The organism is Nostoc sp., assembly GCF_036916735.1.
Taxonomy (GTDB): domain Bacteria; phylum Cyanobacteriota; class Cyanobacteriia; order Cyanobacteriales; family Nostocaceae; genus Nostoc.
On the sequence record NZ_JBALFV010000107.1, the window covers coordinates 1 to 57,671 of the forward strand.

General features: G+C 42.4%; 44 protein-coding genes, 2 tRNA genes and 1 other annotated feature (1 of these 47 running past the window's edge). Of the genes, 32 read left to right on the top strand and 14 right to left on the bottom strand.

From position 1 onward, the window contains the following. Positions 1-153: 153 nt before the first annotated feature. Together cphA and V7L20_RS25915 are read right to left on the bottom strand one after the other, a co-directional pair. Complete coding sequence (cphA, locus tag V7L20_RS25910) at positions 154-2,859, bottom strand: cyanophycin synthetase (RefSeq protein WP_334746901.1); 2,706 nt, start codon at positions 2,857-2,859, stop codon at positions 154-156. A gap of 416 nt (positions 2,860-3,275) precedes the next feature. Continuing rightward, positions 3,276-4,139: a cyanophycinase gene (locus V7L20_RS25915; protein WP_334746830.1), complete on the bottom strand. Its 864-nt coding sequence runs from the start codon at positions 4,137-4,139 to the stop codon at positions 3,276-3,278. A 653-nt stretch (positions 4,140-4,792) separates the two neighbouring features. On the opposite strand from V7L20_RS25915, the gene trmD reads away from it, so the two are divergent. The 8 genes from trmD (at position 4,793) to argH (ending at position 14,476) form a co-directional block, all read left to right on the top strand. Then, positions 4,793-5,572: a tRNA (guanosine(37)-N1)-methyltransferase TrmD gene (gene trmD, locus V7L20_RS25920; RefSeq protein WP_334746831.1), complete on the top strand. Its 780-nt coding sequence runs from the start codon at positions 4,793-4,795 to the stop codon at positions 5,570-5,572. A 48-nt stretch (positions 5,573-5,620) separates the two neighbouring features. Then, complete coding sequence (gene ispF, locus V7L20_RS25925) at positions 5,621-6,103, top strand: 2-C-methyl-D-erythritol 2,4-cyclodiphosphate synthase (RefSeq protein WP_334746832.1); 483 nt, start codon at positions 5,621-5,623, stop codon at positions 6,101-6,103. 5 nt (positions 6,104-6,108) lie between these two features. After that, a complete protein-coding gene (locus V7L20_RS25930) occupies positions 6,109-7,908 on the top strand; it encodes an ABC transporter substrate-binding protein (protein WP_334746833.1) in 1,800 nt (599 codons plus the stop codon). A gap of 100 nt (positions 7,909-8,008) precedes the next feature. After that, positions 8,009-9,802, top strand: coding sequence for an ABC transporter substrate-binding protein (locus V7L20_RS25935; RefSeq protein WP_334746834.1), 1,794 nt, complete (start codon positions 8,009-8,011; stop codon positions 9,800-9,802). Positions 9,803-10,011: 209 nt separating this feature from the next. Then, positions 10,012-11,829, top strand: coding sequence for an ABC transporter substrate-binding protein (locus V7L20_RS25940; protein ID WP_334746835.1), 1,818 nt, complete (start codon positions 10,012-10,014; stop codon positions 11,827-11,829). A 72-nt stretch (positions 11,830-11,901) separates the two neighbouring features. Further along, on the top strand, positions 11,902-12,690 hold the full coding sequence (gene larB / locus V7L20_RS25945) for a nickel pincer cofactor biosynthesis protein LarB (RefSeq protein WP_334746836.1): 789 nt from the start codon (positions 11,902-11,904) through the stop codon (positions 12,688-12,690). Positions 12,691-12,795: 105 nt separating this feature from the next. Then, complete coding sequence (locus V7L20_RS25950) at positions 12,796-13,005, top strand: hypothetical protein (RefSeq protein WP_334746837.1); 210 nt, start codon at positions 12,796-12,798, stop codon at positions 13,003-13,005. A gap of 85 nt (positions 13,006-13,090) precedes the next feature. Further along, positions 13,091-14,476, top strand: a complete 1,386-nt coding sequence (gene argH, locus V7L20_RS25955) for an argininosuccinate lyase (protein ID WP_334746838.1) — start codon at positions 13,091-13,093, stop codon at positions 14,474-14,476. Between the two features lie 168 nt (positions 14,477-14,644). On the opposite strand, the gene V7L20_RS25960 is transcribed toward argH, so the two are convergent. Continuing rightward, the gene (locus V7L20_RS25960) at positions 14,645-14,809 is read right to left on the bottom strand and encodes a hypothetical protein (protein WP_167407613.1); all 165 of its coding nucleotides are present in this window, start codon (positions 14,807-14,809) and stop codon (positions 14,645-14,647) included. 936 nt (positions 14,810-15,745) lie between these two features. On the opposite strand from V7L20_RS25960, the gene V7L20_RS25965 reads away from it, so the two are divergent. The 3 genes from V7L20_RS25965 to V7L20_RS25975 all read left to right on the top strand — a co-directional run bounded on the left by V7L20_RS25965 (position 15,746) and on the right by V7L20_RS25975 (position 18,235). Continuing rightward, positions 15,746-16,240, top strand: coding sequence for an NUDIX hydrolase (locus V7L20_RS25965; RefSeq protein WP_334746839.1), 495 nt, complete (start codon positions 15,746-15,748; stop codon positions 16,238-16,240). Positions 16,241-16,621: 381 nt separating this feature from the next. After that, positions 16,622-17,464, top strand: a complete 843-nt coding sequence (locus tag V7L20_RS25970) for an alpha/beta fold hydrolase (RefSeq protein ID WP_334746840.1) — start codon at positions 16,622-16,624, stop codon at positions 17,462-17,464. 48 nt (positions 17,465-17,512) lie between these two features. Further along, a complete protein-coding gene (locus V7L20_RS25975) occupies positions 17,513-18,235 on the top strand; it encodes a calcium-binding protein (RefSeq protein ID WP_334746841.1) in 723 nt (240 codons plus the stop codon). On the opposite strand, the gene V7L20_RS25980 is transcribed toward V7L20_RS25975, so the two are convergent. After that, positions 18,232-19,032, bottom strand: a complete 801-nt coding sequence (locus V7L20_RS25980) for a pantothenate kinase (RefSeq protein ID WP_334746842.1) — start codon at positions 19,030-19,032, stop codon at positions 18,232-18,234. The genes V7L20_RS25975 and V7L20_RS25980 overlap by 4 nt on opposite strands. Before the next feature lie 110 nt (positions 19,033-19,142). Here V7L20_RS25980 and V7L20_RS25985 point away from each other — a divergent pair, with 110 nt between their 5' ends. Together V7L20_RS25985 and V7L20_RS25990 are read left to right on the top strand one after the other, a co-directional pair. Next, positions 19,143-20,867: a diflavin flavoprotein gene (locus V7L20_RS25985; protein ID WP_334746843.1), complete on the top strand. Its 1,725-nt coding sequence runs from the start codon at positions 19,143-19,145 to the stop codon at positions 20,865-20,867. A 160-nt stretch (positions 20,868-21,027) separates the two neighbouring features. After that, the gene (locus tag V7L20_RS25990) at positions 21,028-22,740 is read left to right on the top strand and encodes a diflavin flavoprotein (protein ID WP_334746844.1); all 1,713 of its coding nucleotides are present in this window, start codon (positions 21,028-21,030) and stop codon (positions 22,738-22,740) included. A gap of 242 nt (positions 22,741-22,982) precedes the next feature. Here the strand turns inward: V7L20_RS25990 and cls are convergent, their stop codons facing one another. The 4 genes from cls to V7L20_RS26010 all read right to left on the bottom strand — a co-directional run bounded on the left by cls (position 22,983) and on the right by V7L20_RS26010 (position 26,600). Further along, positions 22,983-24,425, bottom strand: a complete 1,443-nt coding sequence (cls, locus tag V7L20_RS25995; RefSeq protein ID WP_334746845.1) for a cardiolipin synthase — start codon at positions 24,423-24,425, stop codon at positions 22,983-22,985. A 1-nt stretch (position 24,426) separates the two neighbouring features. Further along, positions 24,427-25,272, bottom strand: coding sequence for an endonuclease/exonuclease/phosphatase family protein (locus V7L20_RS26000; RefSeq protein ID WP_334746846.1), 846 nt, complete (start codon positions 25,270-25,272; stop codon positions 24,427-24,429). A gap of 218 nt (positions 25,273-25,490) precedes the next feature. After that, a complete protein-coding gene (locus V7L20_RS26005; RefSeq protein ID WP_334746847.1) occupies positions 25,491-25,805 on the bottom strand; it encodes an RNA recognition motif domain-containing protein in 315 nt (104 codons plus the stop codon). A 255-nt stretch (positions 25,806-26,060) separates the two neighbouring features. Then, positions 26,061-26,600 carry a phycobiliprotein lyase gene (locus tag V7L20_RS26010; RefSeq protein ID WP_334746848.1) on the bottom strand — a complete coding sequence of 180 codons (540 nt, stop codon included), beginning with the start codon at positions 26,598-26,600 and terminating at the stop codon, positions 26,061-26,063. Positions 26,601-27,439: 839 nt separating this feature from the next. On the opposite strand from V7L20_RS26010, the gene V7L20_RS26015 reads away from it, so the two are divergent. Together V7L20_RS26015 and V7L20_RS26020 are read left to right on the top strand one after the other, a co-directional pair. After that, positions 27,440-29,041, top strand: coding sequence for an efflux RND transporter periplasmic adaptor subunit (locus V7L20_RS26015; protein ID WP_442943637.1), 1,602 nt, complete (start codon positions 27,440-27,442; stop codon positions 29,039-29,041). A 75-nt stretch (positions 29,042-29,116) separates the two neighbouring features. After that, positions 29,117-32,488 carry an efflux RND transporter permease subunit gene (locus V7L20_RS26020; RefSeq protein WP_334746850.1) on the top strand — a complete coding sequence of 1,124 codons (3,372 nt, stop codon included), beginning with the start codon at positions 29,117-29,119 and terminating at the stop codon, positions 32,486-32,488. A gap of 1,288 nt (positions 32,489-33,776) precedes the next feature. Here the strand turns inward: V7L20_RS26020 and V7L20_RS26025 are convergent. Continuing rightward, the gene (locus tag V7L20_RS26025) at positions 33,777-34,229 is read right to left on the bottom strand and encodes a hypothetical protein (RefSeq protein WP_334746851.1); all 453 of its coding nucleotides are present in this window, start codon (positions 34,227-34,229) and stop codon (positions 33,777-33,779) included. A gap of 604 nt (positions 34,230-34,833) precedes the next feature. Further along, positions 34,834-35,373, bottom strand: coding sequence for a tyrosine-type recombinase/integrase (locus V7L20_RS26030; RefSeq protein WP_334746852.1), 540 nt, complete (start codon positions 35,371-35,373; stop codon positions 34,834-34,836). A 1-nt stretch (position 35,374) separates the two neighbouring features. Here V7L20_RS26030 and V7L20_RS26035 point away from each other — a divergent pair, with 1 nt between their 5' ends. Then, a complete protein-coding gene (locus V7L20_RS26035; RefSeq protein ID WP_334746853.1) occupies positions 35,375-35,869 on the top strand; it encodes a hypothetical protein in 495 nt (164 codons plus the stop codon). Between the two features lie 67 nt (positions 35,870-35,936). Here V7L20_RS26035 and V7L20_RS26040 read toward each other — a convergent pair whose 3' ends face one another. Further along, entirely contained in the window at positions 35,937-36,995 is a 1,059-nt protein-coding gene (locus V7L20_RS26040; RefSeq protein ID WP_334746854.1) for a glycosyltransferase family 4 protein, read from the bottom strand. Positions 36,996-37,416: 421 nt separating this feature from the next. On the opposite strand from V7L20_RS26040, the gene V7L20_RS26045 reads away from it, so the two are divergent. After that, positions 37,417-41,718 carry a DUF4347 domain-containing protein gene (locus V7L20_RS26045; RefSeq protein ID WP_334746855.1) on the top strand — a complete coding sequence of 1,434 codons (4,302 nt, stop codon included), beginning with the start codon at positions 37,417-37,419 and terminating at the stop codon, positions 41,716-41,718. 245 nt (positions 41,719-41,963) lie between these two features. On the opposite strand, the gene V7L20_RS26050 is transcribed toward V7L20_RS26045, so the two are convergent. After that, positions 41,964-42,908: a glycosyltransferase family 2 protein gene (locus tag V7L20_RS26050; RefSeq protein WP_334746856.1), complete on the bottom strand. Its 945-nt coding sequence runs from the start codon at positions 42,906-42,908 to the stop codon at positions 41,964-41,966. Between the two features lie 153 nt (positions 42,909-43,061). Here V7L20_RS26050 and rplS point away from each other — a divergent pair, with 153 nt between their 5' ends. The 15 genes from rplS to V7L20_RS26125 all read left to right on the top strand — a co-directional run bounded on the left by rplS (position 43,062) and on the right by V7L20_RS26125 (position 57,377). Next, a complete protein-coding gene (gene rplS, locus V7L20_RS26055; RefSeq protein WP_334746857.1) occupies positions 43,062-43,424 on the top strand; it encodes a 50S ribosomal protein L19 in 363 nt (120 codons plus the stop codon). A gap of 149 nt (positions 43,425-43,573) precedes the next feature. Beyond that, a tRNA-Trp gene (locus V7L20_RS26060) sits at positions 43,574-43,646 on the top strand. Positions 43,647-43,957: 311 nt separating this feature from the next. Then, a complete protein-coding gene (gene secE / locus V7L20_RS26065; RefSeq protein WP_334746858.1) occupies positions 43,958-44,179 on the top strand; it encodes a preprotein translocase subunit SecE in 222 nt (73 codons plus the stop codon). After that, the gene (gene nusG / locus V7L20_RS26070; protein WP_334746859.1) at positions 44,179-44,820 is read left to right on the top strand and encodes a transcription termination/antitermination protein NusG; all 642 of its coding nucleotides are present in this window, start codon (positions 44,179-44,181) and stop codon (positions 44,818-44,820) included. The genes secE and nusG overlap by 1 nt, the downstream gene beginning before the upstream one ends. Before the next feature lie 6 nt (positions 44,821-44,826). After that, complete coding sequence (gene rplK / locus V7L20_RS26075) at positions 44,827-45,252, top strand: 50S ribosomal protein L11 (RefSeq protein WP_100898684.1); 426 nt, start codon at positions 44,827-44,829, stop codon at positions 45,250-45,252. A gap of 109 nt (positions 45,253-45,361) precedes the next feature. Beyond that, positions 45,362-46,075 (top strand): 50S ribosomal protein L1, encoded by a 714-nt coding sequence (rplA, locus tag V7L20_RS26080; RefSeq protein ID WP_334746902.1) that lies wholly within the window; start codon positions 45,362-45,364, stop codon positions 46,073-46,075. Between the two features lie 89 nt (positions 46,076-46,164). Next, positions 46,165-46,333 (top strand) — a sequence feature (ribosomal protein L10 leader region). A gap of 79 nt (positions 46,334-46,412) precedes the next feature. Then, positions 46,413-47,027: a 50S ribosomal protein L10 gene (gene rplJ / locus V7L20_RS26085; protein ID WP_334746860.1), complete on the top strand. Its 615-nt coding sequence runs from the start codon at positions 46,413-46,415 to the stop codon at positions 47,025-47,027. A gap of 72 nt (positions 47,028-47,099) precedes the next feature. Then, on the top strand, positions 47,100-47,495 hold the full coding sequence (gene rplL, locus V7L20_RS26090; protein WP_334746861.1) for a 50S ribosomal protein L7/L12: 396 nt from the start codon (positions 47,100-47,102) through the stop codon (positions 47,493-47,495). 629 nt (positions 47,496-48,124) lie between these two features. Next, entirely contained in the window at positions 48,125-49,708 is a 1,584-nt protein-coding gene (locus tag V7L20_RS26095) for a type I restriction-modification system subunit M (RefSeq protein WP_334746862.1), read from the top strand. 171 nt (positions 49,709-49,879) lie between these two features. Beyond that, a complete protein-coding gene (locus tag V7L20_RS26100) occupies positions 49,880-50,272 on the top strand; it encodes a four helix bundle protein (protein ID WP_334746863.1) in 393 nt (130 codons plus the stop codon). Positions 50,273-50,348: 76 nt separating this feature from the next. Beyond that, positions 50,349-51,461, top strand: coding sequence for a hypothetical protein (locus V7L20_RS26105; RefSeq protein ID WP_334746864.1), 1,113 nt, complete (start codon positions 50,349-50,351; stop codon positions 51,459-51,461). Next, positions 51,451-52,722, top strand: a complete 1,272-nt coding sequence (locus V7L20_RS26110) for a restriction endonuclease subunit S (RefSeq protein WP_334746865.1) — start codon at positions 51,451-51,453, stop codon at positions 52,720-52,722. The genes V7L20_RS26105 and V7L20_RS26110 overlap by 11 nt, the downstream gene beginning before the upstream one ends. 59 nt (positions 52,723-52,781) lie before the next feature. After that, positions 52,782-53,369 (top strand): Uma2 family endonuclease, encoded by a 588-nt coding sequence (locus V7L20_RS26115; RefSeq protein WP_334746866.1) that lies wholly within the window; start codon positions 52,782-52,784, stop codon positions 53,367-53,369. After that, on the top strand, positions 53,356-56,688 hold the full coding sequence (locus V7L20_RS26120; RefSeq protein ID WP_334746867.1) for a type I restriction endonuclease subunit R: 3,333 nt from the start codon (positions 53,356-53,358) through the stop codon (positions 56,686-56,688). The genes V7L20_RS26115 and V7L20_RS26120 overlap by 14 nt, the downstream gene beginning before the upstream one ends. Next, positions 56,685-57,377, top strand: coding sequence for a M48 family metallopeptidase (locus tag V7L20_RS26125; RefSeq protein ID WP_334746868.1), 693 nt, complete (start codon positions 56,685-56,687; stop codon positions 57,375-57,377). Before V7L20_RS26120 ends, V7L20_RS26125 begins: the two co-directional genes overlap by 4 nt. A 5-nt stretch (positions 57,378-57,382) precedes the next feature. On the opposite strand, the gene V7L20_RS26130 is transcribed toward V7L20_RS26125, so the two are convergent. Next, positions 57,383-57,455 (bottom strand) — tRNA-Ala (locus V7L20_RS26130). A gap of 65 nt (positions 57,456-57,520) precedes the next feature. Next, positions 57,521-57,671, bottom strand: partial view of an HAD family hydrolase gene (locus tag V7L20_RS26135; RefSeq protein ID WP_334746869.1) — the end only. It continues 578 nt past the right edge of the window; 151 of the gene's 729 nt are visible here — the last part of the coding sequence; the start codon falls outside the window, past its right edge — the gene reads right to left on this strand; the stop codon is at positions 57,521-57,523.

Below are 57,671 nucleotides of genomic sequence, written 5' to 3' on the forward strand. Positions count from 1 at the left end.
AGCTGAGAACATCGGAAGCTGGGTGCGGTGAAAGTCGCACGCCCAGATTTAACTGAGAGGTGCGGGGAATAATATTCCCCATCGACTCAACCAAAAGATTGATAAAAAAGTCAGAATACAGGAGTCAGTGCGTTGGCTCCTGCTGATTCCTGACTATAGCAGGGTATTAACAACAGAAGAAGGTGCTATTCCATTTTGGGAATCGATGACAGTCATGCTGGGATTTTGTTGGTGTGTTTCTTCTTTAACTACACCACGCCCTCTAATTAACTTAATTGCCCGACTCACGCTTTCTGGTAAAATTACCACTAGGCTGTTATTTGGTGCCATGTCTAAGCCTTTGTTAATCGCTTTTGTTTCATCCAAAATTGATTCATAGCGACCATTAGAATTAACTTGGGTAATGCCTTGAATAATCAACTGAGCAGCCGATCCCCGTTGTCTTCCTCTAGTGTCATCGTCTTCTTTAACGATGATGTAATCAAAAATTTGTGCTGCTAATTTGCCCAAAGTAATAAAGTCTTCGTCGCGGCGATCGCCTGGGCCACCAATTACGCCAATCCGTTGCCCTGTAGTCCAATTTTGCACAAAGGAACCTACAGCTTCGTAACTGGCTGCGTTGTGGGCATAATCTACTAAAGCATGGTAGTTGCCTAAATTAAATAAATTCATCCGTCCTGGCGTTTGACTAACTGAAGCCCGGAAGGTCTTCAAACCAGCACGAATCTGCTCAATTGTGACGTTTTGCACGAATGCTGCCAAACTTGCTGCTAAAGCGTTGGCAATCATAAACGGCGCTCGACCGCCCATTGTTAAAGGTATATTTTCGGCTCTTTCTATGCGGTGTGTCCAATCACCTTTAACAATTGACAAATAGCCATTTTCATATACTGCCGCGACTCCGCCCTTAAGGATGTGCTTCCGTACTAATTCCGAATTGGGGTTCATTGTAAAGTAAGCAATATTAGCCTTAGTTTTTTCTGACATGGCGGCGACTCTGCGATCGTCGGCATTAAGTACGGCATAGCCATCGGGGAATACGGCTTCCGCTACTACACTCTTAAGGTTAGCTAACTGCTCAATGGTATCTATATCACCGATTCCTAAGTGGTCGGCAGCTACATTCAATACTACTCCAACATTTGCGGCTTCAAAGCCTAATCCAGAGCGGAGAATGCCACCGCGAGCCGTTTCCAGTACGGCTACTTCCACTGTGGGATCTTGAAGGATAACATGGGCACTTTGGGGGCCTGTATTATCGCCAGCTTCTACTAAGTAATCACCAATATATGTCCCATCAGTAGTAGTATAACCAACTACCTTACCAGTCTGTTTATAAATATGTGCTAGTAGTCGGGTAGTAGTAGTTTTGCCGTTAGTACCAGTAATACTAAGGATGGGAATTTGGCCAGATTGCTCGTTGGGAAACAGCATATCCATTACTGCGCCAGCGACGTTGCGGGGAATACCTACACTTGGGGCAACGTGCATTCGGAAGCCAGGAGCAGCGTTAACTTCGACAATCACGCCATCAACTTCCCGCAGAGGACGGCTGATATCCGTGGTGACGATATCGAGTCCGGCGATATCCAAACCGATAATTTTGACTACCCGTTGTGCTAACCAACGGTTTTCTGGATGAATTTCATCGGTACGGTCTACGGCGCTACCACCTGTACTTAAGTTTGCCGTTGCTCTGAGATAACAGATAGTGCCCTTAGGTGCTACGCTATTTATGGTATAGCCTTGCCTTTCTAAAAGTTGGTAACTGGTGCGGTCTAATTCAATCTTGGTTAGGACGTTATCATGCCCTTCACCGCGATTTGGGTCAAGGTTTGTTTCCTCTATCAGTTCGGAGATGGTGGATCTGCCATTGCCAATGACATGAGCGGGGACGCGTTCGGCTACTGCGACTACTTTACCATTTACCACTAGTACTCTGTGGTCGCGTCCAACATAATATCTTTCGACAATAATTGACCGGGAAACCTGTCTAGCAGCTTCGTATCCAGCTTCAGCTTCTTCCCAAGTTCTAATATCAATAGTGATCCCCCGACCATGATTGCCGTCTAGGGGCTTGATGACGATGGGATAGCCGCCAACCAATTCAATGGCTTGTTCCAAATCATCTAAGAAGTTGATCACTGTACCTTTTGGTACTGGCGCACCAGCAGCAGCGAGGATGCGTTTAGTAGCTTCTTTATCGCAGGCTAGTTCTACACCCAGAATGCTGGTGTTGTCCGTCATTGTGGCTTGCATCCGCTTTTGATTCACGCCGTAGCCTAGCTGAATCAAAAAGCGCGCTTCCAGAGACATCCAGGGAATACCTCTTTTTTCTGCTTCTTTGACGATCGCTTCAGTGGAGGGGCCTAAGGAAGCATCACGAATGAAGTCTTTTAGGTCTTGGATATCTTGCTCTAGTTCTGCTTTGGGATAACGGCCTCGATCAACGATACTCTGGCACAGTCGCACTGCAGCTCGTCCAGCGTAGCGTCCCGCTTCCTCATTCTGATACTCGATCACTACTTGGTAAATTCCGGGTGTGGCAGTTTCGCGGGTGCGACCAAAGCCAACATGCATACCAGCTAATTCCTGGAGTTCTAGGGCTACGTGTTCTACGATATGACCAATCATAGTGCCTTCTTTGACTCGCATCAGAAAACCACCACGACAGCCAGGAGAACAATAATGACCCTCCAGACTCGGCAATGCCTCAACTAGTCCTTCATAAAAGCCAGAGATTTCATTGGAGGGCGTCTCGGCAAGGTTTTCTAAATCGAGGCGCATGACGATCAGCTTGTGGCGTCGAATGCTCCAATAGTTTGGGCCGCGTAAGGTCTGGATCTTGAGGATTCTCATGGGAATAGGTAGATGGAGATTCGGAACCAAAATTCTAGTTTCTTACTGGAATTGACCGCTAAACTGTTTGTAACGAACAGTTTTTTCTTTTTACATACTATTCTCATCATTTTTCTACAATAAGAAATAAATGTGCGGTCAACCTCTAACAGGATTTTAGATTTATGATTTTGGATTAAAAGAGACAATTAGGGTACTTAGCTCTCTAGATTTATGATCGCAAAGGCTTAATGAGTCCTTGAGGATTTTTTAGATTTGTTTGGCCCACTTTTTGGCGGCATCTGCCAAAAAGCTCTTTTAATCAAAATCTGTCCTGAAAAGTTTGCTAGGTCGGTAAACCTTCCTTACAACTTTTTGCAAAATCCAAAATCTAAAATTTGTGGCCAACTCAGTGTAACCTCAGATACTTTATCCCGTCAGCTGGAGATCCGGTGTACAGCAGGCAATACAGTGCGCTGGTACAAGTGGAAGCGATCGCCGTAGCTGAGGATATGTAGACGTAAATTATGTACTGTTAATGGTTCATTAGCACCGACATGGGGTTCGTTGGTGTGGGTGGCTTCAGTGGGATCAACAATGGTGACACTGCCTTTGCCCATAACTTGTAACCAACCATCACGTTCAAACACTGCACAAGTATCTTCGTCAATGCCAATACCTAAGCGATCAGGGTGAGCTGCGATCGCACTAATCAGCCGTCCCATGCGATTACGGTTGTGAAAGTGTTGGTCAACGATTACTTCAGGAATAAAACCTAAACCGGTTGCCATATCAACTAGGGAACGATTTGGCGACTCTCCACTACCGCCGCCAGCAATCATGTGATGCCCCATCACTGCCGCTCCTGCACTCGTGCCTGCTAAAGTAAGTTGCCCCGCCCTCACTCGTTGACGAATAATTTCCATTGCTGGCGTATCTGCCAATACACCACAGAGACGCAGCTGGTCGCCTCCTGTCAAAAATACCCCACTACAGGCTTCTAAGGATGCTTTGATGTGGGAGGATTCACACTGTTCCCGTTCGCGGATGTCTAAAATCTCTACCTTCTGAGCACCCATTTCTTCAAAAATGCGAATATACCTACCACCGATGATGGCGGGTTCGCGCGAGGCAGATGGAATAATTGTAATATAAGCCTTACTAGCACCAGCGCGTCCAAAAAAAGTTCGTAGAATTTCGCGCCCATGAACTTTATCTTCTGCACCTCCGATAACCAGAACGGCGGTTTTCGTTGCTTGGGGTGTCCTCATTTCTAGCGATTTAGCTTGTAATTGCGGCATTGTGTTTCTCCTGTCAACAACTTCAGGAGCCATCGCCTTGGTGTTCGCGTAGCGTCTCCGTCAGGAGAGGCAGTCGCTCAGAGGGGGTTTCCCCCATAAGGAACTGCCGTGCATGGTTCCCCGGCTTATGGCCAATGGCATGTGAATTTAACAAGGTTCAGAAGCAGCCATGATTTTTGCACTTTGCTTCTTTGAGAGGACACTTTTTGGAAGTTTGGAACTGGATCAGCCACTCTCCAAATTTTTGCTTAACGCTCGCGTTGCCTCAGTCTAAACGTGTTCGTTCCCATTCCTCAAAGCCAACGCCTTGTTTTTCACCTGTCCACTTACAGCAGGGCAAAATAGTCTTTATCAAGCTAAATTGCCGCTTTGGGGTTGAGGACGAGCAGTTAAGACTATGCTTTTTTCTGAGGCTGGCTCGATGCATCCTGGAAGTTGTTAACTTGATAAGATTATTAATTTAAATGTAGTTGTGACAACATTTAAACATAAATTAAGTAATTAGAAAAACTTTTAATCCCATCTAAAATCCATGAGGTCTGGTAGTTTTAGATACTATTGATAAAGTTTAACTGGAGTTTAACCCGACTTTTGCTTGTTGATGTTTGCTAGACATTCAAATTTAAGATTAGTGTCCTTGAATACGAATAACTGTGCGCTTTGATATAGTTACGCTTTTTCCTGACTGTTTCAACTCTGTTCTCAATTCTGGTTTGCTAGGTAAAGCCTTAGCCAAACAGATTGCCGAAGTGCATCTGATTAACCCACGGGACTTTACCACTGACAAACACCGGAAGGTGGATGATGAACCCTACGGCGGCGGCGTTGGGATGCTAATGAAGCCAGAACCTATTTTTAACGCTGTGGAGTCGCTGCCAACTTTACCCCGAAGAGAAATAATTTTGATGAGTCCACAGGGTCAAACAATCAATCAACCTCTTTTGAAAGAATTAGTGACAAATTACGACCAGTTAGTAGTTATTTGCGGGCATTACGAAGGAGTGGATGAGAGAGTGCTACATTTGGTAACTCGTGAAGTATCTTTAGGGGATTTTATTCTGACTGGCGGAGAAATTCCAGCAATGGCTTTGATTAATGGCGTAGTGCGGCTGATCCCAGGAACCGTAGCCAAAACGGAGTCCCTTACCGCAGAAAGTTTTGAGGAAGGGTTATTGGACTATCCCCAATATACTCGTCCTGCCAATTTTCGCGGCTTGAAAGTGCCTGATGTCTTGCTCAGTGGGAATCACGCCGCGATCGCCCGCTGGCGTTATGAACAACAAATTCAAAAAACCCGCGTTCGCCGCCCCGATCTCTTGGAGAAGTTGGAGCAGAGGGCAGGGGGCAGGGGGACTCGGGGCCCCCACGGAGTGGGGATTGGGGGAGAGGGGGCAAGGGAGGCAGGGGAGGCAGGAGGAGCAGGGAGAGAATAATAATTCCTGACCAATGACCAATGACAAATGACAAATGACAAATGACAAATGACAAAAATTCGTATTGGTAACGGTTACGATATTCATCAACTGGTGAGCGATCGCGCTTTGATTTTAGGTGGAATTCAAATTCCCCATGAACTGGGTTTATTGGGGCACAGTGACGCTGATGTGTTAACACACGCGATTATGGATGCCATGCTTGGGGCATTATCTTTAGGGGATATTGGTCATTATTTTCCACCTAGCGATCCCCAATGGGCGGGAGCAGATAGTTTAGTACTATTAAATCAAGTAGATCAACTGATTCGGGATCGAGGTTGGCAGGTGGGAAATATTGACTCGGTGGTAGTAGCAGAACGTCCGAAATTAAAACCGCATATTATGAATATGCGCGACAAACTAGCAGCAGTTTTAGAATTAGAACCAAATCAAATTGGCATTAAAGCTACCACCAACGAAAAACTAGGCCCAGTTGGACGTGAAGAAGGTATATGTGCTTATGCTGTTGTCTTGCTTTTGAAAGAATAAAAATTATGAGATATTCTCCAATTTTTCACAGAATTAAGCGTTTTTTATTACTAATAATTCTGGTTTTGGCAACAGCAATTACAATTAGCGCGTGCAATCCATCTAACTTTAAAACCGCAGCTGCACAAGTTCCCCAGTTGGTGATTTCTACTACCACTGACCCTAAAACCTTTAACTACGCCCTCATCCAAGAATCTCCCAATATTTCTGCTTTCACTTATGAAGCATTAGCCACTCAAAACGGAATAACTAAGGAAATTGAGCCAGCTTTGGCTGAATCTTGGGAAGTTTCCCCAGACAAACTGCGGTTTGTCTTTACTTTGCGAGAAGGATTGAAGTGGTCGGATGGTCAGTCATTAACAGCCAATGATGTCGTTTTTTCTTTCAATGACATCTACATGAACAAACGCATTCCCACTTATATCCAAGATGGTCTTCGTATTGGTATCAGTAAGGCTTTTTTCAAAGTCCGCAAAGTCGATGATCGCCGGGTAGAATTTATTCTGCCAGAACCGTTTTCTCCTTTCTTGCGATCGATTGCAGCAGGGGTAGGAATATTACCAGAACATGCGCTGCGTGCAGCAGTGGAAGCCAAAAACTCTGACGGTAAACCAGTGTTTATGTCCACTTGGGGAACTGACACAGACCCAAAAAAAATTATTGTTAATGGTCCTTACAAAATCGAGAGTTATTCAACCAATCAACGCGTAACATTTCGGCGCAACCCTTACTACTGGCGCCAAAAAGATGCACAAGGAAAACAACTGCCATATATTGAGCGTGTAATTTGGCAAATTGTGGAATCACCTGATACAGCTTTGCTGCAATTTCGTTCTGGAGGGTTAGATTTACTAGAAATTGGCCCTGGAAATTTTCAATTGCTCAAGCGTCAAGAAAAACAGGGTAACTTTACTATTAAAAATGCTGGTCCTGACTCTGGGACAAGTTTCATAACTTTCAATCTTAACAAAGGGAGTCGCAACGGCAAACCCGTTGTAGATCCCATTAAGTCCCGCATTTTTAACAATGTTGCTTTTAGACAGGCTGTCGCCTACGCTATTGATCGCCAAACGATGATCAACGACACTTTACGGGGGTTGGGTGAACCACAAGACTCTCCGATTTCTGTTCCCAGTCCTTATTATTTGTCTTCAAAAGAAGGTTTAAAAACATATAACTATAATCCAGAAAAAGCTAAGCAACTTTTACTAGGAGCAGGATTCAAATACGATGATAAAGGTCAACTTTTGGATGCAGATGGCAATCGAGTCCGCTTTACAATGATGGGTGTTGCTGGTAATAGACCAACAATCACACCGAAAATCCAACAGGATCTTGGTAAGATAGGTATTAAAGTTGATTTACAATTTCTTGACTTCAGTATTATTGGAGAAAAAATCTCTAATACCCTAGATTGGGAATGTTGGTATGGAGCCATCACTGGTGGTATTGAGCCGCAAGATGGTTTCAATGTCTGGTCTGTAGAAGGTAACTTTCATGTATTTAATCAAAAAGCTCAAGCCGGACAATCTCCAACACTAGGTTGGAAAGCTACTGATTGGGAGCAGAAAATTGAAGACCTCTACATTCAAGGGGCAAGAGAGTTTGATGAAACAAAACGTAAAGCTATCTATGCAGAAACACAACAACTCTCACAAGAATATTTGCCTTTTATTCATCTATTCAATTCCTTAGCTTTAGTAGCCGTGCGTAATACCATTGAGAATGTAAAATACTCAGCGATAGGAAGTTACGATTGGAATATTTATGAACTCAAAGTAATAGAAAATAAAAAAGCTAGTTAATTTTCATGTGTTATAAAGATGAAGCTTCATCATATTAAGTTCGATTAAACACTTATAATACCTGTATGTTGGGTTGAGGAACTATTTGTGTATTAAAAGTATGAAGTTTTTTAGAAAAATATTTCTTGCAATTAAACGTTTTTGGTTGCCAATAATTTTGACTTCAGCAACAGCACTTACACTTACCGCCTGCAACCCAGCAAACTTTAAAAGCGCAGCTGCTCAAGTACCGCAACTCGTCACCGCAGTTTTGAGTGAGCCTTCAACTTTTAACTATGCTTTAAATGAATCAGCATATAGCGTTTTTAGCTTCATTTATGATTCATTAATTAATGAGAATCCCTTAACCACAAAACTAGAGCCTGCTTTAGCAGAGGACTGGAAAGTTTCTGAAGATGGTCAACGGATTGCGATCAGTCTGCGAGAAGGAATTAAATGGTCAGATGGTCAGCCAATGACTGCTGATGATGTTGTCTTTACTTATAACGAAATCTACCTCAACCCCAAAATTCCCAGCTCTACCAAGGATGCCTTAAGAATTGGTGATAAGGGCACTTTGCCAAAGGTCAAAAAAATCGATGAGCGCCGAGTTGAATTCAGTATACTAGAACCTTTTGCTCCTTTTTTAAAATATGTAGGTGGTATCCCAATTATGCCAGCCCATGCTCTACAGAAAGCAATTCGCACAGTTGGATCTGATGGAAATCCTAAGTTTCTCTCAATATGGGGAACAGGCACTGATCCGAAACAAATTGTTGGTAACGGCCCATATATCATGGAAAGTTACGTTTCCAATCAGCGAATTATATTTCGGCGTAATCCATATTACTGGCGCAAAGATGCTCAGGGTAATTCTCAGCCTTACATTGAGCGTATTGTTTGGCAAATTATTGAATCTACTGAAAACCAGTTGATTAGTTTTCGCTCTGGGCAGTTGGATAATTTAGAAGTTCCTCCTGAAGGTTTCAGTTTGCTCAAGCGAGAAGAAAAACGGGCGAAGTTTAAAATTTATAACGGTGGACCAAGTAAAAGTACAAGTTTTATTGCTTTCAATCTGAGTAAAGCAAAGAATTCTCAGGGTAAACCTTTTGTAGACCCAATTAAATCTATATGGTTTAATAAAAAGGAATTCAGGCAGGCTATAGCTTACGCCCTCGACCGCGAAACGATGAAAACAAATGTTTATCGGGGATTGGGTGAACTGCAAAATTCATTTGTTTATGTCAAAAGTCCCTATTTCCTGACTCCAGAAAAAGGGCTAAAGGTATATAATTACGAACCAGATAAATCGAAGAAATTATTGTTACAAGCTGGTTTTAAATATAATGAGCAAAATCAGCTTTTAGATATTGATGGTAACAGAGTTAAATTTACACTCTTGACGAATTCGGAAAGAAAAGTTAGAGGAGATATGGCATCCCAAATCAGGCGGGATCTCGCTAATATTGGGATTCAAGTAGATTTGCAAATTCTCAGCTTCAATTCTTATTTAGAAAAACTCAAAGTTACGCATAATTGGGATTGTTACCTTGGAGGATTTACTGAAGGTGGTATTGAACCCCACGATGCTAGCAAGATATGGAGAATTGCCGGTGCATCCCACGCATTTAATTTGGGACCACAACCGGGAGATCCACCCATAATTGGCTGGGAAATTTCCGACTGGGAAAAGGAAATTGACAGGCTTTACATTAAAGGCGCACAAGTATTGGATGAAAACAAGCGCAAAGAAATTTATTATGAATATCAGCGCATTGCCTCAGAACAATTGCCGTTTATTCATTTAGTGGAGAGGTTGAATCTGCAAGCAGTGCGCGATCGCTTCCAAGGAATTCAATATACTGCTCTTGGTGGTCTATTTTGGAATCTCTACGAACTGAAAGTAACCGATTAGTCATTAGTTACCACATAAGAATATCAGCGATGTAGGTTCGGTTGAGGAACGAAACCCAACACCTCAAAGTCCTGCATTTGTTGGGTTTCACTTCATTTAAACGCCACTTCACTCAAGTTGGGAAACCCGCCCACACGAGTGGCTCCCCAACCTACACATCTGTTTCATTTTTTTCTGGAATTGGTATAACAGTTTAGTCTTTCAGTCTTATGATTTTTGCCCTCTTGTCTAGCTGTCGCCGCGGGTTTGCAGTTTTAGTAATATTCTGTTTATTCTTGATTTGTCAGATAGCTCTTATCAGTTGCAATCCACTTAATTTTAAGAGTAAGGCGGCGCAAGTATCGCAATGGGTTACAAGCACTATCGGCGACCCAAAAACTTTTAACTACGCCTTCAATCAGGAATATCCTCATGTTTTTTTGTTCACGAGTGAAGGACTAACTACTCTTAATGGTATTACAGGCAAAATTGAGCCAGCTTTAGCTGAATCTTGGGATATTTCTGATGATAATAAGCGAGTCGCTTTTACTTTGCGAGAAAACTTGAAATGGTCAGATGGCGAACCACTTACCGTAGATGATGTTATCTTCACTTATGAGGATGTGATTTTCAATCCCCAGATTCCTACTGATTGGAAAGATAGTCTTAAAATTGGTTCTAGTGGTAGTTTTCCAAAAATCAGGAAAATAGGCGATCGCCAAATTGAATTTATTCTACCTGAGCCTTTTGCTCCTTTCCTTTCCACCACAACTGGAGCATCAACAAATTCAGTTGGTATTTTACCAAAACATGCTTTATCTAAATCATTGAAATCTAAAGATGCTAAAGGTAATCCCAAATTTTTATCTACTTGGGGAACGGATACAGAACCGAATAAAATTATTGTCAACGGTGCTTATAAAATAGAAAATTATACCCCCAGTCAGCGTGTGGTATTTCGGCGCAATCCTTATTACTGGCGTAAAGATAGCCAAGGCAATCAGTTACCTTATGTTGAACGTATTATTTGGCAAATCATTGAATCTACAGATACAATAATTCTTCAGTTTCGCTCTGGAGGATTAGATACAGTCACCGTTTCTCCGGAAAACTTTTCACTACTCAAGCGGGAAGAAAAGCGGGGAAAGTTTACTATATACAATGGAGGTCCAGAATTCACCAATACTTATATTTCATTTAATCTCAACAAAGGTCGGCGACAAAACGGACAGCCTGTTATCGACCCAATTAAATCCCGTTGGTTTAATACCCTTGCTTTTAGACAAGCAGTTGCCTATGCAATCGATCGTCAAACAATGCTAAATAACGTTTTTCGGGGGATTGGTGTGTTGCAAAATTCACCGATAGAAATTCAAAGTACTTACTACTTTGCTCCAGAAAAAGGTCTGAAAATTTATGAATATAATCAAGAAAAAGCTAAAAAATTACTATTAAATGCAGGTTTTAAATATAATACTAATAAACAGTTACTAGATACTGATGGTAATCGGGTGCGTTTCAGTTTATTAACGAATGCTGAAAATAGAACTCGGGTGTTAATGGGAGCGCAAATTAAGCAAGATTTGAGTAAAATTGGCATTCAAGTTGATTTTAATCCAATTGCTTTTAATACCCTTACAGACAAGCTTTCTAATTCTCTCGATTGGGAATGTTATATGCTAGGCTTTGTTGGAGGGATTGAACCAAATGATGGCGCTAATGTTTGGTTACCAGAAGGTGGACTACACACTTTCAATCAAAAACTTCAAGCAGGACAAGAACAGCTTATTGGTTGGCAAGTTGCAGATTGGGAGGCGGAAATTGGTCGTCTTTATATCCAAGCGGCACGAGAGTTAGACGAAGTAAAGCGCAAAGAAATTTACGCCGAAACACAACGCCTCTCTCAAGAATATTTACCTTACATTTATTTAGTGAATCCTTTATCTTTGATAGCAGTGCGCGATCGCATCCAAAATGTCAAATTTTCTGCACTTGGTTCCCAAAGAGGAACGTTATGGAACAAATATGAACTGAAAGTAACAGAATAGAATTTAAAGTAATCAAATCTCCGCCCTTGGTGGCACGTTTGGGAACATTTATAAAATCAAAACAACAGATCAGTGTCTCAACATGAAACTTTGCGATCACTCCTTGAAGCGGTTGCCAATGGTAAAGTTACCCCAGATACGGCATTAGACTCACTTAAAGGCTTAACTTATGAATCTGTGGGTGAGTTTGCTAAAATCGATCATCATCGCCAGCTAAGAACTGGTTTCCCAGAGGTGATTTGGGGCCCCGGTAAAACTCCCGACCAAATTGCTCAAATTATGGAGGTGATGCGCCTCCGTAATCCGGTAGTAATGGCAACCCGCATTGAACCAGCAGTTTATACTGCATTGGAATCAAAAGTTAGCGATTTGCGATATTACGAATCGGCGCGAATTTGTGCGATCGCTCCCTCTACCATCGAACCACAATTCGCGGGTGAAATTGGCATTCTTTCTGCTGGTACTGCCGATTTACCTGTTGCTGAAGAAGCTGCTGTCACTGCTGAACTTTCTGGTTTTCGCGTCCAGCGCCTCTGGGATGTTGGCGTTGCGGGGATTCACCGTTTGCTGAGTAACCGTCACCTGATTGAGTCCGCATCAGTGTTGATTGTCGTAGCGGGGATGGAAGGCGCTTTACCCAGCGTTGTTGCTGGTTTAGCGAGTTGTCCTGTGATTGCCGTACCCACCAGCATCGGTTATGGCGCAAGTTTTGGCGGTTTAGCACCTTTATTGACAATGCTTAACTCTTGTGCTGCGGGAGTAGGCGTAGTAAATATCGATAATGGTTTTGGTGCAGCAGTTTTGGCGGGACAAATTTTGCGGACTGCCGAGAAATTGCGGTTGGCATCTGCTACATGTTGAGTTAAGACATTAAGGTTACACCCAAGATTTCAGTAAATCTCAGGAATTTTTCTAAAAAATAAACTGATGCTGAATTTTGCCACCCCAACCTCTTAATCACAAAAGATGAGTCATTACAGCGATTTTATCTCTCAGTTCTATTGGCATTTGCCTGCAAATTTGACAGCACTATTAGCACAAACAATTACCGATCCAGACTTGATCGGTCAGTTTGAAAAATCTTGGCGTCACTTTATACAAACAGGTCAAGTGTGGGCATTGTTGATTGGTTTAGTCATTGGCTATATGATTCGGAATCTAACTAGCTACGGTTAAAGTAATTTTAGATTTTGGATTTTAGATTTTAGATTAATCCAAAATCTAAAATCCAAAATTGATGCCCCTCTCCTCATCATAATTTATGACCAAAGAAGAAACTTGGAGCCAGAGGTTTGAATCAGCGTTGCATCCGGCGATCGCTCGTTTTAATGCCAGTATAGGTTTTGATATTGAATTAATTGAATATGACCTGACTGGTTCTCAAGCCCATGCCAAAATGCTCGCTCACACGGGCATCATCTCCCCAGAAGAAGGAGATAAACTGGTTGCAGGTTTAGAACAAATTCGCCAAGAGTACCGCGAGGGGAAATTTCAACCTGGTGTTGATGCTGAAGATGTACATTTTGCAGTTGAACGGCGACTGACAGAAATTGTCGGTGATGTGGGTAAAAAGGTGCATACAGCGCGATCGCGTAATGACCAAGTTGGTACAGATACTAGACTTTACCTGCGCGACCAAATCCAACAAATCAGAAGAGAATTGCGAGAATTTCAAGGTATTTTATTGGATATAGCTGAGAAAAACGTTGAAACCCTGATTCCTGGCTATACCCATCTACAACGCGCCCAACCCCTGAGTTTAGCTCATCATCTCTTGGCCTACTTTCAAATGGCCCAACGCGACTGGGAACGCTTAGGAGATGTTTCTCGCCGCGTGAATATATCACCTTTGGGATGCGGTGCTTTAGCGGGAACTACTTTCCCCATTGACCGCCACTACACAGCCAAACTATTGCATTTTGACGATATTTATGCTAATAGCCTTGATGGAGTGAGCGATCGCGATTTTGCGATCGAATTCTTGTGTGCTGCTAGCTTGATTATGGTTCACCTTAGCCGCCTTGCAGAAGAAGTCATTCTTTGGTCATCAGAAGAATTCCGCTTTATCACCCTCAAAGATAGCTGTGCCACAGGTTCCAGTATCATGCCCCAAAAGAAAAACCCTGATGTACCAGAATTGGTGCGAGGGAAAAGCGGACGTGTATTCGGTCATCTCCAAGCGATGTTAGTGATTATGAAAGGGTTACCCCTGGCGTATAACAAAGACTTGCAAGAAGATAAAGAAGGTCTATTTGATAGCGTCAACACAATCAAAGCCTCTTTAAAAGCGATGACGATTTTACTTAGGGAAGGCTTGGAATTTCGTACCCAGCGATTAGCAGAAGCTGTGGCAGAAGATTTTTCTAACGCTACCGATGTCGCAGATTATCTGGCAGCACGGGGCGTTCCTTTCCGGGAAGCTTACAATCTCGTGGGTAAGGTGGTAAAAACTAGTATTGCCGCAGGTAAACTTCTGAAAGATTTGAAACTGGAAGAGTGGCAACAAATACATCCAGCATTTGCAGCAGATATTTATGAGGCGATATCCCCCCGTCAAGTTGTGGCAGCCCGCAACAGTTACGGTGGCACTGGTTTTGTACAGGTAAGGAAAGCAATCACAACCGCCCGTGATCAAATGGCTCAATAGAGGGAGTGGGTAGAGATGCGATTAATCGCGTCTGTAGGGAGTGGGGAGTGGGGGAGCAGGGGGAAAATAACTAATGACCAATCCCCAATCCCCAAAAATAAATAAGGGCGTACAAATGTGCGCCCTAAAAGATAAATAATCTAAATAACCAGGATTTAAGCAAACAACTTATTCAGTGTCAGCTGCTGCTGCTCCTTCTTCTTCTTCACTCTTTGGTGGTCTTTGTTGGAACCTTCTCTGCATTCTTCCTGTAGTAGTCCGTTTACGAAACTTTCTGGCATACGCCTGGTTCCGTAGCGCCTTTTCTTTTTTCGGGTTACGGCGCTTGGCCATGTTCACCTCATTAATAAACAACAAAAAAGTAGCAACTAGGCATCACGTAGGCAATATCAGTTACCAATGTTATTGATATACTTGTAGCCTAGTGCAGCAATAAATACGCTTTAAACAGTGTACTAGTCTATCGCATTCAACCTTGCTCTGTCAATAATAATTTAGAATATCCCCACCAGCTAGACGAAAAGACCAAAATACAATTAAGCCGATAGGCGTAATTAAATATAAGATAAAACCTCACCCTCAATTCCTCTTTGTGAGTTCGGCTACGGTGTACACACAAGTCCTAAAAACCTTGAACCTTGCTTGATAAGACTTGAGGCAGCTGCCCTAATCAGGCATTACCATGCTCTGCATAGGAACAGAGCAACAAGAGAATAATGAGAAATCGAGCTTTTTTAGACTTGTGTATACACTGTAGCTTTAGTAAAAAGAGGGAAGCGGGAGGCAGGGTGAGGTTTTATATTTAATTTGACCACTTACTTATGCGTGACTTTTTACTTCCGCCTTGCAGTAGTAGTTGCTATTCTTATAAGAAACTAATTAATTTTATCAAAATTATCAAGAATTAGGTAATGGTCTCAAACCCTCCTTAATTGTCTCTTTTGAATTTTGGATTCAAACTTATCATTCAAATTATTTTTTTAATTTGCTGAAAAATATTAGTGATAGCTGATTTGGGCAAGGCTAATGTTAGTTTTAAACTGAAAAACTTTTTGATTAAACAAAGTTTATGTATATATGAATACAGTGCTTCTCTTAAAACTTTCTCTTAAAACTTGATGTTAGAATCAATAATATTCTACGTAAATCGTGAGAATAAAATCTCAAACCGCAAACATTTATGTGTAAAATGAAACTAAATAAAATTTAATTAGTTGAGTTTATGTAAGTGGTTGAGAAGTATAGAATACAATACAAAAATTTTGAAGATTGAACGTTATTGCTTTTTTTCCGGCAGCTGTCCAGTCCACACGTAGTTTATGGCGTATTGGACAAACAGTATTGGGTGTTATATTTCGTCATCCCATTACTGGCACTAGTATCATCCCAATTTTACCCGATGGTCGGATTGTACTGATCCGACGGCGTGATGATGGTCTTTGGTCATTGCCTGGAGGCATGGTGGATTGGGGAGAAGATATTCCCAACACAGTCCGCCGGGAATTGATTGAGGAAACCGGGCTAGAATTGATGAAAATTAATCGTTTAGTAGGAGTTTACTCTGCACCAGACCGCGATCCTAGAATCCATTCAATTTGTGTTGTGGTTGAAGCCCAGGTACATGGGACAATGGAGATTATAGATACTTTGGAAGTCATGGAAATCCAAGCTTTCTCTCCCAATTTGCTACCTTCAGAACAGATGTCTCACGACCATACTCGGCAGTTGCAAGATTACTTAAATGGCTTGACAACATTGGCATAACAATATTTAATCATTTGTCATTTGTCATTTGTCATTTGCCGCCAAAGTATATGATTTAAGCAAACTTCTCTAAGAGATGCCATTTGCGTTTGGCTCATACTTCTGTGTTTATAATTTGTCCAAAACTAATGATTAATGACCAATACTTCTCTTCTTAGGCTGCGCCCTAAGCGTAGCTATGCCGTAGGCTTTACGACTACGCCCCTCGGCTTTGCCCTTCGACTACGCCCAACTCTACCAGAGGCTGCGCCCTAAGCGTAGCTATGCCGCAGGCTTTACGACTACGCCCTTCGACTACCAAGAGGACAAGCTCAGGACAAGCTCAGTACAAGTGAGCAATGACTATTTATTATGGTGCTAAAAGTTAACTACTAAATTAAAATGAATACACTATTCCGTAACTCGCGGATAAAGCTCTCTCAAGGGCTGATATTCTGGCGTGAAGTCGGTGAAAAAACTCCTATAATTTTTTTACATGGTGCTTGGAATGAGAGTAGTCAATGGTTATCTTTGATGGAGTCCCTTGCACAAGATTTCCATTGCTTTGCACTTGATTTGTTGGGGTTTGGTGAATCAGAAAATCCGAATATCCACCATTCGATAGATTTACAAGTAGAGTGTTTAGCTGAGTTTTTGCAAGCTATCAAGCTAGAAAAAGTCTATTTAATAGGGCATTCTCTAGGGGGTTGGATTGCTGCTAGTTATGCTTTAAAGTATCCAGAAAAAGTTGATGGTTTGGTACTGCTTGCACCAGAGGGTGTAGAGATAGCAGGACAAGAAGAGTATTACCAAAAGATGCGGCGATTATTGAATTATCCACCACTAATAGTTAAATTGTTGCGATCGCTAACTCCCTTCACTAAAATTCTGGTTTGGTATGAAAAAATTGCCCAGGACTTGCAATTACATCAGGAATTGTTGCGTTACCCCATAGCTTGCCAGTTACTCTTCAAAAGGCGACAAGCAGAAATTGAGGCGGAATTAGTGCAAAAGCGGCTTTACATGGTAGATGTGCCAGTTTTTATTTTACAAGGTGACCAAGATACACCAGATGCTTTAGCTAAAAGTCGGGTTTATGCTCAACTGATGCCGAAAGTCAAGTTGAAAACGATTGCTCATGCCGGAAATGATTTACCAGAATCTTGTGCTGGGGTTGTAGCGGTTGAGATTCGAGATTTTATTAAAGCTATCTTAAAAGGCTACAAACCTGTACAATTTCCTTAAAAGTTTAGAACTGTTTGCAATTCAACAAATTCATTGGAGACTTAGACAATGGCTGTGATCAACGGTGCTTCTGGCAATGACATTCTCACTGGCACTTCTGGCAATGACACCATTAGCAGTTTCGGCGGAGATGATAGAGTCTCTGGCAATGCTGGCAACGACCTTATCATTGCTGAAGTTGGCGAAGACTTCTACAACGGCGGAGCAGGTATTGATACTATCGACTACAGCTATTATTCTAATGGTATAGTAGCTGATCTAACGAATGGCTTGGTTTACTTCTTAACTATTCCCGATATTGAAGATGTAATTAGCTTTGAGAATATAATCGGTTGCGAAGGTGGAGATTATCTAATTGGCACTGCGGGCAATAACTATCTCAGTGGTAATGCTGGAGATGACGTCCTTGTTGGTGTTAGCAGTGACAATGGCAGGAACAGCATCGACACCCTTAGGGGTGGCTCAGGTAGTGATCTTTTTATCCTCGGCAGCACCACTACGGTCTACTACAACGACGGCAATAATTCCAATAGCGGGACAAGAGATTATGCCGTGATTTCGGACTACACCACTTTGCAGGACACAATTCGGCTTCAGGGTTCAGCTAGTGATTATCTTCTGAGGTCATCGCCTATTTCAAAGGTGAAAGGTACCGCGATTTACTTTGATTCTAACGGCAACAAGGCATTCGATTCGACTGATGAGTTGGTTGCAATTGTGAGCGGAATTTCAGGGTTGAATCTAACGTCGAGTGACTTCACTTATGTTTAATGGTTCATTCCCAAAAAAATCAAATTTGGTTCTACAATCAAAGGTGCTGCAATTTCCGGATATAAAGCTTGCAGACAGTTTAGTAATAAAATGTGATCGCCCCCTTTAATCGCAATCTTCCCATCAGGAAATAAGTGCCACCACGCCTCAATAAAATCCTTAATTCCAGCTAAAAGTGTGTAAATTACTCCACTTTGAATTGCTTCTGTAGTATTCAGTGCAAAACGTGGTAAAGAGGCAAAATTTGGCACTTCTACTAATGGTAATTGTCCTGTTTTTTGACTGAGAGTTGCAAATTGCAAACCTAACCCTGGCAGAATTGCACCTCCAATTAGATATTCATTAGCATCCGCCGCTGTAAAAGTCAGGGTTGTTCCAGCATCAATCACCAACATTGGAAAACCCCACGTTTTCCCTGCACCCCACAATGCTAAAGCGCGGTCAATTCCTAGTGTAGGATAAACACCTTTGAGCGGTACTTGATCTAAGGTAATAACCCGAACATTGGGGTAAGTTTGCCAGATAGCAGTTTGGCTGGGAACTACGGAGGCGACGAGGAGAGGACAGAGGGGTAGAGTGTTTGTTAGAGATTCAGCTTGTGGAAAAATGTTCTCTAGTAAATCATTCAGGGTTTGACATTCAGCCAGGTGTTGTATAACAGACTCAGGTAGATGGTCAGTATCCCAAGCTGAATAAAACATTTCGCCAATAAACAACGCCCAATGTAGCCGAGAGTTCCCAATTTCTAACGCTAGCCAAATATTATCTGTGTGTTCTGGGTGCTTATGCGGTTTCACACTTTTAACTTTTTTAAGTCAGTTATATGTTTTTTAATAAAAATTAACATTCATCCCGTGTCACAATAAACCTAGAGGAACAAATACTCATTGTGTCAAGGAGGGGAGTTATGGTAGCGCTCACCGAAAAAACTGAAAAACGGCTCACCATACAGACTGTAGAAATCGCTCAAGAGACGACGGCTATTCGCTCTTTGGATTGGGATCGCGATCGCTTCGATATTGAGTTTGGTCTGCAAAACGGTACCACCTATAACTCGTTTCTGATTCGTGGGGAGCAGACTGCCTTAGTTGATACCTCCCACGAAAAGTTTCGTCAACTATACTTTGATACACTTACCGGACTAATCAAGCCAACAGAGATTGATTATTTAATTATCAGCCACACCGAGCCAGACCATAGCGGTTTAGTTAAAAATTTGCTGCAAATGGCTCCAGAAATTACCGTTGTCGGTTCTAAAGTGGCGATTCAGTTTCTGGAGGATTTGGTACATCAGCCATTCAAACGGCGGATTGTGAAAAATGGCGATCGCTTAGATTTGGGCAATGGTCATGAATTTGAATTCGTGATTGCCCCAAATTTACACTGGCCAGATACCATTTTCAGCTTCGACCACAAAACAAAAATTCTCTATACCTGCGATGCCTTTGGGTTGCACTATTGCTCAGATACCACCTTTGATGAAGACTTGGCAGCTATCGAAAAAGACTTTCATTACTACTACGATTGCTTGATGGGGCCGAATGCCCGGTCAGTTTTATCTGCCCTAAAACGGATGGGGGAACTAAAAACCATTGGTATGGTTGCCACAGGACACGGGCCATTATTATTCCACAATGTTGAGGAACTAATTGGACGTTACCGCACTTGGAGCCAAACACAAACCAAGGCAGAAACAACGATTGGGATATTTTACGTTTCTGAATACGGATATAGCGATCGCCTAGCTCAAGCAATTGCCAACGGTATCGGTAAAACTGGTGTTGCCGTGGAAATTGTCGATTTGGGATCGGAAGTAGATTTACAAGAACTGCGAGAATTAGTTAGCCGTTGTGCTGGGCTAATCGTTGGTCTACCTCCAGCTTCTGGCGCTGGGAACATCCAATCTGCACTCAGTACAGTTTTAGGATCTGCCAAAGAAAAACAAGCTATTGGCGTATTTGAAACTGGTGGTGGCGATGATGAACCGATAGATCCTTTGCTGAGTAAATTCCGCAATTTGGGTTTGACAACAGTTTTTCCAGCAATTCGGATTAAAGAAACACCCACAGAAAACATCTACAAGCTGTGTGAAGAAGCAGGAACTGACTTAGGGCAATGGGTAACACGTGATCGCAGCATCAAAGCCATGAAATCTCTTGGTGCAGACTTAGATAAAGCATTAGGTAGAATTAGCGGTGGATTATATATTATTACTGCCAAAAAAGGCAATGTTTCCAGTGCCATGCTAGCCTCCTGGGTTGCTCAAGCCAGCTTTAAACCCTTGGGATTTTCTATTGCAGTAGCTAAAGATCGGGCGATTGAATCACTCATGCAAGTAGGCGATCGCTTTGTTCTCAACGTCTTAGAACAAGGCAATTTCCAACCACTAATGAAGCACTTTTTGAAGCGGTTCGCCCCTGGTGCTGACCGTTTTGAAGGAGTGAGAACCCAGCCAGCCGAAAATGGTGCGCCTATCCTCAACGACGCCCTCGCCTATATGGAGTGCGAAGTCGTTAGTAGAATGGATTGCGGCGACCATTGGGCAGTATATAGCACCGTCTACGCCGGACGAGTTTCTAAGCCAGAAGCTTTAACTGCTGTACATCACCGCAAAGTTGGTAATCACTATTAATTTTGGATTTTGGATTTTGGATTTTAGATTAATAATCCAAAATTCATAACCACTCAATAAAGCATTTCTGTAGTATAGCCCTCTCTACTTAATATCGAGAATTTGGATCTTTAATTAACAATCCAAAATCTGAAATCTAAAATCTAAAATTGTGTCAACCATGTCAACGAAGAAACCTCGTGATGTTCAAGTTTATCCAATAGCTACAGATACAAGAGTACTGCGATCGCGCAGTTGGTCTAGGCTCAGGTTTGAAATTGAATATGCTCTTGCTAAGGGTACAACTGCTAATTCTTATTTAATCGAAAGCAAGAAAACTGCCATCATTGACCCTCCAGGGGAAACGTTTACAGAAATTTATTTAAAAGCGTTGCAGCAGCGTTTCCATCTCGAAGACTTAGATTATGTAATTTTGGGACACGTCAATCCCAACCGCGCTGCAACTTTGAAAGCTTTGTTAAAAATTGCCCCGCAAATCACTTTTGTTTGTTCTAATCCAGGGGCGATAAATTTACGTGGGGCGCTGGAAAATCCAGATTTACAAATTCTTGTGATGCGGGGCGAAGAAACCTTAGATTTAGGCAATGGGCATAATTTAGAATTTATTCCCACCCCCAATCCCCGCTATGCAGATCAACTTTGCACTTACGATCCGCAAACGGAAATTCTCTATACAGATAAATTATTTGGGGCGCATGTTTGCGGAGATCAGGTATTTGATGAAGGCTGGGAAATATATAACGAAGATCGGCGCTATTATTTTGATTGCCTCATGGCTCCCCACGCTCGTCAAGTTGAAACAGCGCTGGAGAAACTAGCGGATTTTCCCGTGAGAATGTATGCCACTGGACACGGGCCTTTGGTACGCTATGGCTTAATCGAACTGACCAAAGCTTATCGAGAATGGAGTCAACAGCAAACATCTGCTGACTTGACAGTAGCGTTAATTTATGCATCAGCTTATGGAAATACGGCAACATTAGCCCAAGCGATCGCTCGTGGGATTACAAAAGCTGGCGTTGCCGTAGAATCGATTAACTGCGAATTTACTGAACCAGAAGATATCCGTGCTGCTGTGGAAAAAGCTGGTGGTTTCATCATCGGTTCTCCAACTCTTGGCGGTCATGCACCGACACCTGTGCAAACAGCTTTAGGAATTGTACTATCCACTGCTACTAACAATAAACTCGCTGGTGCTTTTGGTTCCTTTGGCTGGAGCGGGGAAGCAGTTGATTTAATTGAGGGTAAATTAAAAGATGCTGGCTATCGATTTGGTTTTGACACCATCCGCGTAAAATTCAAACCCGACGATGCCACCTTACAATTGTGTGAAGAAGCTGGAACCGACTTTGCCCAAGCCCTCAAAAAAGCGAGAAAAGTGCGATCGCCACGTCAACCTGCAACAACTGTAGAACAAGCAGTTGGTCGGATTGTCGGTTCTCTTTGTGTTCTCACAGCAAAAGAAGGCGATCGCTCTAGTGCCATGTTAGCCTCTTGGGTATCTCAGGCTAGCTTTAGTCCCCCTGGTTTAACCATTGCTGTTGCCAAAGAGCGTGCTGTAGAAACACTGACGCATACAGGAAATAAATTTGTCCTCAATATTCTTAAAGAAGGCAATCATTTGGGATTAATGAAGCACTTCCTCAAACCCTTCGGCCCAGGACAAGACCGATTTGCTGATGTCGCCGCCGAAGAAGCTGAAAATGGTTCTCCCATACTTACAAATGCCTTAGCATATCTCGAATGTTCTGTACAAAACCGAATGGAATCTGGCGACCATTGGCTGGTTTATGCAACTGTCGAGAATGGCAAATTGTTAGATAATGATGGCGTCACAGCTGTGCATCATCGTAAGTCGGCAACTCATTATTAATAAGGAATGGGCCAAACAAGGCACTTGTACTCAACGACTTGCCCTGAGCCTGTCCTGAGCTTGTCCTGAGTTAAGCCCGAGCTTGTCCTGAGCTTGTCCTGAGCGTAGTCGTAAAGCCTACGGCATAGCTACGCTTAGGGCGCAGCCTAAGAAGAGAAGGGCGCAGTCGAAGGTAGCCGAAGTATTGGGCATTGTGCATAGAGGTAGAGGGGCACAGGTGTTGTAGGGGCAATTATTAATGATTAAAGTAAAGGAGTCAGCAATCGAGAGACTCTCACAGCTAATTTGAACCAAAAAGGTTTTTTATCGTACTCATCAAGATCAACAGCAACACAGACAGCTAAATCATCCTCTAACATCTTTTTCACACTTTGGACAAACCGAGGCTCAGTAACAAAACCCATAACTTCAAAATTTAGGGAAAAAGAGCGACTATCTAAGTTAACAGTTCCTACTCCTGCTAGGTTCTCATCAATGACTATAATTTTCTGATGCATAAACCCATTTTTGTAACGATACAACTTAATACCGATTCTTTCCATTTCGGTGTAGTAAGAGAAGGAACATAAATAAACAAATAAGTGATCGGGTCGATTTGGTAATAGAATTCGCACATCTACACCTCGCATTGCTGCCAGTTTTAAGGCTGACAATGTTGCCTCATCTGGTACAAAGTATGGACTAGCAATCCAGAGATGAGTTTGAGCTTGATTAATTAGTTCGACGAAAAAAAGCTTACAAGCTGGTAGCGAATCTGCGGGGCCTGTAGGAAGTATGAATGCAGTTTGATTAGTTTCCCGATTAATTTTTACCTGCCAGTTAACTTCGATAAGTTTTCGAGTCGCCCAATACCAATCTCGCACAAAGGAGTTTTGTAGGCTTTGTACAGTTGGGCCTTCGAGTATCATGTGGGTGTCACGCCAGGGACTCAAGCGAGGATTTTTTCCTAAATATTCGTCACCAATATTCAGTCCACCAACAAATGCTATTTCTCCATCTACCACCAGAATTTTTCGATGATTGCGAAAATTATATTGAAGCCGATTCCCTTGACCTTGGGTGGTGTTAAATGCACTTACTGCAATTCCATGCTGTTGTAGAGACTGGATATAAGGGCGAGATAGTTTCTTGGAACCGATTTCATCGTAGAGAAAGTAGATGCTTATTCCTTGCTTGGCTTTAGCAATCAACGCTTCTTTAAACTCATTACCTGCTTGGTCATCGTTCACAGTATAGAATTGGAACAAAATATAATTTGTCGCCGATGCAATCTTTTTCAACATCGCTTCAAAAGTTTGCTGACCATCAATAATTAATTCAGCAGCATTACCTGATGTGAAAGGAATTTCTGTAAAAGCCTCTGCTAATGGTTGCAATTTAGCTAAATTATCTGGTGGCGCAACCTGAAATTTAATAAGTTCACTATAAATCGGATGAATAAGCTGGTAGTGTTGTGCATAGACTGAGCGCAGTGTTTCAGCATATCCATGAAATTTAGTTCTTCCTAAAATCCAATACAACGGAATAGCTAGCCAAGGAAAAGTAATTAAAGAAATGCTCCAGGCAATAGCCCCTTGGGAAGAACGCACATTCATCACTGCATGGGCTGCATGTATAACTCCCACGACATGAACAACAACTGTAGCTGTGCTAAAAACAGCTAGAACACCACCATCTACAAGCATCTTAGTTTTTTTGAGTATTGATATAACTAAATTCTGCCAGCAATGGCTTGTGATCGGATGAACAAATTTTGTCTAGTACCTTAGCACTAGCTTTTTTGACACTGATATCTCGATAAAAGATATGATCTAAAGGGGGTGATAACAGGAAGCGTTTAATTTTCTCTTTTTCATCAGGTCCAAAAATTACAGGCGTTAATCCCAATTGTGTTGTTACTTGATTGAGGATAACTGCTCTTTTTCGATTCCAAGTATTGAAATCTCCTGAAAAAATTAGTGGCCCACGATGTGTAGATAACGCTAGCTCTAATTCCTTTAGTTGTAATTTAAATTTATTTAAATCTACAAAATTGATCAGATGACTATTGATTGTCAGGAGAGTTGTACTTTGTTCAGATAGCAGATACTCAGTAATTAAAGAAATTTTAGGAGTTTTAACAATCGGTTCATAATCTTTAGTAGTTATAACTTTTTTGCTAAGTGGACTGATTGTAGCTGCTGTAAAAATCCCCGAATAGGTTTGATGATGAATATCTACAAAATTAGGAGCAAAATTCCAATTCATTTTTAGCCACTTTTGCCATTCATCTGCTTCTAATCTGAGAGAAAATTCTTGTAGAAATATGAGGTTTGGTTGATAAGTTTCAATAATTTTTGAAAAATCTTTTATCCAAGTTTTATTATAGTTTTGTTTAGCAATATTCCAACTGAGAACTTTAATTGATTTACTATTAATTTCTGTTTGGAGTGAATTATTTTTATCAATTGTGAGTTCTTGTAAACGAAGAAATCTATAACCCGGAACAAATTTTGTAACGAGAGTGTTTACGTGTTCTTGAATATTAGACATCACTAATATTAAAATAGATTTATTCTAGCTTAACGTTATTGAACAGTCGTTACAGAGTTATGTTGCAAAAACTTGGAAAGCTTGGATAAATAGATATATAACCTGTACCCAATAACTGTGCGAAATTATTCATCTGTGCAACTTTTGCATAGAAAAGGCTCAAGCATTGCTGCATGAGCCTTGTGTGAATTCAATTAAGCTACTTTTGTCTATTTAGCTTAGTAGCGGTTGTTACGGTTGTAGCTGCCGCCGCCACCACCACCACGGTTACCACCAAAAGAACCTCTGTCTTCTCTCGGCTTGGCCTTATTCACTTTAAGGTCACGACCCAGCCATTCAGCACCATCAAGGGCTTCAATGGCTTTGGTTTCTTCATCTTCTGAACTCATTTCCACGAAAGCAAAGCCGCGTAAACGACCTGTTTCACGGTCAGTAGGTAGCTGAACACGCTTTACAGCACCATATTCTGCAAATACAGCACTCAGCGCATCTTGTGTAACTTCATAGGAGAGGTTACCAACGTAAATTGACATTAAATGTCTCCAAAATCATAAGTTTGTAGAGATTTAGATTTCGGAGAGAAGTCTGTAATACCAAAAGGGAAAAGCCTGTCAATACTAAAAACAAACACTGTCGCCGAATTAATTCTCATTTCACTTCCCATGATGACATAGCAACTAACTTTATGGGGAAAATTTTCAAAACTGTTATAAAAAGTTATATAGCAGTTTTGATTTTTGAAATTATTTGCCTAGACAGGGAGTAGGGAGTGGGGAGTGGGGAAGATACTAATCTATTCTGTTTTCTAAATATTGCCCAATCATCAACTGCTCACCAGCACGAGAGATGATCGTCTGTCTGGTGCGGTATTTGCTGCCAATTAGCTTTAACTCTTCCTCAAATACTGAACCGTTGTATTCAGTTCGCAAACACAGTGTTTTTGGGTTGGAGAAATAATACTGGGCGGTGACTGGTTTGGATATGGCAAAACCGCGATCGCGATACAAAATGTTTCCCATCACCCCAAATATTGTTGAACCTTGCGATTCTTTCTTTGTTTTCAGGACATCTGTACTTTCCCATACAATTGCTGCACCACAAATTAAACTACTTGTATCAGGCAACTCGTGCATCTGAGCTAGCTTTTGCAATTCATCACAGCCCTGCCCTAAAAAATTGATCGTAATTATACTCTCAATCTCCTTAGTTTCTCCCTGCGGTAGGGTGTAGTAGCGTCGTTGCGATCGCCATTTACCCTCTGATTCCTGGAAAAATTCCGAAATCAGGGATTCATCAGTGGTTTGTACAATTCTGAGCAATGATGTCACGCCTTAGCTTCCTCACCTAATGCAAATATATTTCTGGCAAAAAACTTCATTCTTGCTGTTGTTGTTATGGTACTTATCGCCCTGTTCTTGCCATATTACGCAAGGGGTAAGAGAAAATAGTCTTTTCCACTACATTATAGACTTAAAAAAGCAATACATGTTTAATATTCTTAATAAATAAAACAAAATACTATATACAAGTATTTATACAAGAATAAAAAGATATACATGACTTACGCAAAATAATGGAAAAACGAACCGCAAAGGTAAGGCAGTGCGCCCTTGCGGTTAAGAGACTTGTTCGCTCTTAGCTTTAAGGCAGGATAGCAACTGCCGCGCAAAGGACACAAAGGAATGAGAGTTTCAGGAGTTATTGCGTAAGTCCTAATTTAAAAACAAGGGTAATTATTGTCAGGACTTACGCAAAATCATGATAAAACGAACCGCAAAGGACGCAAAGAACACAAAGGGATAAGAGTTTCAGAGAGTTATTGCGTAAGTCCTGATTGTAATACCGCCTATATTAGTATATCGGGCAAAAAGTTCCATGTCTTTAGAAAAACCCTGGTTTCTCCTATAGGTAGATTTCAGAAAACTAACAAATATTTATACTCGGTTTATAATTTATTTATTATCTGCAAGAAAATTTTCTACCTCTGCGTAAGAAGTAGAGCGGTGAGAAGTTTTGGATTTTTATGGGAAAACAGTAATTTCTGATACAGAAACTTACTGATAGACAGCCTACGAATTCTTGCCGTTTTTTGTTAATGAAATCTCTCAAAATTACTTGGTCAAACAGGGCTGTTTAACCCAAAAGCTCCCCAATAAGAGAAAAATAAATGATTTTGGATATGAATAAGCCGCACAAACAGGTGAAAATGACACATCCGGTAGCCGCCAACCAGCTCATTAATATCCAGTTAAATTCAGTTGTGAAGACTGAGGTAGTGATGCTTGGGGTGGTCACTGAGCGCAGCCGAAGGGTGGGCTGCGCCTACGCAGATTTAAAGAGTAGACTTCTTGCAAACAGCATTAGTGCAACACGTAAAAAAGCTAAAGGGAAAAATTATTTACTTTCCTTCCCCTCAGTAAGAAGTTTATTAATTTCTTGTTTGCTAGGTATAGGATTACTGACGGCAAGTTGTGGCTCGTCGCCCAAAGAATCAGCAGATGCAGAATCTCAGAGTCCTGGTAGTAAAGAACGCACTAGTACAACACCTGTAGATGTGGCGATCGCTCGGACTGACTTACTCGAAAAACAACTAGAATATACAGGTAATACAACACCCTTTCGGATTGTATCAGTGCGATCGCAAGTAGAAGCCCGGTTATTGGCTTTGAACTTAGATGTGGGTGATCCGGTAAAACTTGGGCAAAATGTCGGGCAGTTAGATGATGCCATACTTTCGACCGAATTAAAGCAAGCAGAAGCAGAATTAGCAGCCCTCAAATCAGAAGTAGCTAGGGCAAGCAATCAAGTAAGCAATGCCCGTGCAGACGTTGAACGGGCACGGCTAGAAGTGGTACAAGCTCAGGCAGACTCTCAACGGCAACAGAGGTTATTTAAAGCTGGAGCGATCGCAGAACAAACTGCCCAGCAAGCACGTACCCAAGCACAAACAGCCGCCCAGGCACTGCGGGCAGCCCAAGAACAAGTCCGTACAGAACGGCAAGCCGTCGCTGCCGCCCAAGGTAGAGTATTAGCCCAACAGGCATTGGTTGCCCAAACCAAAGAGCGCAGTTCTTACGCTCAATTGACATCCCCCATCACTGGCATAGTCACAGAAAAAGTGACAGAACCTGGCAACCTTCTGCAAGCAGGTAGCGAAGTTTTAAAAATTGGCGACTTTAACCGTGTCAAAGTTATTGTGCAAGTTTCCGAGTTAGAACTGGCACAAATTCAGGTTGGACAGTCTGTACAAGTCCGCTTAGATGCCTTCCCCAACGAAAGATTAATTGGCACAGTTACGCGCATTTCTCCAGCTGCGGATGCCAGCGCTCGTTTGATACCTGTAGAGGTAGTGATTCCCAACACTCAAGGCAAGATTGGTAGTGGATTGCTGGCACGAGTCAACTTTGAAAACCAGACGCAACAGCGTGTAGTCGTGCCGCAAACAGCTATTCAAAAACAAGCAGGCATTAATAACTCCAAGGGTACAGGGGAGACGCAAACAAATGTACCGCAGGACTCTTCCTCACGTAACACATCTGGTATACCAGAAGCAAAGTCACAAGATCCAAGTGGGACAATATTTGTCGTCAAAGACACAGAAGGCAAAACCAAGGCAACAAGACGAGCCGTAATGTTGGGAAAAAGGGCTGATGGGAGAGTGGAAATTTTATCCGGTTTGCAAGCGGGAGAGCGCTATGTTGTTCGTAGTGGTAAGCCGTTAAAAGAAGGTGACACTGTAAGTCTTTCAATTCTTTCAGAAAAGCAATAGTAGGGTGGGTAATAACCACCATACCAATGAAAAAAGTACTTAGTAGTCAGCACTTAGCACTTATCACTTAATATCATGCAACAGGCGAACAATAATAATGGCAATGGCGGATTTAGTCTTAGTGCGATCGCTATTCGCCAACATATTGGCACACTCATGCTCACTGTGGCAGTAATTGTCATTGGGGTATTTTTTCTCACCACGATCCAAGTCGATCTTCTACCATCAATTACCTATCCACGAATTGGCGTTCGGCTAGAAGCCCCTGGTATTTCCCCAGAAGTGGCAGTGGATGAAATCACCAGACCCTTAGAAGAAGCTTTATCAGCAACCGAGAATGTAGTACAAGTTTTTTCCCGCACCCGTGAGGGACAGGTTAGCCTCGATTTATACTTCCAACCAGGGGGCGATATTGACCAAGCCCTAAACGATGCTACTGCTGCTTTTAACCGAAATCGAGGACAACTACCAGATACGATAGAGGAGCCGCGCTTATTTAAAGTCGATCCTTCCCAATTGCCGGTTTATGAATTGGCATTGACATCTGCTTCTTTACCTGGGAAAGATTTACGTGTATTTGCTGACGAAGACTTAACCCGTGAACTCAGTGTTGTACCAGGAGTCGCTTCAGTTGATGTATCTGGTGGTGCTGAGGAAGAAGTACGGGTGCTTGTTGACTTAAACCGATTGCAAGCTTTGGGTGTCGGGTTAAATGATGTCTTAGATGAATTAACAGCCCGTAACCAAGATACTTCTGGTGGTCGGATTCTAGGGCAAAATTCCGAACCATTGACTCGGACTGTAGGACGTTTCCAAAATGCCAGGGAAATTGAAAACCTCTCTGTAGAAGTTTCCTCCCCTGCTTCCTCTGCCTCCTCTACCTCGCCTGCACCTTCCCGCCGCGTCTACTTGCGAGACTTTGCAAAGGTAATTGACGATACAGAAGAACAGCGAGTATTTGTTTATTTAAATCGTCAGCCTGCGGTGAAATTTTCAGTCCAAAAGCAGCCTGAAGCCAACACAATCACAGTTGTAGATGCTGTTAAGCGCCGAATTGAACAATTACGACAATCGGGTTTAATTCCAGCAGATATGACTTTGAGTCCCACTACAGATGAATCTGTCTTCATCCGTAATTCTTTAAATGATGTTATCTTTTCGGGGATTTCTGGAGCATTGTTAGCAGCAGCAGCAGTGTTGTTATTTTTAGGATCATTCAGGCAAACATTGATTATCAGTTTGACGATTCCGTTGTGTACTCTAGCAGCGATCGCTCTAATGAAAATCTTTGGCTTGACTTTGAATGTATTCAGTCTAGCTGGTCTAACATTAGGAGTCGGTCAAGCAATTGACACATCCGTTGTGATCCTAGAAAACATTTCCGAAAAAGCGGGGATGACTCCTAATCAGAGAGAAATGGAGGCAGGGGAGCATACTTCGACTCCTTTCGACTTCGCTACCTCGACTTCGCTCGGCACAAGTCAAGGCAAGTCGCTCAGTAACCAGAAAAGCAGACGAGCAGAGGAGAAGGGAAGAAATTCAAAATTCTTTATTAACACTGCCATTAATGCTTCCCAAGAAGTAGAATCTGCTTTAGTTGCTGCTACAGGTGCTAACTTAGTTTCTGTAGTACCATTCCTGTTAATTGGCGGCTTTATTGCACTGCTATTTAATGAACTGATTCTGACAATTAGCTTCGCAGTCGCAGCATCCCTTGTCGTCGCCATCACAGTTGTGCCGATGCTGTCTTCTCGACTTTTAGGAATTCGTTGGTCTAGTCGGATCAGTGAATTTTGGCTGCTTAGACAATTTAATCACCGATTTGAAGATGCTACGCGGGGATACGGTAACTTCTTAACCAAGGTTATACGCTATCGGCTTTTTGTAGTAACTGCTGCTTTGGTAATTTTAGGCGGCAGTAGCTTCTTTATGTTTGGTCAAATTCCCCAAGAAATTTTACCCCGCATCAGTACTGGTCAAGCTAACTTGAGAGCGCAGTTTCCTCCCGGTACACCTCTAGCAACTTCCCAAAAAGTTATGCAAATTGTCGATGACATTTTGCTCAAACAACCAGAAACCGAGTCTGCTTTCACAACTGTGGGTGGTTCTTTGTTTGGTAGCAATACTACAGAAAATCCTTTACGTGCCAATAGCACCATCAATCTAAAACCAGGGACAGATATTGAAGCTTTCGTCAAAAAAGTAACTCAGGAATTTAACAAACTCAACTTAGCAGGAATTCTACTGCGCCTTAATCCTGGTCAGGTGCGGGGTTTAATTTTGAGTAATTCTCCAGTGCAAGGATCAGACGTTGACGTGGTTCTGCAAGGTGAGAATGAAGAAAACTTAACGCAAGCAGGCGCACAAGTATTGCAAGCATTGCAAGAAAGGGCAAAATTAGCGACATTCCGACCAGATGCCGACCCCCGACAACCGGAAATCCAAATTCGCCCTGACTGGGAAAGGGTTTCGGCTTTAGGGTTGAGCGCAGGGCAAATTGGTGCAACAGTTCAAACAGCAATTGAAGGTTCAGTTCCTACGCAAATTCAACGCGGTAATCGTTTAGTTGATGTGCGGGTGCAGCTAAATAAAGAAGCTATTGCACGTCCTTCCCAACTAGAGCAATTACCGCTATTTACAGAAAACAATCAACTAATCCGCCTTTTTGATGTTGCAAAGATTCAAGAAGGTCAAGCGCCTGGTGAGGTGCAACGGATTAATCAGCGCCAAGCTTTTATTGTGACAGGTAATCTCACCGAGGGAGCTAGTCTTGGTGAAGCGATCGCAGAAGTCAACGAAGTACTCCAAGATGTAGACTTACCTAATGGGGTTTCAATTGTACCTAGTTCTGCCGAAGAAACTAATCAGCAACTTCAGGATGCTTTGAAAACTTTGGGAGCATTGGCGGTGTTCTTAATCTTTGTAGTTATGGCGGTACAATACAATTCGCTGATTGACCCGTTGGTAATTATGTTCACCGTACCACTGGCGTTAGCTGGGGGAATTTTTGGACTTTACATTACCCAAACTGCAATTGGCGCAACTGTAATTGTTGGTGTCGTGCTGCTGGTGGGAATTGTCGTGAACGCAGGGATTTTAATGGTAGAACTGGCAAACCAAATTCGGCAAGAAGAAGATTGTACTCGCCAAATTGCGATCGTGAAAGCTGCTCCTCAACGTTTGCGCCCAATTATCATGACCACAGTCACCACTATCTTGGGACTGTTTCCTTTAGCATTAGGCATTGGCGAAGGTTCTGAGTTTTTGCAGCCTTTAGGGATTGTAGTTTTCTTTGGGATGGCGATCGCAACAATGCTGACATTGTTTATCATCCCCTGTTTTTATATTCTGCTGCACGATTTGCTAGGTGGCAATTGGGCAAAGCCAGTGTTCATCAGGTTACGTGGATTTACAAAAAAACTTATTTCCATCACTAATAGGGATTAAGGCAAAACTACTCCGTTGCATAAGGATTTTGTTGAAATGAGCGTCTAACGCACCACTAGATAGTACGATGCGTTAGGTTAAAGCCCAATACACGTAGGTTTTGGCTAAAAAATAAAAATGTGTAGGTTGGGTTGAGGAACGTAGCAAGATCCCGCAGGATGAGAAGGAGTCAGAAGTAAGAATTCAGAATAACCCCATGAATGAATTCAGGGGTTTCGGTAAAGTTGCTTCGCTTTTCTTTTTCTCCACGAATAAATTTGGGGGCTTTAGACCATTATTCATCCACCAGTCGCACGATTGTGTTCATTGTGACTCCTGGCTCCTGACGACTGAATTCTTATGAAGGTAACCCAACATTTTGAGGGGTTTGTTGGGTAACGCTAAAGCTCAACCCAACTTACGAATATTCAAAACCTACGCAGTATTGGGTTAAAGCTGTAATGCATTCTATTTATCTGTGAAAATTTAAACGTTTGCAACAAATACTCTTCCATGTATAAGAAACACTTAAGTTTTTCTTACAAATGTATAATCCGTTGCAGCAAATGCTTAATACTTTGCAACAAATACTCTTCCATGTATAAGAAACGCTTAAGTTTTTCTTGCAAATATATAATCCGTTGCAGCAAATGCTTAATACTTTGCAACAAATACTCTTCCATATATAAGAAAGGCTTAAATCATTGCAACAATTGTTGTAATGAACTTATGAATTGATTTGCTATTGGAAATCTCAAAATAATCTAAACCTCATCTAAGTTGAGAACCGTAGTTTTTGCCCTCACCCTAAATCCCTCTCCCATCTCTGGGAGAGGGACTTTGAAATTCTGGCTCCCCGAATCCCAGATTTGGGGGATAGGTTGGGGGATGAGGGCAAATCCTTTTGATCACCGAAAAACTACAGGTTTCAAGACAGACGCGGTTTAAGTCCCGTTAACTAAACTTTTGTGAATGCGATGTCTACGATGGTCACTGATACCAATTCACAAAGGGCAGGGGGAAAGAAAGTCGTTTTGATGGGCGTGAAATAGGATAATTTATTTTCTGGAAGTCCCTTATTAAAGTGAAATGGTATGACTTGTACTGAGCTTGTCCTGAACGTCTTGCCTTGAGCGTTCGCGTAGCGTCTCGTAGAGAAGTTGAAAGGAGCCGAAGGGCGTAGTCGAAGTAAGCCGAAACATGTAGTATCAGTTTCAGTCAGGGTTTAAATCTCCGTCTGAAATGTCTTTAATGCAAGAATTTTTAATTTTGAATTTTGAATTGTTAACGTATCCCTGGCAGCTTATCTTTAACCTATCAATTTTGTACCCTTTGCCCATAAAGGAACATTATCACCTCTATAAATTACCAAGTTTCCATCATTTTGAACTGCGAGACGACAACTAGAACCAAACGTAGTATAACTTGCCCAGATCGGGAGTGAATTATATCCATAAATGACTAAATTGCAGTCGGATTGCATGACGATGTAGCTAGCTGCTGTATTAGCAGTGTTTGATGCCCATAGAGCAGTGCCGGATGAATTATAAAGAACAAAGTTTCCATCATATTGCAGTTGAACTCTAAATTGTGCATCAGGTGAAATCAAGTATTGACCAGGGTATAAGTATTCGCCTGTATTTAGGGTAGATGTACCTGAACCCGCTAGAACCTTATTTTGTTGAATAAGCAAAGTAGCTTGTGATGAAATTGCAAATGCTGTTGTTAAACCTAGAATTTTTGAGAGTTTGAATAATTTCATAAATCTGCCTCCAATAAAGTTTTGTTGCCTGTAAACAGTGCTGAAATGCGATAGTAGTAAAGTCGCGCAATTAAGTAGTCCTTACAAAACAGTGCAGGAACCAAATGTTCCGATTGAACTTTATATCGTCTTTTAACATCAATAACTTCAAAAACTTTTCGTAAGTTATAGATGTAACCCTTTGTGCTTATTTTGTATTACAAAATCTAGATGAGCTTCCTAGTATACTATTAGTTGCTATTTAATAAATTAACTTTTAGAAAACTTACACTTTGAAAGCAGGGCAAACGCATCTCAAGTAGAATAATCCTTTAATAGCAAGGGTTTCAGCGTTTTTTAATTTAGCCGATTTTTTCGTCAAGATCCTTATCCAGCACGGGTTTGAGAAATGCCGTGCGTTTGCCCTGGTCGAATTGGTGAGACGCTTGATTTTTCCGTAATTTGAATACTACCAATTAGACAATCTCCTAATTAAAATTGTTTAATTTAGAATTTATTTCATTCCTATAATCTGTGATTTACTCTATTAATTCAAGAACTTTTGCTAGATTAAGGTGACATATATACTACACTTATGGCACTATTCTCAGCTTGACAACCTAGATTAATCACCTAACCTCCCCCCAGGACGTTCTATTATCAGACAACCAGAGAGCATAGTGTCCGAAACTTCCAGGTGTCTCTGTAGCTGTTCTAAGTTTTGATGCCCTGAGATTTCCTGAATAACTCTCAGTGGGATGCCAGCGTTACTCATCTGAGTTAAAGCAGTCCTTCTAAAGCTATGGCTACTCACTCCAAAAATATCTACTTGCTGACAAGCTTCTCTCAAAATCTTAGCGGCTGAGTCTTCGCTGATGTGCCCATCACTGCGACCCGGAAACAGATAATCATCCCCTGCTAATGAGTAGTATTCAACCAATAACCGCCGCAGGTCTTCAATCACTGGGATTGACCTAGTAGCCAGCTTCCCCTTCGTGTTTGACTTTCTAATAATCAGCCTGGGTCTAACGTTACCCTTGGGCGTGTAAATGTCTGTGGTCAACAGGGTACAGCAGTCGCGGATTCTACAGGCACTAAAAAGACAGACACCGAATAAGGTGCGATGCCTGACACCAGCGAGAGCCTTCATCTTGGTAGAACCCATCGTGACAACTCAAAATGAAGACATACTTGAAACGAAAAAGCCAAGAACCCTTGGGCCAGAATATCAGCCAGGGCAAGTAATAGAATATAATGTCTCAGATGTAGCTAATAACTTTTTAAATAACACTGGGTACGATATAGAAAGCTTGGTCTTTGATTTAAAAACGCTTTCGTATAGTAATCCAGATTCTACTCCCGTATTTGAGAATGAGCTGGTGCAGTGGGGAGATGTTAATGGAGATGGCAAGATTGGTTACTCTAATAACCCCGATCTAAAGGATATTTTTACAGACGTTAGCATAAAAGATAACATCATCACTTTTAGTGGTGGCATAATCCCAAACGAAACCCTGTTTTACAATCCATTCGCTACAACCCCAATGTATCGCCAGGTGCTGGAATCATTCCACCAGTGCCAGCAGAGCAAGAGGATAAAGATGGGCCGATCAGAGTGGCTAGTTATTACACTGCTGTTCCTGAATCAACTAATGTTTTGAGTGTACTAGCCTTTGGCGCTTTAGGCATAGCTTTAAAATTAAAGCGATCGCTACACTGTTAACGCTCTCACTCTGTAATTAATTCACGATATACTACCAGTGTTTCGTGATGAACGCGGGCAACACTTAGCCACTCTAAGTTGTGATTTGCCCGTTGTCTCCACTCATGCAGCATATCGGCATTACTTAGTAATTGTCCTAAAACCCCAGCCAAAGCCTTACTATCTTTTGCTGGCACTAAAAGTCCTGCTTGCCCATTGTCCAAAGCTTCAGGAATCCCGTCTACTTGAGTGCCAACGATCGCAGTTCCAGCTTCCCTAGCTTCCGAAAGAACCAAGGGGCAAGGATCGCGGTGGGAAGCCAACACAAATATGTCACAAGAGATGAGATAGCGTTGAGGTTCTGCCTGGAAGCCTTCAAAATGAATGCGTTCTTTTACACAAGTTGCTTGTGCCTGTGCCTCAAATAGCTGTTTATCAGGGCCATTTCCGACCAAATAAAGATGCGCTTCGGGAAAATCTGAGGCAATTTGTTCAAAGGCAGCGATTAACTCAGCGATTCCCTTGCGTTGATACATCCCGGCTACAGTTGCGATCGCTGGGCGTTGTAATGGTAAAGGTTGATAATTTTGTATTTGTCGGGTGCGGGGGCTGCCCAAAGTTCCGTTACATACTACCCGCAATTTGTTTTCGGAAATACCACGCCGTGCCATAGAATCTCGCACAGCTTTGCTAACAGCAATTACCCTGTCAGCTAAACCCATCAGCAGACTGGAACGCTGAAATTCATTATGGACTGTAGAAACTAAAGCATATTTATGCCCTTTAAAAATGCGTGCTAAGATAACTCCAGTCATCATGTGGGCGTGAACAATATCCGGCTGAAATTCTGCTGCGATCGCCAAGTAACGCATAGATGCTTTAATAATACTTATCGGTTTCCTGGTTTGATCTAGTTGGTAATGTTTAACACCAGATATATTTAGTAATTTCTCATATTCACCACCAGCCGAAATAACCGCTACCTCATGACCAGATTTAGCCTGTAAGCAAGCCAGATCCACAGCCACATTCACAATACCGTTACCTATCTCTTGAACGTGGTTCAAAATATGGATGATTCGCATAATCTTTGAGAGATGTATAAAAAATAAAAATAACTAGCTAAGTGTAAATCAACATCATTCTTGAGGTGTTCAATGACAACTCAAAAGTAGTCAGTAGTGCGTAAAATTGACACTTGCTAATGACCAAGAGAGCTTATAACTAATTACTTAGCTTAAAGACTTATTCATTAATAGCTGGATAAATCGGGGTAAAACTCCAAAATTCTTAAAACTAAATCTGCTATTTCAGTCGTTACAGCCTTTTTTGCTCTCCTGAAATAATCTTCTGGCTTTACAAAAGTAGCAATTTGACTGATAATCAAAAAGGAAATTGGTAGTAACAAATAATTCCTTGTTACTATTTATAAGTGTGTGAAACCCCAAAAATAATAAAGCTTCAGTCAGTTGTTATGAACTCATGATCTTAGTTTGAAGTAACAAAATGGCAACCTTACATACTCCACACTTACAATTAAATTCTGTAATTCCCACCTCATATACCCATAATCTAGTCTTCATTGATACAGCAGTTGAAGACTATCAAAGTTTAGTTAATGGTGTTATCTCCCACACCGAAGTATTCGTTATTGACTCGACAAAGAACGGTGTTGAGCAAATTACGGAAATTTTGGCAACTCGCGCTGACCAAAATCTTAGCAGCATTCATATTGTTTGCCACGGTGCCCCTGGTAACTTACAACTGGGCAATGCTCATTTGGGACTCGATAACCTTGAATATCATAGCCAGCAACTTCAACAATGGCAGAAGATATTTTCCACCTCATCCAAAAGCAATAAACCATCGATTACATCCGCTACAAAATCTGTAGCCAACTTACTCATCTATGGTTGCAATGTAGCTGACGGTGATGTGGGGGCAGAATTTATTGCCAAACTGCACCAACTTACGGGAGCGAATATTGCTGCTTCCCGTCAGATGATCGGCAGTGCGGCATTAGGCGGAAACTGGGAGTTGGAAGTACGCACAGCTGAGATGGAAGTGAGTTTAGCGTTTGCAGAAACGACGCAAAAAGCTTACGCAGGAGTACTAGCAACATTTACGGTGAATAATACCGGGGACGCAGATGATGGTGATGCTAACAACGGTATTACCACCCTGCGGGAGGCAATTAACTTAGCCAATGCTACTGCTGGGGATGATGCGATCGCCTTTGGAGGAATATTCACAGATACCACCCCAGATGTTATCACCCTCACCTCTGGACAACTGACGATTACCGATGATGTCAGCATCTTGGGAACTGGCACATCTAATCTGACTGTGAGTGGAAATAATGCCTCTACAGTATTCGAGATATCAGGACTAGCAACAGGTGTCAGTATTAATGGACTGGCGATCGCTAGTGGCGGTATTAACGTTAATAGAAATTCCATTCTCAGCCTAGCGAACACCAGTGTGTCTGGTAATACAGCAGGAAGTGGTATCTCTAATAGCGGCATCCTCAGTCTTGCTAACACCAGCGTCTTTGGCAACACGCAAGGCGGTATCTATAATGTTGGTAGTCTCAGCCTAACGGGAAGCAGTGTTTATGGCAATACCAAAAGAGGCAGCAGTGATTATAGGGATATTGCCGGAGGCGGCATTTTTAATGACGCTTCTAATGGGAACACTGGTACTCTCAACCTAATTAATAGCAGTGTCTCTGGCAATACAGCAAGCTTCGGCGGTGGTATCTATAGTGGTGGTACTCTCAGGCTGACCAATAGCACTGTCTCTGGCAATACAGCGTTAGAGGATGGCGGTGGCATTTATAACGCAGGTGTAGATTATGATGCCGGATCAGCTATTCTAATTAACACCACCATCTCGGGCAATACAGCCTTAAAAGATGGCGGTGGCATATACAATGGCTATGCTTACGTAGAAGACAACAGGCTGGCCCTAATTAACAGCACAATTAATAACAACACAGCTGACTCAGACGGTGATGGTACTGGCGATGGCGGCGGTGTTTTTAGTTACAGTAATTCTTCTTATCACGTCAAAGTTAATAACACCATCATTGCAGGCAACTTAGACAACTCCACCTCCGGTGATATAGACCCCGACGTGCGTGGTGGACTGATTGACTCCGGTAATAATCTGATTGGCAATAATACTGGTAGCACTGCCTTTACCACCAGCACCCTCGTCGGCACAAATGCTAGCCCCATTAACCCAAAACTTGGACTGCTGCAAAATAACGGTGGTGCAACTCTTACCCAGGCGTTACTTGCAGGTAGCCCCGCTATTGATGCTGGCAAAAATTCCCTAACACCTGCTCGTGTCACCACTGATCAACGCGGTGCTGGATTTCGCCGGATATTCAATGGTGCCGTTGATATTGGTGCTTATGAAGTCCAGACCTCCACAACTAACCCACCTGTTGTTAATACTGACACAGTGGTAACTAATACCAAAGATTCTGGGGCAGGGTCATTGCGGCAGGCTATCCTCAATGCCAATGCGAGTCTTGGGGCGGATACGATTACCTTTGCGGGCGTGTTCACCGATGCCACCCCGGATATCATTACCCTCACCTCTGGGAAATTAACGATTACCGATGATATTAGGATTTTGGGGACTGGGGCATCTAACCTCACCATTAGCGGCAATAATCTCTCAGGCGTATTCGAGATATCCGGCACAGGCACAGATGCCAGCATTGATGGTTTGAAGATTGCTAATGCTAATGACCCCTTGGGCAGTATTTTGCTCAATACCAATACCAGCCTTAGCCTGACGGGAAGCACTGTCTCAGACAATACCGGGTTAGTAGGCGGCATCTTTAATAAAGGCACTCTTAGCCTAACTAACACCACTGTCTCTGGTAATAGTGGGTCATCATTAGGCGGAGGTATCTTTAACAAAGGCAACCTGAGCCTAACTAACAGCAGTGTCTCTAATAATCGTGCATTTGTCGGTTACAACACTGCCTACGGGGGCGGCATATTCAACACAGGCAACCTCAGTATAACTGACAGCACTATCTCTAATAATAGCGCGTCTGCCAACGGCTCAGGTCGCAGCCCTGACCCTTATCCATCCTATGGTGGTGGCATTTATAACTCAGGCAGCGTCGATATTACTCGCAGCACTATCTCTAATAATACGGCCACAGACGGCGGTGGCATCTCTAACTCAGGTACTTTTAACCTGACTAACAGCACTGTCTCTGATAATAATGTACTTTATACTGGTGGTGGCATCTTTAACAGTGGCACTCTCACTCTCACCAATGACACCATTACCAATAACGTAGCAGAGGGCTTTAGCTATAACGGTGCTATTGGCAACGGTGGGGGTATTCTCAGTAATGGCGGCAGTGTCACCGTTGGCGATACCATTATTGCAGGTAATTTCTTCACAGTTTATTCTGGTGATCCCCGCAATAGCAGTTCTTCCCGCGACGTTTCCGGCAAGTTCACTGACGCTGGTAATAACTTAATTGGCGACAACACAGGTAGCACAGGTTTTACTTCCAGCACCCTCGTCGGCACCAGCGCCAACCCCATTGACCCCAGACTCAGCGCCCTGCAAAATAACGGTGGTACAACGTTGACTAATGCCTTAATTGGAAATAGTCCTGCCATTAACGCAGGCAATAATGCCCTGATTCCACCAAGTATTACCACTGACCAGCGCGGCGCTGGATTTGACAGAATATCTGAGGGTACGGTTGATATTGGTGCATTAGAGTTCAATGGGCTAAATGGAACCAATGGCGCTGATAATCTAGTGGGCAAGAATTACGGTGACATAATTAATGCTCAAGCTGGGAACGATACCATCACAGGTAATCAAGACAACGACATCCTAACTGGTGGCGGCGGCAAAGATAAATTTGTTTACAATTTAGGTGACGGTGTTGATACCATCACCGATTTTGGTGGGCTAGGTAAAAACTCAAATCCATCGGCAGCAGTTATTAGCGAATTGGATACCCTGAAATTCCAAGGTACTGGATTGACAGCCCAAAATCTGCTACTCACTAAGAATGGTAACAATCTAGAAGTTAGTTTTGAAGGGGTGGCTGATGACAAAATTATCTTGCAAAACTTTCCCCTGGAAAACCTAGACAACCTATGGGCACTAGGCAATATCTTGTTTGATGGGCAAAGCAGCATTAGTGACAGCTTTGATGTCTTGAATGCCAACTCCACCCAAACCAGCATCTTCAACAAAAATACAGTCACCTTTCTTAATGACCTAAACAACAATGTCAATGGTTTTGACAACTCAGGTGATGTTATTAATGGTCAGGGTGGTGATGACCGCATCGACGGCTTGAGTGGTAACGACCTATTGCGGGGTGGTGAAGGTAACGATACCCTGCTTGGTAGTGTTGGTAATGATACCCTGGTTGGTAGTATAGGCAATGATAGCCTTATCGGCGGTGCTGGTGATGACATTCTCCTTGGTGGTGGAGGTTCCGATACCTTGACTGGCGGTACCGGTAATGACCAGTTCATCTACCAAATCTTAAGCGATTCCAATGGTAGAATCACTGATTTTGATCAGAGCCAGGATAAGTTAGTCTTCACTGACCTGTTTAAGAGTCGGGGCTACAGTAGCAGCAATCCCATCGGTGATGGCAACCTAAAATTTGTGCAATCGGGTACTTCTACACTAGTTGAAGTCCTTATTAATTATTATCCTGGTTATTCTTCTTTTAACACCTTCGCAACTTTGGATAATTTCACCGCGACAAATCTAGTAGTTGGTAGTAACGTCATCGTCTAGCACTTAGATTTAGCATAGTATGGCGAAAATGCACATGCCAGTACTAAATTGCATTTCATAGCGAATTGACGAAAACAGACTCTGCGTCCTCACTGAAATCTGAGCAGTAAAAGCTGCTGCTCAGATTTCTCAGTTCATTTCAATTTCAACTCTCAATTCGTCACAAATTTACGAAATTATCTACTTATTCACTTTTGTAAATGCTAAGTTTTGAATAGCAAAAACCATCTTCAAAGCTTAAGAAGTTACGACTCAATTAACACAAGTTTGCGAAGTTGAGAATTGTTTCCTTGAGAGCGGCGTGATGAGGCAGCAGTTAGCAAAAACTTCCAAGACTGAGGATAAATTACAGATGCATCTATCATTGAAAGAAAACTTTTGATATTTTTTTGCTTTATTGCTACTAAAATCCAATGGAGTTTCAGGTAATTTTTTATATCCTGAAAATGAGGAATTTTTGAGCGATGTTGCTCATCCACTAAGGCGTAAATTTTTTCCTTCATCAAAATATTTGTAGCTAATCGTCGAGACAAAGAAAACTTTTGATTATAAGCACCAGGCCAAACAGTGCGGTAAGCAAGACACTGATTGAGGAAAATAGCATCGCCAAACTGGGCAATCCGAATCCAGGAATCGATATCATCACAGTTAGCATCGAGTGTAGAGTCCCAACCACCAGTTTTTATAAAAGCATCACGTCGTGAAGCTACTTGTACAGGCGTGCCAAATGGTACAAGCTCTAAGAGCATACCGTAATGAATATCGGCTTGTGGGATATAAAAAGCTAAACCGGGGCCAACCTGGGGAGTGCGACTGAGTTCAACTTCATTACCATCAACCTGAGCCGCCATACAAGAGCAGATTACAGCATCGGGACGAAGTGCGATCGCCTTAATCATCTCTTCTATGCAGTTAGGTGCTAAATAGTCGTCATCATCTAAAAATTTAATCCAGTCGCCGCTAGCTTTAGCAACTCCAGCATTTACTGTTGCTGCATGGCCAAGGTTCACTTCGTTACGATGGTAAACAACCTTGTCACCTAAACTTTTGATATAGGTTTGGGTATCGTCAGAAGAACAGTCATCAGCAACAACCACCTCGCACTGGATTGTTTGGTTACGAGCCGAATCAATTGCTCTTTGCAGCAAATTTAAGCGATTATAGGTACTGATGACGACGCTAAATTTCATAAATTTCACCCCTATGTGACAGCATTCTGCAATATAGCTTTGAACTCTAAGCTGTTGTATCAGTAAAATTATCAATCCTAACAAGTAGACTGAAATAGGATTATCGATTTATCATTGATGATCGTGAGATTTTTTAAGCAGACACCAAAGACTATGAACGCTCAAGAGATTATCCGCTCCATTGAAGCGGAACAGCTAAAATCAAATGTGCCTGACATTTTTGTGGGCGACACCGTAAAAGTCGGAGTGAAAATCAAAGAAGGCGAAAAATACCGCGTACAACCTTATGAAGGAGTAGTTATTGCCAAGCGTAATGGTGGCATTAACGAGACTATTACAGTCCGTAAGGTTTTTCAAGGTGTAGGCGTTGAGCGCGTCTTTCTGTTGCATTCTCCCCGGATTGATAGCATCAAAGTATTACGTCGTGGTAAAGTACGCCGTGCTAAACTGTATTATCTCCGCGATCGCGTAGGTAAGGCAACCCGGATCAAGCAACGGTTTGACCGCCCTTTGTGATTCGTCCTTCAATAGTATGTATGAGAGAAATCTGAAGCGGCATCTGCCGCTAACTTGTTTTCTCGACGAAATTGAGGTATGATAAAAATCGCGTATTGCGTTAAACTGAAATTTAGTTCAGCGCAATAACTGAATCAAAAACAGCTTGTGCGCTCTTAGTTCAGTTGGTAGAACGCAGGTCTCCAAAACCTGATGTCGGGGGTTCAAGTCCTCCAGGGCGCGCTCAAGAGCAAAAAAAAGCCCGAAATAATTACGCAACTGCTATATTAGCAGTTAGCGATAATAATTTCGGGTAAAATTATTGTATTTGTAGTTGTTTTGCTTTCAAGTAAGTGAAATAGAGTCGAAACTGCAAATCTGGATGAACAAATTTTAAATTTTGGATTGACAAAAAATCAAATGGACAACCCAAAATCTGAAATTGAGTGCCTTTGCTTTAAAGCATGGGGTAAATCTAAAATCCAAAATCGTTCGACTGAGCAAAGTCGAAGTCCAAAATCCAAAATTGAGTGACAAACGGAGAATTAAGGGTCGTGGCCAAAAAAAGTGAAGCAGAGTTGCCAGAAACCACAAATGGGTTTAGCTTTAACAACTTCATACAGGGAACCAAAGAAGAACTTGAAAAAGTAGTTTGGCCCAGTCGGAAACAGATAGTGAGCGAATCCGCCGCTGTGTTGTTAATGGTTGCACTCTCCGCATCTTTGATATACTTAGTCGATGGATTGTTTCGTTGGGCAGCAACACAGGTGTTCTGATGACTTTTGCAACAGACGAACCTCGCAACTCCACCTTGCAGTCAGAGGAAACAGGAGAAACAGCAGAAGCAGCGTCAAAAGAAGCACGCTGGTATGCAGTGCAAGTGGCCTCAGGGTGTGAAAAGCGTGTAAAGACGAACTTAGAGCAGCGTATTCAAACTTTTGATGTAGCCGACAAAATTGTTCAGGTAGAAATTCCGCAAACGCCGGCGGTGAAAATCCGCAAAGATGGCAGTCGCCAGCATACAGAAGAAAAGGTTTTCCCTGGCTATGTGCTGGTGCGGATGATGATGGATGATGATACCTGGCAGGTGGTACGAAACACCTCCCATGTAATTAATTTTGTCGGTGCAGAACAAAAACGTGGTAGCAGTAAGGGTCGCGGTCATGTGAACCCCATACCACTGAGTTCTTCAGAAGTCGAACGCATATTCAAACAAACCAGCGAACAAGAGCCGGTTATCAAAATTGACATGGCTACTGGTGATAAGATAATGGTGCTTTCTGGCCCATTTAAAGATTTTGAAGGCGAGGTGATTGAAGTCTCTCCAGAACGGAGTAAACTTAAAGCCTTGCTCTCAATTTTCGGCAGGGATACACCAGTAGAACTGGAATTTAATCAGGTAGAGAAACAGAGTTAAATACAAATGGCGAAGAAAGTAGTGGCGGTCATTAAACTGGCCCTGAATGCTGGAAAAGCCAACCCAGCACCGCCAGTGGGGCCCGCCTTGGGTCAACATGGCGTTAACATCATGATGTTCTGCAAAGAGTATAACGCCAAAACAGCAGACCAAGCTGGAATGGTGATACCAGTAGAAATCTCGGTTTTTGAAGACCGGAGTTTTACATTTGTCCTCAAAACGCCACCAGCATCAGTGTTGATTCGGAAAGCGGCAAAGGTTGAAAAAGGCTCGAATGAACCCAACAAAAAGAAGGTTGGGTCAATTAGCAAAGCACAATTGCAAGAAATAGCCCAAACAAAACTCCCCGACCTTAATGCCAACGACATAGACGCGGCAATGAAGATTGTCGCAGGAACGGCTAAAAATATGGGTGTAACAATTACGGATTAGTCATTGGTCATTGGTCATTAGTAAAAAACTAATGACAAAGGACAGAGGGCAAGTAACCAAAAATTATCGGGGGAGAGGCGAGGCTTCGGAATTACCCCAGGAGAGAAAAATGGTAAAAATATCGCGTCGTTTACAAGGACTGCAAGCAAAAGTAGAAGATAAGGATTATCATCCTTTAGAGGCTTTAGCCCTTCTCAAAGACACAGCAACAGCTAAATTTACCGAAGCTGCGGAAGCGCATATCCGGCTGGGAATTGACCCTAAGTATACAGACCAACAGTTGCGGACAACGGTAGCATTGCCCAAAGGTACAGGACAAATCGTCCGGGTGGCGGTGATTGCCAGAGGCGAAAAAGTCAACGAAGCAAGCAACGCTGGTGCTGATATAGTCGGTTCAGAGGAACTGATTGACGAAATCCAGAAAGGTAGAATGGATTTTGACAAGTTGATTGCCACACCCGATGTGATGCCACAGGTGGCAAAGCTGGGTAAATTGCTTGGGCCGCGTGGATTGATGCCATCGCCCAAAGGCGGAACCGTAACATTTGATTTAGGAAGTGCGATCGCAGAATTCAAAGCTGGTAAACTAGAATTCCGAGCTGACCGAACTGGTATTGTCCATGTTATGTTTGGTAAGGCAACCTTCTCGCCTGAAGATTTGTTAGTCAACCTGAAGGCATTACAAGAGACGATTGACCGTAACCGTCCTTCAGGGGCTAAAGGTCGTTATTGGCGCACATTTTATGTGGCAGCTACAATGGGGCCATCGATTAAAGTTGATATCAGCGCCCTACGAGATTTGAAACTGACCGAAGCAGCGTAAAAGGGACTGGGGACTAGGAATTAGAGACTGGGGATAATACTTAATCTTCATTATCTAATACCTACTACCCAATACCCAATTACCAATACCTAATTAAATAGGCAAAGCCGGAGACAGCAGGTGCTAATAGCTTAAATATCCTGCCGAGGTTAAAACTCTAATAGTCAGAATTACCACCCTTAAAGGTGTAATAATTATGGCGTCAAGAGTCTTAATACTCAACCCCGGCTAAGTTAGCTGGGGTTTGTTGTTTGGGTTCAGATTTAGAAAAAACGTACAAGTGAACAAACGTACAAGTAGGGCACTTCCCCGATTATTTTAAGGAGGTGAGACTGGAATGGGTAGAACAATAGAAAATAAAAAAGAGATAGTAGCTGACCTCAAAGAAACTTTGAGTGAGTCAACTCTGGCACTGGTAATAGAGTATCAGGGACTTACAGTTGCTGAAATTAGCGATTTACGGCGGCGGCTACGTCCGAGTGGCGCTGTCTGCAAAGTCACTAAAAATACTTTGATGGGCATTGCTATTAAAGACGAGGAAAAATGGCAGCCATTGTCAGAACTACTCAAAGGTTCTTCAGCCTTTTTGTTAGTCAAAGAAGATTTTTCATCTGCAATTAAGGCTTATCAAGACTTTCAAAAAGCCACCAAGAAGACAGAACTTCGTGGCGGTGTCATGGAAGGTCGTCTACTCAAAGAACCGGATGTCAAGGCTCTAGGAGACTTGCCATCTAAGGAACAACTCATAGCACAAATAGCTGGAGCTATCAACGCCTTGGCTACTAAGATTGCTGTGGGTATCAACGAAGTTCCTAGTTCACTGGCTCGGGCTTTGCAGGCTGTGGCCGAACAAGAGCAAGGTGGTGGTAGCAACGAAACTGCTACTGAAGCTGATAGCAGCACCGAAACTGCTACTGAAGCTGATAGCAGCACCGAAACTGCTACTGAATAGACTTCGTGGTTCATCAGTCAAAAGCTAATGACCAATGACTAATAAATAATCAAAATTACAGGAGTTATATCAATGTCTGCTGCAACTGATCAAATTTTAGAACAACTAAAAACCCTTTCTTTGTTTGAAGCTTCTGAGTTAGTCAAGCAAATTGAAGAAGCTTTTGGCGTGAGTGCTGCTGCACCTGTTGGCGGCATGATGATGATGCCTGGCAGTGGTGGCCCTGCTGCTCCGGCTGAGGAAGCTGTTGAGCAAACCGAGTTTGAAGTGATTCTCGAATCAGTCCCGGCTGATAAGAAGATTGCCGTGCTGAAAATTGTCCGGGAATTGACCGGTTTGGGTCTGAAAGAAGCGAAAGACTTGGTAGAAGCTGCGCCCAAGGCAGTTAAAGAAGGTATTGCTAAGGATGCTGCTGAAGATGCTAAGAAGCGCATCGAAGAAGCTGGCGGTAAAGTGACTGTTAAGTAGTCACAATTTTATTACCAGTAACAGTTTTTGATTAAGGAGCCTAAGTTAGGCTCCTTTTTTTTTGGATTTTTCTTCAACGTCAACTGCATAGCATTCCCTCAATCCTCGCTAAAATCTTTGCACTCTTTGCATCTAGCACCGCGATCGCAGCTACTATATTTCTATACCTGTTGATAAGCAGCAATAAAATCATCCCGTAATATATCTGATTAAGTGCAGATATTTCTGAGGGTAGAACCTTTGATCAGTTTATGATTTGGCAAAGTTAAAGGAGTAGTTGTGCCATCAGGATTTTGTCTAATCATAGAAATATGCTCTTTTTCTCTGACTATTGAAAATTCAAAACCCTCTTTACGGTACAAGGATTAACAGCGCTTTACAGTTGGCAGTTGGTTCGTAATAACCTCTAACAAAAATAAAACCAATTAGCCCGGTATAAAATACCATTTTTGCGTTCCAGTTGGTAATATGATTGATTGTCTGTAAAAAGACACCTATACAGTTTATGGGTTAAACACAGAGGAAAAAAGTAATTGATTTAGCCTTTGTTTATACTTGCTGTCAATGAGTGCTAAACCCACGAAGTAAAGGCAAGTTTCTAATCATCAAAAACCGGGAATTCTAGTGTCATGGCAAAACTCACCCTTCCGAAGCTGGAACGTCACTTATTTGCGGCGGCTGATATTTTACGCGGCAAAATGGACGCTTCTGAATATAAGGAATTTATCTTTGGGATGTTGTTCTTAAAGCGGGCTGCTGATGTGTTTGAGGTGCGCTATCAGCAAATTGTCAAGGAATTTATGAATAAAGGGGAGAGTGAAGAAGCCGCTAAGGAAAGGGCTGACAACCCTAAACGCTATGTTCCAACTGATAAAGAAGCTTATACGTTATTTGTACCACCACAATCTCGTTGGAGTACTATAGTTAACACCTTTCATCAACAAATAGGTAATAAACTTAATACTGCCTTACATAGTCTTGCTGATGCTAATCCGGCGGTGCTGCGGGATGTTTTTGAGCATATTGATTTTAATCGGCAGGTAGGTGGCAAGAGTACCTTAAGCGATTTGCAATTACGTCAAATGATAGAACATTTTGACAAGCGATCGCTACGGAATGAAGATTTGGAATTTCCCGATTTATTGGGTGCGGCTTATGAGTATTTAATTTATTTCTTTGCTGACTCTGCTGGTAAAAAGGGCGGTGAATTTTATACTCCCCGTGGAGTCGTGAAGTTAATGGTGCGAATTGTCAACCCCCAAGAAAGGATGGAGGTTTATGACCCCTGTGTGGGTTCGGGGGGAATGTTAATTCTGTCTAAGCAGCACATAGAAGAACACGGTGGAAATTCTCGCAATTTGAGACTTTACGGACAAGACAATAATGGGGGAGTTTGGGCTATCTGCAAGATGAATTTATTGCTGCATGGAATTCCCAATGCTGTGCTTCAGAATGACGATACCTTGATGGTGCCGATTAAAGAGGGGGGTAACTTAAAGCATTATGACCGAATACTGAGTAATCCACCGTTTTCGCAAAACTACAGCCGGGGTAATAAAGATAATGATATGGAGTTTAAAGACCGATTCCGTGTTTTTTGCCCTACGAGTGGAAAAGCTGATTTGATGTTCGCCCAGCACATGCTAGCGGTGTTAAAGCAAGATGGAATTATGGCGACAGTAATGCCGCATGGGGTACTGTTTCGCGGTGGTGAAGAAAAGAAAATCCGCCAGTTATTTATTGAAGAGGATAATTTAGAGGCAGTGATTGGCTTACCACCACAATTATTTTATGGGACAGGGATTCCGGCGTGTATTTTGGTTATGCGTCCCAGAGGTGCAAAACCAAAAGCGACTCAAGGTAAGGTGTTATTTATCAACGCTGATGCTGAATTTCAGGCTGGACGCGCTCAAAATTCTTTGCGTCCTGAACATATAGAAAAAATTGTCTCGGCTTATGAAGATTTTACAACTAATGCCGATTATCCTGGGATTCCTGGTTATGCGGCGGTAGTGACTCAACAACAATTAGCTGACTACGAATACAACTGCAATATTCGCCGCTATGCTGATAATACTCCACCGCCAGAACCTCAAGATGTGCGATCGCATCTTTTGGGTGGTGTACCCAAGTCTGAGGTGGATGCAAAGCAAGAATTGTTTACTAGTCACGGTTTTGACCCAATGACTTTGTTGCAACGAAGGGTAGGGTGAAGAGGGCAGGGGGAGCAGGGGGGGCAGGGGGGGCAGGGGAGGCAGGGGGAGCAGGGGAGGTAATACCAATTCACAATTTGCAATTCGCAATTCGCAATTAAAAAACTTAGATGCAGCAAAGCTTTCAGGGGTTACATCTGTATCAGATTTTTCGTGAAATGGTATAAGACAATGAATAAAGAAGCTATTAAAGATCATAAGGATTTGGGGATTTACAAGATTGCGTTTGAAGCGGCAATGAAAATTTTTGAGCTATCAAAGAAGTTTCCTGTGGAGGAGAGATATTCGTTAACTGATCAAATTCGTAGATCGTCACGCTCTGTTTGCGCTAATTTTGCTGAGGCATGGAGAAAACGGCGTTATGAAGCAGCTTTTGTCGCTAAATTAAATGATTGCGAGGCTGAAGCTGCTGAAACTCAAACTTGGATTGAATTTGCTGTCAAATGCAACTACATGAATGTAGAAGTAGGACGAGAAGTTTATGCAAATTACAACCAAGTTTTATCCGGTTTGGTGAATATGATTAATAATCCATCACCTTGGTTAAGAAATCGAAATCATTAATCTCCCCCTGCCTCCCCTGCCCCCCCTGCCTCCCCTGCCCCCCTGCTCTCTTCTTTCGACGTGCATTGATATAAACATGGAAGAATATTTAGATTTTCAGCCAACGTTAACGGAACGCGCCCAAATTAAGCAGCGCATTGAAACTGATGCCGGGATTGTACAACAGGAGGAGAAACTACGGCAAGTTACTCTCAATTGGTGGCAGCAACATCAACAGCGTTTAATTGATTTGCCTAAAAACAAGCAGCTGATGAAGCTACGGGCAGAATTTTTACAGACCTTTGAAGCGGCGGTGCGTCCCATTGGTTTGTTAGATAGGTTTAAGACTATGGGAGTCATTGCTAGCTGGTGGGAAGATGCTTATGAGGTTTCTGCTGATTTGAAACGTTTAGCGAATTTGGGTTTTAAAGGTTTGATTGATTCTTGGGTGGATACAATTCGTGATGCTTTGGAAGATACGGAAAGTAAGCAATCTGGTAATAAGTTTGACGCTTTGAGTCACAAAATTGTCCCGGCGCTGGTTCCGCAGTATTTGCAACAGTTGGAAGATGCTGAGGCGGAAGTTGCTACTTTGGAACAGGAGAAGGAAGCTTTTGAACAAGGGGAAGAAGGGGAAGCGTCAGAAGATGGGGAAGCTGTTAATTTTGTCAAGCAATTAGAAGAACAACTGAAGGAATTGAAATATTCAATTAAGGATGGTCAAAAACGGCTGAAGGAATTGCTGGGAACTGACCGTAAGAAGGGGTCGATTAAGTATGAGAAAAAACAGGGGAATGATGCGACTGATTTAGAAGAGGAATTGGCTAATCTGCAATCAACGGTGATCCCAAAAGAGCAGGAAATTGCCGAGATTGAGGTGCAGTTACAACCCTACAAGGATATTTTGGAAAGGTTGAAGGAAGCACGTAAGTCTGTGCGGGAGTTGAAAGGGTTGCTTGTAAAAGAGTTGGAAGCTGCGAGTGCAGGTTTGAGCGAGGAGAAAGCGCAGGGGTTGGTGTTGGATTTGTTTAAGGCGGATTTGTTGATGCAGTTGGAGAGATATGTAAGTGAACACCGTCAGATGGTGATTGCTGCGGTAGAAAATTGGTGGGATAAGTATAAGGTGACGTTAGGGGAAATTGAGAAAGAGGAGGAGGAGGTTAATCAAAAGTTGAGTGAGTTGTTGAAGGGGTTGGGGTATGGTCTCTAACTTTCAACCAATTCCATTGTCACACCTTATAGACGTTAATCCCTCAACATCTAAACCAAGTATTGAAGCTGATGCTTTAGTTTCGTTTATTCCGATGCAGGATGTTTCTGAAAATGGACAATGGGTATCAAAGCAAGTTAAAAAACTAAAGGAAATTAAGAGTGGCTATACTTCATTTCAAGAAGGTGATATTCTGTTTGCTAAAATTACCCCTTGTATGGAAAATGGCAAGGGATGCCACGCTATAGATTTAGTTAATGGGATTGGTTTTGGAACAACTGAATTTCATGTTTTGAGAGCTAAAAGTAATACTGAAGCTCGTTTCATATTTCACTGGACACAATCAAAAGCCTTACGACTCAAAGCTGAAACATTTATGACGGGTTCAGCAGGTCAACAACGAGTTGCTGCTGATTTTTTTCACAGGTATCTTATTCCATATATTCCACAACCTGAGCAGCAAAAGATTGCTGAAATTATTGATGCAATTGATAAAGCGATCGCACTCACCGACACCCACATCACCAAACTCAAAAAAGCTAAAGCCGGACTGCTGCACGACCTCCTCACACGCGGGATTGACGAGCATGGCGAACTGAGAGATTATACACGTAACCCTGAATTGTTTAAGCGATCAGCCTTGGGGATAATTCCGAAAGATTGGGATGTTTCATCAGTTAGTTTTGAGTTTGATATCATTTCAGGTTTCACTCTTGGAGAACATCGAAGACCACTTAATAAGAAACGGAAGTATCTGCGGGTTGCGAATGTCAAGCGTGAAAACATTATTTTAGATGATATTGCAGAGCTTGAGGCTAATGATGATGAATTTATTACCCGTCAACTTAAAGAAAATGATTTACTTATTGTTGAGGGCCATGCAGATCCAAATGAAATTGGTAGATGTGCCATTGTCTCAGATGGAGCAGTTGGTCTGACCTTTCAAAATCACCTTTTTAGACTTCGTTATAAGGTAATAAATCCAAAATTTGCATTATTTTGGCTAAACAGTGCGTGGGTTCGTTCGTATTGGAAATGTTTGTGTGGAACAAGTTCAGGATTAAATACTATTAACCAAACCATGTTAAATGCTCTATTAGTCTTAGTACCTAAAAACCAAGAGCAAATTGATATAGTTGAACGAATTGAGACATATAAAGAACGAATTATTAAAAAGGAAACATATTTAAATAAACTCAAACTTTTAAAAAAAGGCTTAATGTCAGACCTCTTAACCGGACGGGTGCGCGTGAAAATTTAACCAAAAAAGAACAAACCTGAGAAGAATATAAAATACAAGAAAAACCAGGAGAAAAGGCAATGATTGCAACACCCAATAAATACCACTTAACCCCTGACGAATATCTCCAATGGGAAGCGAGACAGGAGATTAAACACGAGTATATAAATGGCGAAGTTTACGCCATGACAGGTGGGACAATTCCCCATAACGCCATAGCTGTTAACCTCATCGCTGCACTTAGACCCCATGTTAGAGGAAGTTCTTGCAGGGTTTTAGGTTCTGATGCCAAAGTGGGAATTACAGAAAAAGGTTCCTTCTTCTATCCTGATGTACTTGTAACCTGCAACGCCCAAGATAGACAAGCGATTCAAGTCATTCAATTCCCTAAACTGATTGTTGAAGTTCTTTCTCCTGGAACTGAAGCCTACGACCGAGGTGCTAAATTTGCCCAATATCGCCGTCTAGAAAGTTTGCAGGAATACGTACTAATTAATTCCGAAAGCATTGGCGTAGAAATCTTTCGCCTCAACGATCGCAGCAAATGGGAACTAACTTCTTATACCAACGGCGACGAAATTGAGTTAATTTGTATTGAGTTTAAATTTCCGATCGCACTGCTGTACGAAGATGTAGAATTTCCAGGGGCGCAAAATGACGGGACTTGAATATACATATACAGAATTACCCACAATAGAACAACTCCAAAAAATGCGACAACTTCCCGGCGGTTTAGGCTGGGAACATATCGAAGCAAACTATTTAGCAACAATCCCCGAACAACGGGACAACTACCACGAAGTTCTCCTAATTCCCCGACTCCAGCGCCAACTCAGAGAAATCAACCTCGACGACAACGGACAACCCTGGCTAGACCAACGCCGCATCAACCAAGCCATCAGCCAACTGCAAAACCTCGGCCCCGGTAAACTGATGGAGAAAAACGAAACCCTGACAAAACTCCTCCTCACAGGCGTGAAAGTTGAAGGACTCACAGGAAAACAAATTACCATCAACCTGATAGACTTCGACCACCCCGAACGTAACGACTTCCTTGCCATCAGTCAATTCCGCATCGACCCACCGGGAGTAAAAGGCCCAAAAGGTCACTATCGCCCCGATATCATTTTGTTTGTCAATGGTATCCCTCTCGTCGTCATCGAATGCAAAGCCCCAGGTGCAGATATGCTCAAATCTGGGATTCAAGACTTGCTAAAATACTCCAACCAACGCCATAGCCCGCTACCAGAAGGAATTGAACGCCTTTTTCACTACAACCAATTGATGATTTCCTGCACCTCCGGGCGGGCTGTTGTGGGTACGATGGGAAGTCAACCCAAGCATTATCTCGAATGGAAAGACACCAGCCCCTTTGATTCCAACTTCATCGCCCAGGTTTTAGACATCACAAACCCTACCCTTCCCGATGAGGAATTAATCTCAAGTGCAGCTAATTACTTATTACCTGAATCTTCTCCTATTAAGGAAGGCGAGATAACAGCAGTCAAAAGCGGCGAAAAGTTAGAAGATTTAATTGACTTATCCAAACTTAACCGCCGCCAGCAACTCATCGCCGGAATGCTTCACCCCGCCAACTTGCTGGATATCCTGCGCCACTACATTCTGTTCACAACCAAACACAACCGTCGCATCAAAATAGTCCCGCGCTATCAACAATTTCGTGGCGTATCCAAAGCCGTTGACCGTTTGCTACACGCTAAAACCAAAACACAACACGGTAGCGAAGACCAGCGCGGCGGTATTATCTGGCACTACCAAGGCTCTGGTAAAAGCTTGGATATGGTGTTTATCCTCCGCAAACTGCGGACAATTCCCCAACTTCAACAGTTTAAAGCTGTCATCGTTACCGATCGCACAGATTTAGAAGAACAACTTCAACAAACAGCAACCCTTTCCGGTCAAACTCTGCAAGTAGCAACAAGCATCAAAGATTTAGCGAAGAAACTGCGACAAACAGGGCCGGGTATTGTTTTTGGAATGGTGCAGAAATTCAACAAAATTAATGAACGCAAAGAATACGCTGATATTGAGGAGTTAAACAATGCTCTCAATCCCTCAGAAAACATTTTACTATTAATTGACGAAGCTCACCGTTCCCACAGCAACACACTTCACGCTTACCTTTCCAAAGCTTTACCCAATTGCGCCAAAATTGGTTTTACAGGAACTCCCATCATCTCCGCAAAGAAAAAGAAAACAAAAGACATCTTTGCTAATGACGAAAATCCTTATATTGATATCTACAGTATCCGCGATTCCCAAAAAGATAATGTCACCGTTCCCATTTTCTACGAAGGGCTGGAAACAATGGGAGCAGTCAAAGGAGCCAACACCCTAGACCAACTTTTTGAGGTGCTATTTCAAGACTATACCGCAGAAGAACGGGCAGCAATTAAATCCAAATACGCTGGTAAGAAAAACGTCCTCAACGCTAAAGAACTGATGAAGGACAAGGCTAGACATATCTTACGGCACTATGTCACCCGGATCATGCAGGGTAAATTTAAAGCTCAGGTAGCGGCAAGCGATCGCCAAGCTTGCGTTTTGTACCAGCAATATCTTACCGCAGCCAAAGACGAACTGATTCAAGAATTAGAATCAAAAGCCGTTATTTTGCAAAGTCTGAAATTAGAATCAGCACCTCCCGAATACCGCACCCTTGTACAAGCTTATCCTTACCTCGATACCATCAAGCGTTTAGAATTTGCGGCGATTATCTCCGCCAACAGCAAAAAAGACCCTCAAGCCTGGAAACAATGGACGGATGAAAATAACCATACCATCTACAAAAACCGTTTCTGGAAAAGCTTAGATGAAGACGGTTTAGCTTTTTTAATTGTGAATAATAAACTACTCGTAGGCTTCGACGCACCTTTAGAACAAGTGCTATATGTAGACCGCAGCTTAATAGAACATGATTTATTACAAGCGATCGCTCGTACCAATCGCACCGCCGAAGGTAAAGACTACGGTTTAATTGTAGACTATTACGGTATCGACATCGCCGCCGCCATGAGTGTCTATGATCAAGAAGATGTCGATGGTGCTTGGTTTGATATCCAAGAAGAACTACCCAAACTACATGAAGCCCACCACCGGATAATGAACTTTTGGCAAGAACGTAATTTAAATATTTACGATGACAAAGAAGCTTGTGTAAATATCCTAAATCATGACGAGCGGTCGCGGGCAGAATTTTATCAATTGCTGCGGGAGTTTCTGCAAGCAATAGATGCCTTTTTACCTCGTCCCCAAGCTTTGCGCTACCTGAAAGATGCGAAAAAATTGGGAGAATTAAAGAAATTAGTCGATGATATTTTCCGAGATGAACACCCAGAAGATGCTAAAGAAAAAGTTCAAGCCCTAATAGACCAACACATCCAATCTCAGGGGATTAACCTGAAAGTTTCACCAGTAAATATCCTTGACCTAGACTTTGAGCAACGGGTACAACAAAGACGTTCCGTCGAAACTCGTGCAGCCCAAATGGAACACGCCATCCGTTACCACATCCGCACCCACCTAGACGATGACCCAGTTTATTATCGCAATCTCAGCGATAAACTAGAAGAAATTTTACAACGTTTGGGTGCAGATTGGAATGCGATCGCTACAGAATTTTTAAACCTAGCGCAAAAAGTCCGAGCCGAACAAACCGAAGTCAGCGAAAATCAACCATCAGCCCGAATTCGCCCTTTCTTCAATGCTCTCATAGATACGCTGGAGTCATCAACACCCGAAATTGCCACCAAACTACAAATCTTTACCACTGAACTGGTAGACTTTATCTACAACCAAAGTTATGTAATCGGCTTCTGGAACGACTTGGTAGCCAGGGAAAACCTCTGCAAAAATATCTGGCTGAAATTAGAAGATTTAAATATCTTTCCATATAGTAAACTGGATGGTTTAGCAGACCAAATCACCCAATTAGCCGAACGACACGATGCAAATCGAGGGCGATGAAAACTATTAATGTTGGAGAACTTTCCTTTGAACTGCGCGAAAGTCCCCGTCGTCGCACAGTTGAAATTACCATCGAACGCGACGGCCAACTAATCATCACAACACCACCTCAAGTCCCTGTAGAAAAACTAGGACAAATTATCGAACAACGTCGCTTCTGGATTTACAGCAAACTCCTCAAAAAAGCAGCTATCAAACCGCCATCTGCACAAAAAACTTATTTACCAGGCGAAGGCTTCCACTATTTAGGACGCAGCTATCGCCTCAAATTAGTAAACAGCGCAGACAACCCCCTGAGACTTTACCAAGGACGCTTTGAACTTTTGCGATCACATCAACAACAAGGTCGAGATTTATTTATCCAGTGGTATCGCGGTCATATTCAACAGCATTTAGAATCAATCATTACATCTTTTACTAATAGAATCGGCAAAGCACCGACTTCGATGCAAATCCGTGAACTGGGTAATCGTTGGGGTTCATGTAATCCAAAAGGTGATATTTATTTCCACTGGCGGGTTGCTTTGCTTCCTACTTCCATGATTGAATATGTGGTAGTGCATGAAATGGTTCACTTAGTTCAACCCAACCACAATAGAGATTTTTGGGACAGGGTAGAGCGAATCTTACCTGACTGCGTGGATAGAAAAGAGTGGTTGGCGAAAAATGGCGCAACTTTCAGTTTATAAACAAATGGAGAATAACGGATTTGAACCGATGGCCTCTGCGGTGCGATCGCAGCGCTCTACCAACTGAGCTAATTCCCCTTAATCAGTACTGAGTCAAGAGTAATATCACTCGTTAGCTCAACACCCGCTCACCATAAAGTATTTTAACACTCAGTTACCGATGGCTGAGGCTGTTTTTGAGAATAAACTTTTTGCACCCGTTCGAGTTCCAAATCACTGAGATAATCAACAGTCCAGTTACAGCAGCGCTGGAGCATGTGGAATGGGTAAGTATTCGCTACACCTACAACTTGC

What these genes read in the sequence shown, in the direction of transcription:
- cphA (WP_334746901.1), bottom strand. Translation starts at nt 2,859, where the DNA reads ATGAGAATCCTCAAGATCCAGACCTTACGCGGCCCAAACTATTGGAGC.
- V7L20_RS25915 (WP_334746830.1), bottom strand. Translation starts at nt 4,139, where the DNA reads ATGCCGCAATTACAAGCTAAATCGCTAGAAATGAGGACACCCCAAGCA.
- ispF (WP_334746832.1), top strand. Translation starts at nt 5,621, where the DNA reads ATGACAAAAATTCGTATTGGTAACGGTTACGATATTCATCAACTGGTG.
- V7L20_RS25930 (WP_334746833.1), top strand. Translation starts at nt 6,109, where the DNA reads ATGAGATATTCTCCAATTTTTCACAGAATTAAGCGTTTTTTATTACTA.
- V7L20_RS25935 (WP_334746834.1), top strand. Translation starts at nt 8,009, where the DNA reads ATGAAGTTTTTTAGAAAAATATTTCTTGCAATTAAACGTTTTTGGTTG.
- V7L20_RS25940 (WP_334746835.1), top strand. Translation starts at nt 10,012, where the DNA reads ATGATTTTTGCCCTCTTGTCTAGCTGTCGCCGCGGGTTTGCAGTTTTA.
- V7L20_RS25950 (WP_334746837.1), top strand. Translation starts at nt 12,796, where the DNA reads ATGAGTCATTACAGCGATTTTATCTCTCAGTTCTATTGGCATTTGCCT.
- argH (WP_334746838.1), top strand. Translation starts at nt 13,091, where the DNA reads ATGACCAAAGAAGAAACTTGGAGCCAGAGGTTTGAATCAGCGTTGCAT.
- V7L20_RS25960 (WP_167407613.1), bottom strand. Translation starts at nt 14,809, where the DNA reads ATGGCCAAGCGCCGTAACCCGAAAAAAGAAAAGGCGCTACGGAACCAG.
- V7L20_RS25970 (WP_334746840.1), top strand. Translation starts at nt 16,622, where the DNA reads ATGAATACACTATTCCGTAACTCGCGGATAAAGCTCTCTCAAGGGCTG.
- V7L20_RS25975 (WP_334746841.1), top strand. Translation starts at nt 17,513, where the DNA reads ATGGCTGTGATCAACGGTGCTTCTGGCAATGACATTCTCACTGGCACT.
- V7L20_RS25985 (WP_334746843.1), top strand. Translation starts at nt 19,143, where the DNA reads ATGGTAGCGCTCACCGAAAAAACTGAAAAACGGCTCACCATACAGACT.
- V7L20_RS25990 (WP_334746844.1), top strand. Translation starts at nt 21,028, where the DNA reads ATGTCAACGAAGAAACCTCGTGATGTTCAAGTTTATCCAATAGCTACA.
- cls (WP_334746845.1), bottom strand. Translation starts at nt 24,425, where the DNA reads ATGCTTGTAGATGGTGGTGTTCTAGCTGTTTTTAGCACAGCTACAGTT.
- V7L20_RS26000 (WP_334746846.1), bottom strand. Translation starts at nt 25,272, where the DNA reads ATGTCTAATATTCAAGAACACGTAAACACTCTCGTTACAAAATTTGTT.
- V7L20_RS26005 (WP_334746847.1), bottom strand. Translation starts at nt 25,805, where the DNA reads ATGTCAATTTACGTTGGTAACCTCTCCTATGAAGTTACACAAGATGCG.
- V7L20_RS26015 (WP_442943637.1), top strand. Translation starts at nt 27,440, where the DNA reads ATGATTTTGGATATGAATAAGCCGCACAAACAGGTGAAAATGACACAT.
- V7L20_RS26020 (WP_334746850.1), top strand. Translation starts at nt 29,117, where the DNA reads ATGCAACAGGCGAACAATAATAATGGCAATGGCGGATTTAGTCTTAGT.
- V7L20_RS26025 (WP_334746851.1), bottom strand. Translation starts at nt 34,229, where the DNA reads ATGAAATTATTCAAACTCTCAAAAATTCTAGGTTTAACAACAGCATTT.
- V7L20_RS26030 (WP_334746852.1), bottom strand. Translation starts at nt 35,373, where the DNA reads ATGGGTTCTACCAAGATGAAGGCTCTCGCTGGTGTCAGGCATCGCACC.
- V7L20_RS26040 (WP_334746854.1), bottom strand. Translation starts at nt 36,995, where the DNA reads ATGCGAATCATCCATATTTTGAACCACGTTCAAGAGATAGGTAACGGT.
- V7L20_RS26045 (WP_334746855.1), top strand. Translation starts at nt 37,417, where the DNA reads ATGGCAACCTTACATACTCCACACTTACAATTAAATTCTGTAATTCCC.
- V7L20_RS26050 (WP_334746856.1), bottom strand. Translation starts at nt 42,908, where the DNA reads ATGAAATTTAGCGTCGTCATCAGTACCTATAATCGCTTAAATTTGCTG.
- rplS (WP_334746857.1), top strand. Translation starts at nt 43,062, where the DNA reads ATGAACGCTCAAGAGATTATCCGCTCCATTGAAGCGGAACAGCTAAAA.
- nusG (WP_334746859.1), top strand. Translation starts at nt 44,179, where the DNA reads ATGACTTTTGCAACAGACGAACCTCGCAACTCCACCTTGCAGTCAGAG.
- rplK (WP_100898684.1), top strand. Translation starts at nt 44,827, where the DNA reads ATGGCGAAGAAAGTAGTGGCGGTCATTAAACTGGCCCTGAATGCTGGA.
- rplA (WP_334746902.1), top strand. Translation starts at nt 45,362, where the DNA reads ATGGTAAAAATATCGCGTCGTTTACAAGGACTGCAAGCAAAAGTAGAA.
- rplJ (WP_334746860.1), top strand. Translation starts at nt 46,413, where the DNA reads ATGGGTAGAACAATAGAAAATAAAAAAGAGATAGTAGCTGACCTCAAA.
- rplL (WP_334746861.1), top strand. Translation starts at nt 47,100, where the DNA reads ATGTCTGCTGCAACTGATCAAATTTTAGAACAACTAAAAACCCTTTCT.
- V7L20_RS26095 (WP_334746862.1), top strand. Translation starts at nt 48,125, where the DNA reads ATGGCAAAACTCACCCTTCCGAAGCTGGAACGTCACTTATTTGCGGCG.
- V7L20_RS26100 (WP_334746863.1), top strand. Translation starts at nt 49,880, where the DNA reads ATGAATAAAGAAGCTATTAAAGATCATAAGGATTTGGGGATTTACAAG.
- V7L20_RS26105 (WP_334746864.1), top strand. Translation starts at nt 50,349, where the DNA reads ATGGAAGAATATTTAGATTTTCAGCCAACGTTAACGGAACGCGCCCAA.
- V7L20_RS26110 (WP_334746865.1), top strand. Translation starts at nt 51,451, where the DNA reads ATGGTCTCTAACTTTCAACCAATTCCATTGTCACACCTTATAGACGTT.
- V7L20_RS26115 (WP_334746866.1), top strand. Translation starts at nt 52,782, where the DNA reads ATGATTGCAACACCCAATAAATACCACTTAACCCCTGACGAATATCTC.
- V7L20_RS26120 (WP_334746867.1), top strand. Translation starts at nt 53,356, where the DNA reads ATGACGGGACTTGAATATACATATACAGAATTACCCACAATAGAACAA.
- V7L20_RS26125 (WP_334746868.1), top strand. Translation starts at nt 56,685, where the DNA reads ATGAAAACTATTAATGTTGGAGAACTTTCCTTTGAACTGCGCGAAAGT.